This window comes from Methylococcus capsulatus str. Texas = ATCC 19069 (assembly GCF_000424685.1).
GTDB classification, from domain to species: domain Bacteria; phylum Pseudomonadota; class Gammaproteobacteria; order Methylococcales; family Methylococcaceae; genus Methylococcus; species Methylococcus capsulatus.
Genome location: NZ_AUKJ01000016.1, coordinates 455201 through 512871, shown reverse-complemented (window position 1 = coordinate 512871; position 57671 = coordinate 455201). Strand labels below are relative to the sequence as shown.

The window sequence follows — 57671 nt, the reverse complement described above, 5'->3', positions numbered from 1 at the left end:
GTGAACACGTTGGGCTTCTGCGGACCCGCAGCGGTCATGAAGACATTGCCCTGCCCCGCATCGCCGAGGAAGGTCGAGGCGCCGACCATCAGCCCCGGCAATTCGGGCGGCATGTAGTCAACCCGACCGGTAAACGCCAGATTCTCCGCGAGAGCCTGGCTGCCACCCTGGCGACCCTCTCGGATGCCGAACGAATCGAAGCCCTCCGCATTGAGACCATTGATGCCGTAGGCGCGGTAGACCAGGCCGGGCACGATTTCCCCATGTACGCCAACGCCCATTTCCCGCCAGGTCGTCGGGATGATCAACTGCTCGACCTCGGGACGCCGGTTGCCATGGAAGAATGTCGGCTCGTGGATCTCGTTGATGAAGCCCATGGGCACCAGCATCAGACCGGTACGGACGTTGGCCCGGGGATCGAACAGAAAATCAAGGTACGAAAACTCGACGGAAACCTCGCCCTTCTCTTCGCTCCCCTCGCCGGTCGATCCGTGCTCAAACTCGATTTCGTTGTTGAGAACGATCCAGTCGTTGAACTTGTAGCCCGCGTAGAGAACGAGTCTGGCCATGTCGGCCGTGTTTTTCTGCTGCAGCGATTTTTCCACCCCGTCGTTTTGAAAATTGGTGTAGAAGAATTCGCCGTAACCGCCGATCGATAAGCCTCGCTTATTCATGTACACCTGGGAGGCCGCCGGCGCCATACCGTACATGCTCTTGTATTCCCGCTTTTCCGGGATGATCAGCGAAGTCTTGAGTTTTTCGACCTCGGCCGCCAGGATATCGGTCTTGCGGTCCGATTCGGACTTGACTTTTTTCTTGCCGGCCTCCTCAGCCGGCTTTCCCGGCTCGGACGGCGCTTCCCCCTTGCTGGCCGTCTTGAGATCCTGCACTTCCTGCTTGACCTCCTTCTGGACGGTCTCGGTCTGGCCGAGCTTGGTCTTCAGCGCTTCGATTTCCTGTTGTTGCTGCTGGATCACTTTCCAGAGCTCTTCGACCGAAGGCATCTTCTGAGCGGCAGCGGCCTCTCCCGCAATACCGACGGAAAGAAGGGCGGTGGATAATGCCGCCCGGAGCGGGTTCGGCCTGACTGGTGGTGCATTCATTGCTGACTCTCCCCTTATAAAAGATAACACGCTTGCAAATGCGATTGATTCGCGTTTGAATGAACATTAGCATCTGCATCGGAACGTTGCAAGTGCCCTCTGAAGGAAGGCGTCCCCTTCCAGGGATGACGGGAAGCGCCGGAAATCGGACAGCGGTCAGAGGTAGCGCTTGCCCCTGCGCCAGAATTTAACGAGAATAGTTCTCATTATTTACTCGAGCAAGAGAGAGGGGAACCTCGCATGAAATACCGTTTCACCTTCGCGGCGAGCATCTTAGGACTAATGGCATCCCTTTCGGCTTCCCCGGGAGAACTCACTCTACCGGGAGGAAAACACCTTTCCAAAAAGGCCCGGCTCGGCCAGAAACTGTTCTTCGACACCAACCTGTCCACGCCACCGGGTCAGGCATGCAGCAGTTGCCATGATCCGGCCACGGCTTTTTCCGATCCGAACAAGAGCCAGCCGACCTCCAACGGCGCGCTGAAAACGCTCAAAGGCAACCGCAATGCGCCGACCGCGGCCTATGCCGCCTATACCCCGCCATTCCACTACGACCCCATTCTGCGCCTGTTCGTTGGGGGGCAGTTCCTGGACGGACGCGCTCCGACACTCAAGGAACAGGCCAAAGGACCGTTCCTCAACCCCTTGGAAATGGCCAATCCTGATAAACAGACGGTAGTGAACAAGGTCCGTGAAGCGGAATACGCCTGGATGTTCGACGAGGTGTTCGGTCCCGGCTCGCTCGATAACACCCGTAAGGCCTACGACCGGATCGCAGCCGCAATAGCCGCCTTCGAACGGTCACCGGTGTTCGCCAGGTTCGATTCCAAATATGACTATTACCTGAAAGGGAAAGTGAAACTCACGCCGCAGGAAATGCGCGGGCTGGTGATTTTCGAATCCGAGGAAAAAGGCAACTGCGCAGCCTGTCACCCGAGTCGGCCAAGCGCGGACGGCACCCCACCCTTGTTCACGGATCACACCTACGACAACCTCGGCGTGCCCAAGAATCCGAACAACCCCTTCTACGCGCTGCCGCCGACGCTGAACCCGGACGGGCCGGCCTTCGTCGACCTGGGACTGGGCAAGCGGGTGGGCAAGTTCTGGGAGGACGGCAAACTGAAGGTGCCGACCTTGCGCAACATCGCTCTGACCGCGCCCTACATGCACAACGGCTATTTCAGCACCCTGCGGTCCGTGGTGGACTTCTACAACACCCGCGATGTCCGCCCCACCTGTTGGAACGAACTCGTACCCGAAGCCGATGCCCAACGCTTGGGCTGTTGGCCCGCACCCGAGGTCAAACAGAACGTCAATGGCGATGAGCTCGGCAATCTGCGCCTGAGCGACCGGGAGGTCGACGATCTGGTCGCGTTCCTCAAGACCCTGACCGACGGTTACCGGCCGGAGTAAGGGAGTCAGGAAGCCGGGGTGACGGGGATGTAGAAGAATCCGATGGCGAGTATGCAGTAGACGCCGATCAGCAGGAGCCCGTCGAACCAAGTCGATTGGCCGTCTCGGACCAGGTCGCGTGTGACCACGACGGCGAGCATGACGGCGACGATCTCGAACTGGGAAAACAGGAGGTCCATGTCCCGTCCGATGAGCATGCTGAAGAACACCAAGACGGGCGCCACCACCAGAGCGACCTGGGTGCTGGCACCGACGGTGACGCCCAGAGCCAGTTCCACCTGGTTGGAGCGGGCGAACCGGATCGAGTTGAAGGTTTCGGCGGCGTTACCCACGATCGCCAGCAGGAAAACGCCGGCGAACAAGGGTGTCAATCCCATCGCATCGGCCGCCGGCTGGACGGCGTCCGTCATGATTTCGCTCATGACGCCCAGGGCGATGGTCACCACGGCGAGGACCGCAAGCGCCCGGTCCCTGCTCCATCCAAGCTCGCCGCCCAACGGCTCCGGTTCGGCCTTGCCTTTTTGTTCGAGCTCCTCGGCGGCCGCCGCGACACCGAATACTGCCTTCTGGCTTCGGAGGGTGAGAACGATGCTGCTGCAGTAGACGAAAAACAGCACCGCTGCTATGTGGACGCTGATCTCCTCATCGGAACTCGCGCTGAAGTGAAACACGGCAGGAATGATCAGGGCGATCGCCGCCAGCATCAGTGACGCCGCGTTGCGCCTCGCCGTCTTGGAGTCGAATTGCTGCTCTCCATGTCTCATACCGCCGGCAAACAGCGACAAGCCCAGACCGAGCAACAGATTTCCGATGATGGAACCGGTCAACGAGGCCTTGACGACGTCGACCAATCCTTGATGAAGCGCGAACAGCCCCACGATGATTTCGGGCGCATTGCCGAGGGTCGCGCTGAGCAAGCCGCCGTAGGTGGGCCCCAGATAACTCGCGAGCGATTCGGTGGCATCGCCCATCAGCGCCGCAAGGGGCACGATCGCCAGAGCAGACGCCAGGAACACCAGCGTCGGGTGGGCATCTCCCCAGTCCAGACCCAACGCAATCGGAACGAATACCAGCAACCAGTTCAGTCTCACACTCGGGGCTCCCAAGATTGATGGCGCATAAGAATGTTCTCTCAAAACAGTCGTCACGCCTGCCAACCACAATCGCGCGGTTTGAACCAATCGGCGCAACGACCCAACTAGCGCTGCTGGTCGCCCCCATCCCGGTCATCGCCGGCCATCTCGTAGGCATGAGTATGGACTGCTGTTCACCCGGCTCGAACTCGTCGGCATCATCCTGTCGATGAAGGTCGCCCGGAGCCTCCTCGGCGACCATGCCCCGACCCGGCTCGAAGGCATGATGCCGATCGGAGTCTACCTGATGTTCGGAATCGGCTTCATCCATGCCTCATCGCCGTAGCCGACGGACAAGAAACTTACACATAATCCCAATAAAAATTTAACGAGCCTGACGGATATTTATGAAGCTCGGCTTTGAGACCGGCACCGCGATGTTACCGTCAGGTTAAAGCGGATTCCCGGCGTCCTCTTCGTCTTGGCTTCCGCCGGACAGACGTGTTAGCCTGAACCCGAGTGTTACAGGCCGTTTCGAACGACCGACCCGTCCGGCACAACGAACATGTCGAACTTCAAGGGGGTATCCAAGTACCATGGCAGATTCAACCGCGAACAGTACCAGCACAGACGCCGGCGAAGCCGAAGCCCTGAAATCGATCTCGGATGCGATGCGTGATGCCGTGCAGAACGCCACGGAAGACGCGGCGAAGGTGAAAGAGAAACTGGCCGGCATGGATGTGGGACGCTCGCTGTCACGCTTCGCCTACACCAGTTCCTACATGGTTTCTTACGGCATCGTCTACGGCACCGTCTTCATCGCGCGCGCCATTCCCCAGGACAATCCCATCGTCGAGGGATTCATCGACGGCGGCCGCGCTGCTCTCGATGCGCTGAACGAAGCCAAGGAAACGCCGGTGACCGCACCCACCACCTGAGCCGCGCCGCCGGCCCAGGGGCGCGATGACGCCCCTTCGCAAAGGAATCATCGTCAATTCGTTGGTCACTCAGGACAGTCGATAATGCCCTACGCCGCTTCCAGTCCCCGCGCTCCTAAACACTCCGGGACCAACAGCATCACCGTCTCGTTTCCCGCCCCCGGAACCATTGCCGTCCACGGCCAGGAGATGTTCAGCGACCCCGATACACCGGTGTGTCGGGCTTTCCTGCGGCGGGTATTCCGGGTACCGCAAATCCGGGGCGCGACGATCAAAGCGGCGCCGGCCTGCCGCGCCGAGCTGCATTTCGACACGAAGCGTCATGCCGCGAAAGAAGTGCTGGGGCGAGTGGCAGACTGCCTGGTGGAAGACGAAGGCACGCCAGCGGAGGGCGAGCCGGTTTTCGCGCCGATGATCACCGCGCGCGATCGCCAAGGCGTCGTGCATTACCATCGCTTCGGCAAGCGCGTCACGGGCTGGCAGGTCGTGAGCGACCAGACCGGCTCGATCCGGCTGAAGAACCCCGTCCTGTACCGCAAGAACAATCTGTGCCAGGCCATCGAGCGGGAGCTGATGAGCGTACTGGGGGTCGATCGCTACAAAACACACTCGCTGCGGTGCACGGTACAGATCGACTACGATCCACGCCGCCTGAGCCAGACCAATCTCATCGAGATCCTCGACAGCGCCCTGGAAACCGCCGAGCACCAGGAAGCACTCGACAGACTCGACCTCGACCTGACCATCTGCAGCCTGTCCATCCCTCTGGCGGCGACCGCGCAGTTCGCCGTTCCCGCCCTGCTCCCACTGTCCGCGGCGGTATTCGCCTACACCTCCATCCCTTGTTTCCGGGGAGCCTACGAACGTCTCTCGAAGGAAAAGCGGATCGGCTGCGATTTCCTGGATTCGATCGTCGTGCTCGGCTGCCTGGGTACCCTGCAGCTCCTGCCCGGCGCGGTGCTGGCCTGGTGCCTGTCCTTCGGCCGGCTGCTGGTCAAGAAGACGGAGGACAATTCCAAGAAGATGCTGCTGAATGCCTTCGGCAAACAGCCCCGCCATGTTTGGCTGGTCAAAGACGGCGTCGAAATCGAGGTACCCATGGACAAGGTCCGGAGGGGTGACATCGTCGCCGTCCACACCGGGGATACCGTACCGGTGGACGGCCACATCGTCGAAGGCATGGCAATGATCGATCAGCACACGCTGACCGGGGAATCCAGCCCCGCGGAAAAGGGCGTGGGAGACCGGGTGTTCGCGTCCACCGTCATGGTGGCCGGCAAGATCTTCGTCTCGGTCGAGCAGTCGGGCGGTGAAACGGCCTCCGCCAAGATCAGCCAGATTTTGAACGACACCGCGGGCTATAAGCTGTCATCCCAGAACAAAGGGGAGAAGCTGGCGGATCGGGCCGCCGCTCCGACCCTGGTCGTGGGCGCCATCGCATGGGCGACCATCGGACCCAACGGCGCAGTCGCTGCCCTGAACAGCGACCTCGGCACCGGCATCCGGATGGCGGCGCCGCTCGCACTGTTGTCTTCCCTGGCGCTGTGCGCGCAAAAGGGTGTCCTGGTCAAGGACGGCCGGGCACTGGAACTCATGGGCAGGATCGACACCGTGCTGTTCGACAAGACCGGCACCCTCACTCGCGAGTGTCCGGAGGTCGGCCGCGTCATCACGGCGAACGGTTTCGCGGAAAACGAGGTGTTGATGTATGCCGCCGGTGCCGAGCAGAAGTTCCATCACCCCATCGCCCTGGCCATCCTGAAAAAAGCGGAGGAATGGGGCATCGACCTGCCGGCGACCGACGAGACCCAGTACAAGGTCGGCTACGGCATCGACGTCAGGGTGAAAGGCCGGCGAATCCGGGTCGGCAGCGCCCGCTTCATGGAGATGGAGGGCATTGGGCTGACCCCGGAAATCAAAGAAGCACTCGATGCCGCCCACCTCGAAGGCTATACCATGGTGATGGTCGCGATCGGCGACCGGATCGGCGGAGCACTGGAACTCCAGGCGGCAGTCCGCCCCGAAGTGAAGGACATTGTCGCCGGCCTGCGGGCGCGCGGCGTCAAGCACCTGGCCATCATCTCCGGCGACCACGAGGCGCCTACCCGCAAACTGGCCGAAGAACTGGGCATGGACCGCTATTTCGCCCAGGTCTTGCCGGCGGACAAGGCCGATTACGTGGAAAAGCTGCAGCAGGAAGGCCGTACCGTCTGCTTCGTCGGCGACGGCATCAACGATTCCATCGCGCTGAAGAAGGCCAACGTGTCGATCTCGCTGCGGGGCGCCACGTCCATCGCCACGGATACCGCCCACATCGTGTTCCTCGAACAGGGCCTGGGCAAGCTCTGCGAACTGCGGGACATTTCCCGTGAGCTGGAGCGCAATATCGCGCGCAGCTGGGCCATGATCATCGCCCCCAATGTCGCCTGCGTCCTCGGTGTGTTCACCCTGGGCTTCGGCGTGGCGGCCTCGGTTTTCACCAACAATGTCGCGGCGCTCGCGGCGCTCGCCAACGGCCTGCTGCCGATGCGGAAGGTCGCCCTTCTGGAAGCCGAACGACGCCACCAGCTCGAACTCGAACTCAAGCGGGCGGGCTGTGCCGAGGCGGACCGGAGCGGAGTCCCTAAAGCCGGCGAGGCGATGGAAAGGGTGAAGGCGGCGGAAATCGACGAAGCCGACGATGACAAGGGGCGCGCGCTGGCGGCCTAGGAGTCCGGCTCCGCTCGCATCGCCCGCCCCGCTTCGAAACAGCCCAGGAGAGAATCGCCCATGTCCGAACCAAACACCCCCACATCCCGTGGCCGCAGAAGCAAAACCGCGACCGCCGTCCCGGAAAGCGCCGGCGGGCGGCCGGCTCCGAGGTTTCGCATATTCATCTTGGATACCGGCTGGACCTCCCCCGCCGCGCAGGTGATCCGGGACAATTTCGAGATGATCCGCTCTTTCCAGGACGGTGACCCGCTCTACGTACTTTCCCCGGAACAGTCCCGTGACATCGTCAAGCGGCATCCGCAGTTCATCGGCAAGGACCCGGTGCTCATCGTCCGCGACATGCACCGATCGGGTCCGCGCGATGGCGGCGAGTACCACGGATTCCATCTCAATCTGGGGCTGATTCAGAAGCCGGTCCGGGCGCTGCACGCCCTGCAGGAGTTCCTGCGCTTCCTGAGCCTGCACCACGACAGCCCCAATATCGAAAAGGACATCAAGGACAGGCTGCACAAGGACGGCTTCCTGGGTACGATCGAAGTGATCCGTGAGGGCGCCAAGGATGCCATGGGCGCCTGACTGGACCGCCCGTTCGACCCGTATTTTCACCCCGTTGAATCCGGAGGACAGACGCATGGAACAGGTGACGAACGCACTGACCACCGCCCTGGCGGCCATTTTTCTGTCGGCCATGATCATCGAAGTCCGACGCCGGCAGAAGCAGTTGCAGGAGCTTTACAACGTCCTGGACGAACAGGACAGGCTGATCGTCATGGAACTCGACCGCATGGTCGAACTCGGCGAAATCAAGCCCTATGCCGATTAGCCGTTTCGCCGACGAGCCGCGTGCTCCCAACATAACGATGTATGGCCGGTAGGATCGCGTTCGGTTCCAGCTGGCTACGCATCGAGGATACGGCGGTCTTCGGCCCCGGCCGAGCGAAGGTCGCCCGCCGTTTTGCCCGGCGGGTGTTCACCCTCCCGGAAGTCGAGTCACTCGAGCTGGAACCCTCCCGGGGATGTGCGCTCATCAGACACCGCACCGCGAAGACAGGCGTCGACGCTTTCCGCCGGCGGCTGGCCGCCGCGGTGGACGTCGAGGAAGAAGGGCGGGCAGACCGGGATTTGCCGCAGTGGCCGGCGGATTCCCCCGTCACGCTGCATCGGCATGACGACCTGATCTCGCTGTTCCGGATCGGGTCCGCCGCCAATGGCTGGCTCGAATTGCGACATCCGTCCTTGCAGGGCAATGCCATACGTCTCCGAACCATCGAAGCCGCGCTCGGCGCACTCGATGCCGTCCGGCGTGTTTCTGGCCATGCCGCTTCCGGCACGATCCGAATCCGTTACCACGCCGGTTCACTGGAACCGGCCGCTCTGTTACGCGTCGCCGAGGGGCTTCTGATCGCCGAAACGGCATCATGCATTCCCGAACCCGCGGCGGTGGATTTCCGGGTCGCCAACGCCAGTGTCGGACTCGGCGCCGTGGGGGAGTTGATGCTGCCGCTCGCGACGCCGCTCGCGGCAGGTCTGCTGGTGGCGGGCAATCTCCGGGTGCTGCAGGATGCCGGCAAGCAGATCAGCCACGGGAAACTGGGCGTGGCGGTGTTTCACACCGCCCTGCTCGCCTGCTCGATCGCCACCGGCCAGGTCCTCGCGTATGCCCTGACCGAATGGTCTCTGCGCTATTGGCAGCAGAACTGGCGGAAGCATCTGACCCGGGAAACCCGGGCGCTTCTGGAAGACAACCTGCCGGTTCCGGCACAGACCGTCCTGCTGAGCCCCGAAGGCATCGAGTCACGGGTCGCTTCCTCCGATCTGCGCGCCGGCGACCGGGTCAAAGTCTCTGCGCCCCGGATCATCCCGGTCGACGGCGTCGTCCTCGCCGGCCAGGCCCTGGTCCAGGAATCCAGCCTTCGCGGACATCCGGGCCTGGTACGGAAAACAGCCGGCGACGAAGTGCTTGCCGGGACCGTCGTGGCCAACGGTTCCCTGGATATCCAAGCCGTCCGCACCGGACCAGAGACCCGGGCCGCCGGTCTCACAAGGCAGGTCCTCGACACCGCCTCCCTGATGCCCGCCGACCGAACCATGCGACGCCGAGCGGAAGAACTGGCGGACCGCACGGTGTTCCCTACTCTGGCCACCGCCGGCGTAGGCTGGGCCGTGGGCGACCTGATCACGGTGGGCGCCATCCTGCATCAGGACTGGGTCAGCGGCCCCGACATGGTCCTGCCGATGGAGACACTCCGGGCCATGCGGCTGGCCTGGCGCGCCGGTGCCCTGCTCAAATCCGCTTCGGCTCTCGCCCGCATGAAGGACAGCGACTTCCTGGTGATCGATGGCGATCTGCCGGGCCTCCTCGATCCGCAGCTCGAGCTGGCCGAAGTGGCCAGCCAGGCGCCGTATACCGACACGATCCTGCGGCACGCCGCGGGCGCCGGACTGTTCCTCGGCGACGAACGCGCCGAGGCGCTGGCCCGAAGCTGCGCCCAGCGTGGGCTGGTCGTCCGCGAGCCGGAACTGCTGTCGCTGGACGCCAATGCGGTCGAGGTGCGGAGCGGCCGCCATACCGTCAGTCTGACGGGAGCTCTCAGCCACTCCGAGGCGGTCACGGCGCCATTGCGGATGCGCATCGACGGCACCGACGTCGCGGAGCTGCGGTTCACTTACTCGCACCGGCCGCGCGCAAGCCAAACCCTCGCCTCTCTCCGCGCGCTCGGCATGCGGCAGATATTCGTCGTCTCGTCACGCCCCGAGGCCGAAACCGCCGAACTCATGCGCCGCCTCGGTGCCGATCTTTCCGGCGGCGGGCTGAACGCGGAGCAGAAGATCCGCTTTCTACGGGGGCTGAAAAACCGGGGCGTGCGGACCACGCTGGTCGGCGACTTCGACAAGGAGTCCGAGATGGCGGGCGAAGCCCATGTCACCATCGGCCTGGTAAACCCGCTGGGTGACAGCGGGCCCTGCGACATCGCGCTCCTGAGCGAATCGCTCGATCCCCTGGTCGCTCTGATGGAGCTGGCCCGAAGCCATGACGCCAACGTCGTTTCGGCCTGCCGTACGGCGGCTATCCCGAATCTGCTTTGCATCGCCGGCGCCTTCGCCGGTATCCTCAACGGCATTACTTCCGGCATCATCGCCAACCTCGGTGTCGTGAACGTCGACCGCCGTCTGCGGCGAGACCTGCAGATGGCAAAGGTGCGTCGCGTTCCGCTTCTGCGCTGAACGAGCCCGGCGCTCGCCGGAGTCCGGAGCCCTCTCCGCCAGTCTTGCTGATAGGCATGAAACACCTCATTCCAGCCATACCGCCGAGCCATTACGAAGCCGAACAGATCCGGGCCATCGCCGCATGGAAACGGCGTAAGCCTCATCTGGCGAGCCCGCTCCTGAACCGCGCGCGGCGGCCGCTGGTCCGGCTGGGCCGGAAGATCATACCCGCCCCTGCTTCGCGATTCGCGCTCGACGCCCTCAACAAGATGGCCGAACAACTGGTACGGGACGACTGGATCCTGCGCCACGGTGGAATTCGCAGCCTGGAGGAAATCGGCGCGCAGTCGCTGGAATTCAGCGACCGCTTGGCCGACAAAGTCATCGAAGAAGGACTCAAACTCGCCACCGGTGTAGGCGCCGTGACCGGCACGGGCAGCCTGGGTACCGTCCTGGTGGGCGTTCCGGCATCGCTGGGCGTGGCGCTGCGGCTGATCCATCGCGTGTCCCAGGCCTATGGCTATTCCACGGAGCGCACGGGTGACCGCGGCTTCATGCTGCACATCCTGGCGCTGGCCACCGCCGAAACGGCCGAGGAACGAACGCGCGCCCTGGAGAACTATCATTGGCAGCTCGAGCATCACCTCGTCGGCGACGCCGTGAACGACGCAGCGCTGGCGGTACTGCAGCGGATCGTATTCGGCCGCAAGCTGGCATCGTTCGTTCCCGGCCTGTCCGTCGCGCTCAATGCCTATGCCAACCGGTCCTTCAGCCGGCGCGCCGGCCTCGCCGCCAAGCACGTTTACCAGGAACGCTGGCTGCTCGATCGCGGCAGGATCGCAGGCTGGATAGCACCCACGTGAGTCGCGATTGAGCCGTGCCACCTGCTGCAGGTAACATGGGTGGTCCGACCTCGAAGCAACATAAACATGACCGAAAGTCCCAATCCCGGGCGCAAATCTACGAAGCGGCGTAACAGGCCGGCAGCCCTCCCTGCTCCGCCCCGGCCCACCAGACCGGAAAAGAGCGAACCATCCCTCGAAAATGGCTTCGCGATACTGGACGCCCTCGCCATCGAACGAAAAACGGAACAGCGGATACGCCGCATGCCACATGACGTCGCCTGGCTGCTGATCACCGCCGGTGTCGTCGGGCTGGTCACGCCCGGTGTGCTGGGCCTGCCTTTCCTGGCCATGGGGGGGCTGGTGTTGTGGCCCGGCAGCAGCACGCGCCTGGAGCGGTGGCTGAACGGGCAGCCGCCGCGGCTGTTGAAAGGTAGTATGAGACAGATCGGCCGTTTTCTCGATGACCTGGAACGGCGCTACCCGCCATCAGCCCGCTAATCGTCCCCGCTTTCTGGGGTGCGAATCCTCGTTTCCATTCGACCGATGCTGAGCTACCGCCACGGCTTCCATGCCGGCAATTTCGCCGACGTCCTCAAGCACGCGGTGCTGACGCAGATCGTCCGCTCGCTGCTGCGCAAACCGGCGCCCTTCTTCTACCTCGACACCCATGCCGGCGCCGGGCGTTACGACCTGGAATCGGCCATGGCGAAGCAGAACCGGGAACACCGGAGCGGAATCGAGCGCTTGTGGAAGCTGCCTTCGGTACCGCCCGAGCTGGAGGATTACCTGGCCGCGGTGAGGATGCTCAATCCCGGCGGCCGATTACGGTTTTATCCCGGTTCGCCGCTCATCGTCCGGCATTTCCTTCGCGGCGGCGAACGGATGGTCCTGTGCGAGCTGCACGGCACCGAGGTCCTGTCGCTGCGCTCTCTCTTCGCCGGCGAACGCCGGATCACGGTCCACCCGACCGACGGCTACCAGGGCCTCAAAGCCTTCCTGCCGCCTCCCGAGCGGCGCGGCCTGGTGCTTTGCGATCCGTCCTTCGAACTGCGCAACGAGCGCGAACGGATGACCGAAGCCGCGGCGGGGGCCTGGAAACGCTGGCCCACCGGCATTTTCGCCTATTGGTACCCAATCCAGGACCGCCGCACCGCCGACCGGCTACGCCGGAAATTCCGCCAGACCGGCATCGACCGGTTGCTCGCGATGGAGCTGTCGGTGCTGCCCGAAAGCGGTGACAAGCGGATGTACGGCAGCGGCATGATCGTGATCAACCCACCCTGGCGCCTCGACGAACACATGAAGACCTTGCTGCCCTGGCTGCACGCGACCCTCAGTCCGGAGGGCGAAGGCGGCTGGCGGCTGGAGTGGCTGGCGGGCGAACCGGACTAGAGAAGCGCGGACGCTGGACTTCGAACCCGCCTCCGCCTCAGTGCAGCTTGATCTTCGGCCGCAGCTTCTGGCTGAAGAAATGAGCGATCATGATCAGGCCGACCCGCAACGGCCCGAACAGTGCGTACTGGTGCATCTTGTAAAGGCTCAGGTAGACCAAGCGGGCAATCACCCCTTCGATCATCACGCTGCCGAGGAGATTGCCCATCAGATTGCCCACCGTGCTGTACTTGCCTAGGGAAACCAGGGAACCGTAATCGCGGTAACGGTAATCGACCGGCGCCTTGCCGGCCAGAAGCCGCAGAATGTTCTCGTAGGCAGTGCTGGCCTGCTGGTGAGCCGACTGCGCGCGCGGCGGCACAGTAGTGTTCCTTTCCGGCCAAGGACAGGCGCTGCAGTCACCGATGGCAAAGATGTGGTCGTCCCGTGTCGTCTGCAGCGTCTGGCGCACCACGACCTGATTGAGGCGGTTGGTTTCCAGATCGGTCTGCGCCAGGAAATCCGGCGCCTTGACGCCAGCCGCCCAAACCTTCAGCGTGGCGGGAATGAATTTGCCGGTATGGGTGAGGACGCCATCCGGCCGTGCCTCCACCACGCGCTCGCCAAGGTGCAGTTGGACATCGAGCGCCAGGAGCTGCTTGACCGTGGATTCGGACAGACGCGGCGGCAATTCGGGCAACAGCCGGGGGGCAGCCTCGATCAGATGAATCTTGATATCCGAGGGTTTGACGTTGTCGAGGCCGTAAGCCGCCAGCAGTCGGGTCGCCTGGTGCAGTTGGGCAGAAAGTTCGATGCCGGTGGCGCCGCCGCCGACGATGGCTACGTCGAGCTGACCGGGCTGCTTCGCCCCGCCCATGGCATGGGCGCGCATGTAGGCCTCCAGCAGGCGCCGGTGGAACTGCTGGGCCTCTTCCGTAGTGTCCAGGAAGATGCAGTTCTGGGCCACGCCGGGTACGCCGAAATCGTTGCACACGCTGCCGACGGCGATGACCAGAATGTCGTAGGGATAGGAACAGGCGGGAATCACCTCCTCGCCTGCGGCGTTGGTCATCGGCGCGAGCTTCACCTGTTTGGCGACGCGATCCAAACCGTTCATGCGCCCCAGGACGAAACGGAAATGGCAGGCGTTGGCCTGCGCCAGGTAATCCAGCTCATCGTCGTTCACGTCCATCGTGCCCGCCGCGACTTCATGCAGCAGAGGCTTCCAGATATGGGTGGGATGGGCGTCGATGAGGGTCACCTGCGCCTTTCCCTTCTTGCCGAGCGTCTTGCCCAGTTTGGTTGCCAGTTCCAGGCCACCGGCGCCGCCGCCAATGATCAGGATGCGAGGTGTCGGTTGCTCGTTCCGTTTTCGTTGCATGAATCCCCTTCCATTCTTGTTAGGTTGAGTCCTAAAAAAGTTTAAGCCCTACGCCGACCTCTGTCTCCTTCATCGTGGCCGGGTCCGAACAGTTTGCGAAAACGCCGGCGCACCGGCTTTCCTGCGAATTCCGCGAAGCCTTCGCCGAAAGCCCGGCGGCAGCGCGACTGGCGTTGTTCCAGGTGACCGACCAGGACTCCCATCGCCAGCAGGGTGTCGAGCGGCTGGCCGTCCTGTCTCAGGGTTTCCGCCAGGCGCAGGAGGCGGGCGCGCTGGACGGCGGTGTCCTGGCATTCGCCGAGGACGTCCTGGAGCTTCTTCAACTGGGCGATGAGATCCCGGAGCTTGCCATCGCCCCGCAGCGAAGCCGAGAACTCCAGCAGATAGCGCAGTTTCTTGCCCCGCTTCCGCAAGGCGTGGAACGCATCCTGCGGACTGTCCGGCCCGAGCGCCGCGCCCTCCCGCAGCATCGACCGGTAAAGTTTCCAGATGCGCCGGCCGCAGATCTCGCCGGCGGGAACTAGGGCGTTCGGCGCCGCCGGACGCTTCGGCGCGGGCCGTTCGAGGAACCGGCGCCAGTTTTCGATCGTGCGCCGGTAATCCTTGCGCCGCATACGCTCTGCCAGTATCCGGTGAGCAGACGCCGTTTCCCGTTCGAGATACGACTGCAGCGGCGCCAATGCCGGCCTCAGCGACTCGGGCAGCATCGAATGGTAGAGGGGCAGATCGGCGAGCATGACCTGGCAATCCCGCAGCGGCCCGGTCAGTTCGCCCAGACGACCGAGCCGGTCCAGCCAGCAGCGGGCATCCCGTTCGGGGAACACGCCTTTCAGCTGCCCCAGCAAGGTCCGGCTGCGGCGCAGGGCCACACGGTAGTCGTGCAATGCCTCGGGGTTTTCCAGAATCCCGGTTTCACTGCACTCCATGCGATCGAGATACTGCGACGCGAACCGGCGTACGATGGCATCGGCACGGCATTCCGCCAGCGGCGGGGTATCGGCCTTCCCCGATTCCTCCTCTATCTCCTGCATCACCCGCGCTCCTCGAGCAACATACGGTTTCGGCTCCGGCCCGCGGGCGGGAAGTATCAGTTCTGCTAAGATTGCGGGAGAGCCATTCGCAGCCCGATTATGGTGGTGATCCCCCTCACGCGGCAACCGCCGTACCTGCTCGCCTCCAGGCTCTGGCGTTTCCACCCGCTCGAAACTGAATGAAGCACACGCACTACCAGTCTGACGCCTCGAAATTGGATGCCGAACAACTGCACCGGCTGTTCGAACAAGGCTATCCAGCCCAAGCGGAAAACATCCGCAAGGCACTGAACCTCGCCATCGACGCGGCGGCAAAGGATCCCGAGACCCGCCCGCGCGGCGTCGACGTCGGACATATCCTGCTGAACCTGAAGGTGGATGCTTACAGCATCCAGGCCGCGCTGCTGGCCGATCCTTATCTGCGGGAGACGCTGCCACAGGAATTCATCCGGGGCCATTTCGACGAAGAGACCGTCCGGCTGTTGGAAAAGGTCAACTGGCTCAATACCTTCAACGAATATTCACTGCAGGATAATCCCGGCCCCGAACAAGCCGAACTGCTGCGGCGCATGCTGCTGTCCGTCGTCAACGACGTCCGCGCCGTGCTGGTCCGCCTCGCCTACCGGGTACAGCGCATGCGCATCCTCAAATATCAGGACAGCGACGTCCGGGAGTCCATCGCCCGCGAAACCCTGGAGCTCTATGCCCCCTTGGCGCACCGGCTGGGCGTCGGCCAACTGAAATGGGAACTGGAAGACCTGTCGTTCCGCTACCTGCATCCCGACGAATACCGTACGCTCGCGAAGTCCTTGAACACCAACCGCGCCGAACGGGAAGTCTACATCCTGAATTTCATGGGGCTCTTGAGGGACGAGCTCAAGAAACTCGGCATCGACGCGCGGGTATCGGGGCGCCCCAAGCACCTGTACAGCATCTGGAAAAAGATGGAGCGCAAACATGCCCAACTGGCCGATCTGTACGATCTTCTGGCGGTACGCGTCACGGTGGACAGCATTCCGACCTGCTACACGGTGCTGGGCGCGGTCCACGGCCTGTGGCCACACATTCCCAAGGAGTTCGACGATTACATCGCCAACCCCAAGGATAACGGCTACCAGTCCTTGCACACCGTCGTCATCGGGCCCGACGACCGCCCGGTGGAAATCCAGATCCGCACCCAGGCGATGCACGAATTCGCCGAATACGGTGTCGCCGCCCACTGGCGCTATAAAGAAGGCGGCGGGCAGGACGCGGCTTTCGACCGCAGCATCGCCTCCCTGCGCCGGCTGCTGGAGAGCGAGGAGGACAACGATTCGCTGTTGCAGGACTTCCGCGAAGAGCCTTTCGGCGATGCGATTTTCGTGCTCACACCACGCGCCCAGGTCATCCGCCTGGCCAAAGGCAGCACCCCGGTCGATTTCGCTTACGCCATCCACTCGGAAGTCGGACATCGCTGCCGGGGCGCCAAGGTCAACGGCGCCATGGTGCCGCTGACCCACCCGCTGAAATCGGGCGACAAGGTGGAAATCCTCACTGCCAAGGAGGGCGGCCCAACGCTCGGCTGGCTCGACCCGCGTTTGGGATACGTGCGGACCGCCCACGCGCGCAACAAGATACGGCAGTGGTTCAAACAGCAGGACCACGACAAGCACCTGCGCGCCGGCAAGGCCATACTCGACAAGGAAAAGCACAAGCTCCAGACCCGGGACGTCGACCTCGACGCCCTGGCCCGCCATTTCCACCTGCCGCGGCCCGATGACGTCCTGCTCGCCATCGGCCGCGGCGACATCGGTCCCGGACAACTGGCCGCCGCGCTCCAGGTGCCCGGATTCCAGCCGCCTCCCGTACCGCCTCGGAAACCGGCGCGCGCGGCCGTCCGCGGAACCGGCGAAGTGACCGTGCAGGGGGTCAGGAATCTGCTGACGCATTTCGCGCGCTGCTGTGCGCCGATCCCGGGCGATCCTATCATCGGCTATATCGGCGTCGGCCGCGGCGTGACCATCCACCGCCAGGACTGTCCCAACGTCGTCCAGCTCCCCTCGGGCAAACGAAACCGGCTGATCGACGTCGCCTGGGGGGAGGAAACACGGGTGTTCCCTGTCGAAATCGAGGTTCGCGCGTTCGACCGCAAAGGACTGCTCAAAGACATCACCCAGGTGCTGGCGCATGAGCACATCAACATCCTGCGGACTTACACCGAGACCAACCTGCAAGACCAGGGCGTCGTCATGGACATCACGGTCGAAGTCCACGACCTCGGCCAGCTCAGCACCGCATTGGAAAAGATCGGGCAGATCCATAACGTACAGGAAGCCCGGCGGAAACTGCCTGGCTAGGGCAACGCCACCACCTTTCGCCGTGCAGTGGCGACTCCCGGTGCCAAGAAGACTGACGAATGGTCACGACCGCGAGCATGACTTGAATCGGCTTGCCCCGCGATCAGGTACCCCGAAAAACCTCCGTGGGTCGTGCCGTTCGGGTACGAAGTATTTTTGTCGGGGAACCCGTGGCCTACGGGCTGGGCGGATGGGCGAGGAACCATTCCAGCAGCCGGATCATTCCCGCCACCGTACCGACGGAACCGACCACCCCGAGGGTCTGACGATGGATGGCCTGGGTCAGACACACTTCCCCCTCCTCGATCTCCTTTTGCAGCCGCAATCCGGTCTCGCCCACCTGGCCGGGGTCAGTTGTTCGTCGAGTCCTGGCGCTACGCTCATGGCCGTTCCAGAAACCGCTCGCGTCGCGGTTGGGCATGGGCCCGCTGAACGGCCCCCGCACCCGGACGAGGCTGGCCGGTCCGTTATCGTGGAACTGGGGAAGACACCGAAACGCCCGCCCGAGATGGCGGGCAGGTTCTGTCCTGCCGGGCTGTGATTCGATCACCTCCCCATTCCCGCCATCGCCCTCCTTCCGGCGCGCATGAAGCCGCCGCCATGACGCCTCCACACGATGTTCACCCGCGGCTCGTTACGGCTCGGTTGAACCGTATTCGCTCAAATTCATTTCAGGTTCATGCAGTTGGCGTAATACGTCACCGTCGCCGGCCAGTCCGAGAAGATGCCCCGGATACCCACGTCCCTGGCCAGTACGTCGAGCACGCGCATCATGTCGCCTTCGCGATGGATCGCCGAATCGAAGGTCTGGTAATAAAAACCGTTATTGCCATCCGCGAGGATGCCGGAGCGTTCCAGCGTCCAGGTGATGATGTCCAGACCGGCACGCCTGACGTTCCTGGCGTACTCCGAAGCCACGATGTTCCCGGCGGCATCCACGTCCAGCAGGGCGAAGATCGGCGGCGCGACGATGTTGATGCCGTCGGCTTTGTACTGTGCCAGCTCGGCGGCGCCGGGCAGGTCCGCCACCTCCTCGGCGTCATCCAGATAGACGGCCTGTCTGCCGAAGGCAGGCTCATGCTGGATCCAGTACAGCACGTCCGCCTTGTTGAAGGATTGCGCAAAAACCTTGCTGGCGGGAACCAGCGCTTCCTTGTACTCGTCGATCATTTTTTGCGCATAGTCTTCCTGGCTGAAACCGTCGAAAGGCATCGACACGACGGGACTCTTGAGCTCCGGCGTCATCTTCACGCCCAGTTTTTTGAACAGTGCGATGCTTTCCTTGTGAGTCATCAGCGTGCCGCTGGTAGGTCCGGCATAGAGATTGGTTCGCCAGTCCGGCGTACCACCCTGGAACTCCACCGGGGTCTTTGCCCTGGGGTTGAAGGCGTCCATCTTGCCTCTGAGCATCTTGAATTCCGCCAGAGTGACGTCGGTGGTACGGCACTCAGCGCTCGCCGGAGTGATCAGGTTGCCGCTGGCGTCGAAAGTAGCCGGCGTGAAGGGCTTGGTACACTTCGCCGCCAGTTCGGGAATGGTGAGGATGTTGGTGGTGGTGTGCAGATCGTTCTGGGCATGGCGGCAGACCAGTTCCTTGTCTTTGGTGAAGGTCACGTCGCACTCGATGATGCCGGCCCCCATGCGTGCCGCAGCCTCGTAGGACTCCCGGGTGTGCTCCGGAAACTGCAATGCTGCACCGCGGTGACCAATCGCAAACTCGGCCTTTCTGAATGGTCCTTCGGAACATTTCAGCAGCTTGCTCTTCAGCTTGCCATCCCTCATGTCATTGACCAGAAAGAACGGACGCGGCCCCAATTGGATGCCGTCGGTCCTGCCGGCCATCACCTCGCCCGAAACCGCGGCCAGGCACGAGGAACCCACAAGCAAACTGAATAACAGACGTATTTTCGACATGTTCATCTCTCCGATTACGCGCTGATCACCAGCCGGCGCGGGTCGAGCCCGGGTGCGGAAACATGGATGAAAACGGGCTGACCGCCTACTGGCTGTCGGTGGATCGGCCGGAATGGCTCCGCCGCGGGGATTCTGCGGATGTCCGGCGCCCTTTCGGCCCGGCAAGCCGGGTCGAAACGGTCGCTACGGTAATCGGTGGAAATGACAGGGGCGTGACCGGCGGCCGCCATGGGCGGCCATCGCGCGGCTATCCCTTGACGCCGCCCTGCATCAGCCCGCCGAGGTAGTATCGCTGCGCTGCCAGGAACAGAACGATCACCGGCACCACCGTGAGGGCTGCACCCGACATCATCAGCTCGGTGTCAACCGCATGCTCCCCCATCAGGGCAGCCAGCGCCACCGGGAGGGTTTGAAGACGGCGGTCGGTCAGAACGATCAGGGGCCAGAGGAAATCGTTCCAGCTCCCGAGGAAGGTGAAGACCGCCAGCGTAATCAAAATCGGCCGGCATAGGGGCAGCACCAGCGACCAGAAGATGCGCAGCTCACCGGCCCCCTCCAGCCTCGCCGCATCGAACAGGCTTTGTGGCAGTGACAGCGCATACTGCCGCACCAGGAATATCCCGAAAATGCTGGCCAACCCGGGAACGATCACACCGGCATAGGTGTTGATCAGGCCGAGCTGCTTCAGCAGCAGGAACAGCGGCAGCATGGCGACCTGCCCCGGGATGACCATGAAGGTCATCAACAACCGGAATAGCGTATCCCGCCCCACGAACGGCAGGCGGGCGAAGGCGTAGCCGGCGGCTGCGTTGACCAGCACCGACAGAGCCGTGACAGCACCGGCCAGCACCAGGCTGTTCAACGCATACCGCGCAATCGCCAGGCGATCGAACAATGTCCGGTAATGCTCCAGCGTCGGGGCCTCGGGCCAGAGCGGGGGCGGATAGCGCATGGCTTCGGCCGCTGGCATCAACGACACCGAAACCATCCAGACCAGCGGAAACAGGGTCGCCGCCGTCGCCAGCGACAGAACGAGGTAGAAAATCAGAGCCGGATACCGCATCGGTCCTGCGTCACTCGGTCCCCAAGATTTCCCCGCTCGCCCGGCCTTGGCGCGCCGCGCGGGCCAGACTCACATACTTACTGCGCATCAGCGCCAGTTCCTCCTCCTCGAGTTCCTCCAAATCCAGCAACGCATTGTCGGCGCGTTCGACGGCGCGGATGAGTTCGTCCAGCTTCACCTGGACGGCCTCGGTATCGCGATTCTGCGTATGCTGGATCAGGAACACCATGAGGAAGGTCACGATGGTGGTCGCGGTGTTGATGATCAGTTGCCAGGTATCGCTGAAACCGAAAATCGGGCCCGTGATCACCCAAGCCAGGATAACGAACAGGGCGAGGTTGAAGGCGAGCGGTCTGCCGGACAGACGCGCGAACAGCCGGGCGAAACGGTCGAACCTGGCATTCCAGTAGCCGATGTTGTCGAGGTTCTCGGTGAGGCGTGCGGCGCAACGGCGCGCCACATCGTACAGGTTCAGGTCGGATGACATTGCGGTACTCCTCCTTCTTGTTTGATGTTGGGCTAATAGCTCATTTTCGCGGATCCAGGGTCTCTGGGTCGCGTTGCGCTATACCACGGCGTTCCTCCGGATGGCAAGAAAGGCCCGGGACGGGGGAATAAGGATATGACTTCCTGCTACTCGAAACAGCTCGGCCAGTTCGTTATTCTGGGACGTAACGGTGGCTACATGATTTTTGTGATGAATGAAAGCGACTGGCTACTGCTGATCTACAAGGTCCCTGCCGAACCCAGCAAGAAGCGTCTTGCGCTCTGGCGCAAACTCAAGGGACTCGGGGCCGTCTACCTCCAGAATGGAGTCTGCCTGTTGCCGAAATCCGACCATCATCGGCGCCAGTTCAAGATCATCCAGAACGAAATCGGCGAAATGGGCGGCGAATCTTTTCTGTTGGAGAGCAGCGGTTTCGACAGGCGGCAACAGGAATTGATTGCAGGCCGCTTCAACGAGGAACGCAACGCCGAATACCGCGAGTTCCTGGGGCGCTGCGCCGATTATCTCGCCGAGATCGAACGGGAGACGGCGGCCCGAAACTTCACCTACGCCGAGCTCCAGGAGAACGACGAGGACTTGAAGAAGCTGAAAAGCTGGCTGGAGAAGATCGGCAGACTGGACTTCTACGGCGCCGAGCTGGCAGCGGAAGCCGCCCGGCAACTGCTGCTCTGCGAAGAACGGCTCGAAGAATTTTCCCAGGCGGTGTTCGCCGCCGAACACGAACGGCTGAAATCCCGACCCTTCCCCCCTTCGGAGGAAAACCCATGAGCGAAATCTCGCTGGCCGGCGTCCTCGTCACCTTTCAGGTGACGTTCACCGAATTGTTCATCGCCTCCACCGTCATCAGTTCGGTGGCCTACAAGCACGGCTGGCAGAGCGCCGCCTTGGGCAGCCTCGGTGGCGCCTTGGCGGTGGCCGTCGTTTCCTTCGGTTTGGCGCAGCTTGGACTGCTGCTGCCCATGACCGCCTTGGACTGGATCTCGGCCTTGCTGCTGCTGGGCTTCGGTGTGTTCCTGCTCTACGAATTCTGGGCGGCGCACCAAGTCGCCGAGGAAGCCGTGGAAACGCTCGAGGTCTATGAGGACCCGTCCAGCCGGCGCGCAGCGAATGCCCTGTCCGCCGGCAATCCGTTGATCTGGTCCGGCATCATCGTGGCGTTCTGGGGCATGTTCGCCGAAGGGCTGGAAATCATGGTGGTCTGGCTGGGCATCGCCTTGAAGCAGGGCATGGCCACCGCCACCGCCGGCGTTCTGATCGGTCTAGCGGTCATCGGCGTGACTGCGTTGCTGCTCGGAAAGGCCGGTGTCTTCCGCAGGCTTCCTGCCAAGTATCTCGACCTGATCGCCGGGGTCATGGTGAGCCTCTACGGCGTCCATTTCATCACCGAGGCCTCGGGTGCATGACGGAAAGCACATGAATTGAGTGGTTTCCAAGTCCCGACCTGCTTCCCCGTCATGGCCCTGCATTTTTGCGATCCCGTAATTTTCCGTTAATGTCGCGGATGGTACAAAAGGCCCGCGGTGCGAAACTTACCTCTAAATCTTGAAGCGAAGCTTCCGAAAGTTTTCCCGCGACCTTAAACAACACACGCGGAGTATCTCCATGAAGACTCACCCGATGACCCTTGCCGTTTTGGCGTTCGCCCACTTCTCTGGCCTCGCGGCCGCCGGCGAGGAGAAGGAACTGTCCGCCAAGCAAGTTCCTCGAGCCGTCCATGAGGCTTTTCAGAAGGCCTATCCGGCGGCGAAGGAGGCCAAATATTCGGAGAAGACCACGGACGGCAAGATCGTGTATGAAGTGGAATTCGAGGATCGTGGCAGGAAGCTCGAGGCGACCTACGGCGCCGAGGGCGCGTTGATCGAAACCGAGGAGGAGATCAAGCCCACCGAGCTTCCCGAACCGGTCGTGAGCGCGATCAAGAAAGCGCACCCGGGCGCCACGGTGAAGGAAGCCGAGAAGGTTTTCAACCCAAAAGGAACCGTCAGTGGGTATGAAGTGGAACTCGCCGATGGGAAAAAGCGGCTGGAGCTCGAGCTTGATGCAAACGGAACCATCGTGAAAACGGAAACCGATACGGACGGGGAGGACTAGGCCCCGACAGGGGAGATTGCATGACTTTCGGCCGCGGTAAATACCGCGTGCCGAGGTCATGCAGGACCTTTGGGGGGGTGGCACAGGGATTACTACTTTCGGCCCTGAAATATAGAGGGAAAGGAGAGTCCGATCGTCTTCAGCCTTTGCCTTACGCAAAGGGAGGATTCCTGTTTCGTTCCCCATGACCGAGCGGAAACGCTTTGGCGATGGCGTCCGTCAGACATGCTGGTATATTCGGGCTTACCCGAATCAGCCCGGACCGAAGAAGATGAACGCCAGCGACAGTGAAAAGAATGATCTCCGCCGGAAAATCCAGGATTGGGCGATCCGCCAAGGTTCCGTCGCTCGGGATCCGCAGAATTGGAAGGCGCTGCGCGAGGCCGCCGTTCGCTACTGCCGTGAGCTGGGCACCATCATTCCGGGGGGCGAGATAGCCCCCTCCGCTCCCGGTGTCCAGGCCGACCGGACCAGTCAAAGACTCTTGGAGATCGCAACGCTGGGTCCTGACGCCGCCCTGGCCGAATTGGGCTCCGGTATGGGGGGGCTGACGGAGCAGGAAGCCGAACTGCGGCTCCGCGAGCATGGTCCCAATGCAATCCGCCAGGAAAAGCGGCCGATTTTGGTCAGCGAGCTGGCCATGCGTCTGCGGTCGCCGCTCAATCTTCTGTTACTGATCCTCGCTACGGCCTCCTTTGCACTGGATGATCGCAAAACCGCGGTATTGATCGCCGTCATCGTGGTCCTGAGCAACCTGCTGTCGCTCTGGCAGGAACGACGCGCGAAGCTGGAAGCGGAAAAGCTGCGGGCCCTGGTCAAAACCACGGCCACGGTGGTTCGCCGCGCGACCGGTACCGCATTGCCTGTCAGCCGGGAAATCCCACTGGAATGCTTGACGCCGGGCGACGTCATCCATCTCTCGGCGGGCGACATGGTGCCGGCGGATGTCCGGGTGCTGGCGGCCAAGGATTTTTTCGTCAATCAGGCCGCTCTGACGGGCGAATCCATGCCCGTGGAAAAATTCGGTTCGGCGCAGACCGCGCCCGCTCCCCTGGAGCTGAAAAACCTCTGCTTCATGGCCACCAACGTGGTCAGCGGTTCGGCCACGGCCGTCGTGGTACAGACCGGCGCCGGCACCTACTTTGGCAGTATCGCCGGGCACCTTCTGGGACGGCGTGTCCTGACCTCCTTCGACCAGGGGCTCAACCGCTTCGCCATGCTGATGATCCGGTTCATGCTCGTCATGGTGCCACTGGTCTTCCTGCTCAACGGGTTCACCAAGGGCGACTGGATGGAGGCCTTCCTGTTCGGCGTGGCGGTGGCCGTCGGCCTGACACCCGAAATCCTCCCAATGATCGTGACCATCAATTTGGCCAAAGGTGCCCTGGCGATGTCCCGCAAGCGGGTGATCGTCAAGCAATTGAGCGCCATCCAGAATTTCGGTGCCATGGACATCCTCTGCACCGACAAGACCGGCACCTTGACGCAGGGGCGGGTCGTGCTGGAGAGACATCTCGACCTTCGGGGCGAGGAGAGTCCCCGGGTGCTCGAATTCGCCTTCCTCAGCAGCCATTTCCAGTCCGGCCTGAAAAACCTGCTCGACGACGCCGTGCTGCTCCATGCCCTCGACGATGGACTGCCGCAGACCGACGGAGACTGGCTGAAGGTCGACGAAATCCCCTTCGATTTCGTCCGGCGCCGGATGTCCGTCGTGTTGGAACGGGAGCCGGGCCGGCACCGCCTGGTTTGCAAGGGCGCGGTGGAGGAGATGCTGGCCGTCTGCACCCATGGAGACACGGAGGGGGAGCGTTTCGATCTGGACGAGTCTCATCGTCGACGTTTGAAAGAGTCGACCGCAGCCCTGAATGAAGAAGGTTTCCGGGTACTCGCCGTGGCCTACAAAGACATCGAGACACCCGAAATTTCCTACGATGCCAGCGCTGAAAAAGAGCTCGCGCTGATCGGCTACGTGGCTTTCCTCGATCCCCCCAAAGACAGTGCCGCCGCGGCCATCGCCGAACTCCGCGAACACGGCGTCGCCATCAAGATTCTCACCGGGGACAACGAAATCGTTACCCGTAAAATCTGCCATGACGTGGGACTGTCGATGGAACGGGTGGCCCTCGGCTCCGCCATCGAGCAACTACCGGATTCGGAATTGGGGCACCTGCTGGAGACCACCACCGTATTCGCGAAGCTTTCACCCCTGCAGAAAGCGCGCATCATCGGCCTGCTGCAGCAGAGGGGGCATGTGGTGGGCTTCCTCGGAGACGGCATCAACGACGGGCCCGCTCTGAAGGAGGCCGACGTCGGCATTTCCGTGGACGGTGCGGTGGATGTCGCCAAGGAGTCCGCGGACATCATATTGCTGGAGAAAAATCTGGAAGTGCTGGACGACGGCGTCATCGAGGGCCGCAAGGTCTTCGGCAATATCGTGAAATACCTGAAAATGGGAGCCAGCTCCAACTTCGGCAACATGTTCAGCGTGGTCGGTGCGAGTGCATTCCTGCCGTTTCTGCCCATGACGCCGCCACAGGTCCTGCTCAACAATTTGTTGTATGATCTGTCGCAAACCACGGTCGCCACCGACGACGTCGATCCTGAATACCTTGACCGGCCTCGCCAGTGGGAAATCGGCCACATAGCCCGCTTCATGCTGTGTGTCGGGCCTGTCAGCTCGCTTTTCGATTACCTGACCTATTTCGTTTTGTTCTCGGTTTTCGATGCCTGGAGCCGGCCCGAGCTGTTCCATACGGGCTGGTTCGTGGAGTCGCTCTTGTCGCAGACCCTGATCGTTCACGTGATCCGGACGGAGAAAATACCGTTTCTGGAGAGCCGGGCGAGTCTTCCCTTGCTCGTCACCACGGTGGCGATCTGCTGCGTCGGCATCTGGCTTCCGTATTCCTCGCTGGCTGCGAACCTCGGCTTCACCGCCTTGCCAGGCGGTTATTGGCCAGTACTGTTCCTGATTTTGGCGGGTTACATCGCGCTGACCCAGACGATCAAGGTCTGGCTGAACAGGAAATATCGGATCGATTGACATTACGCGGGACTATCTATGGCAACGGCTTCGGTGAGAATCGTGCGGATCTACCTCCGCGAAGGGGAGCATCTCCTGTCCAAGCTCCTCAAGTTCCTCCATGAGGAAGAGAAGGTCGCAGGTGTGACGGTGCTGCGCGGTATCGCGGGCTTCAGCACCGATGGGAAGATTCACACCGCTTCCCTGGTCGACCTCTCCCTCGATCTGCCGCTGATCGTGGAGTTCTATGACCGGCCCGACAGGATCGAGGCCGTCATGGACAAACTGACTCACCGCCTGGTATTGGCCCATGTCGTGAGCTGGGATGCGACGGTACATGTCTCACCCTGACCGAACACCCTGAGCGCTCAGTCCGGCTCGTCTCCGCGGCGAGCACGGTCATTCATTGGTCCGTGCCCCCGCCCCGCTCGAGACTGGCTCGGAGTGACTGGCGATCGTCGAGTGCCCCCGTATCCGTTCGTAACCCTCTCTGAAAACATAGAGGGCCGCAGCTTAAAAACCCGATCGAGTCATCGCCCGATGACCAAGGAGAATTTCATGCCAGTAGAAGTCGTACTTACCGTCGTGGCCACATCGATCATCCAGTCCCTCTTCGGTGCGGGCGTATTGTTGTTCGGCACGCCGATCTTACTGCTGCTGGGCCATTCTTTCATCGATGTACTGGTCGTCCTGCTCCCCATCTCCATCGCCATCAATCTGCTGCAGATCGTCAAACACCACGCTCACATCGATTTTTCCTTTTACCGCCGGGTGATCTTCCTGGCCGTCCCCCCCATCATCGTGTTCCTGTTCCTGATTACACATACCCGGATCAACATCGGTTTGGTTATCGGAGCTTTCCTGCTGTTCATCGCTCTCAAGGAATTTTCTCCAGGCGTAGTAAGTACCATCGACACCCTGATGAAATACGAAAAGACCTACTTCGTCACCATGGGTATCGTCCATGGACTCAGCAATCTCGGCGGCTCACTCCTGACCGCCTTGGTACATCACAAGAACTACGAAAAAGATGTGGCCCGAGTCACCATCGCGGCCTCCTACGGCACCTTCGCCGTCGCGCAACTGCTGACCTTGTGGATCTTCAGCCGGTCACAGATCGAAATACCCTATGCCGAAAACGGCATTTATCTGGTCGTCGGCGCCCTGGTTTTCCTGTTGACCGACGAGATGCTTTATACCCAAATCGATCAGACCAAATACCGCCGCATTTTCGCGGGGTTTCTTGCGTTGGCCGGGATGGTCCTGATACTTCGCGCCCTGGGCTGATGCAATGGCTGGGGTGTGGCCCCGCGTCAACGGCCCGATCACCCCGGCACGAGTGATCCGCTCTCAGCCGAGCCGTCTGGATCTCAGCTCCCGGGCTGCGCCGGGAACGGACGCCGGAACGCTGTCATCGTGCGACATGCCGTTTATTTGACCCACAATTTCAGCAATATCGCAGCCAAGAGCGAACATCCGGCGGCGAAGCCGAAAGCCGTCACGGGACCGGCGTATTGCCAAAGCGATCCGAATATGAAGGATGCCGGCAGCAACATGACTCCGGTGGTCAGATTGAACCAGCCGTAAGCCGTTCCCAACAAAGCGGGCGGCGCCATATCGGCGACCAACGCCTTCTCCGCACCCTCGGTCGCCGCCATGAAAAGGCCGTAAAAGGCGAATAGCGGCCACAGCAGCGAAAGGCCGGAGCCGTTCAGGCCAAGGCACAAATAAAACAGGGCATAGATCATCCATCCGGCGAAAATCATGGGTACGCGGCCGACACGGTCGGAAAGACCCGACAGATGCGTGGAAAACAGCATGGCGACCAGGGAGGTCGCGCCCCATAACAAGGGGACCTGGTATTCAGGCAAACCCAGTTCCCGAGCGCGTAGCAGCAAAAACATGTTGGACGAGTTGCCCAGCGTGAACAACGCCAGCACCCAGAGATAACGCCTGAACACGCGTGGCAGTTTTTGCAGATTCCAATCGGGCGGCTTGCCGTCATACCGGATCTCCCGCGCCGGCTCCCGGACTGAAACGGCCAGGAACACCGCCATAGCACCGGGGAGCGACGCCCAGAGGAAGATTTCCGTGATGGGCATTTCCGCCGCAATCAGCATGGTCGCCACCAGCGGCCCGACCACGGCGCCGGCGTTGTCCATGGCCCGCTGCAGGCCAAAGGCCAGGCCCCGCTGGTCGCCGGAGACACTGGCGGCGAGCATGGCATCCCGAGGCGATGACCTCAGACCCTTGCCCAGGCGGTCGGCGAAGCGCAGCGCCAACACGATGGGCCAGGCCGTGGCGAATGCCAATAGAGGACGCGAGAACGCCGCCAGGCTGTAGCCGCAGACCACCAGGAATTTGGCCCGGTGTACCCGGTCGGCGATGATCCCGGAAAACAGCTTGAGCAGGCTGCTCACCATCTCGGCGATGCCCTCGATGATGCCCAATGCCCGGGGACCCGCCATCAAGACGGACGCGAGATAAATCGGGACGAGGGGATACACCAGTTCGCTGGCCGAGTCGTTGAACAGGCTGACCAGGCCGAGCAGCCAAACGGTGGAGGGTAACGAAAAGACCTGCCGGAACATCTGGACTCCTTCGGTTGCTGAACGGCCATTCATGGGGGTCTATCCCGATCGGGATTCGAGCCGCTGGACCCACCACAGCGTCTTTCCTGAAGCGCCGGGGACTCGATGGCCGTGCCGTCAGCTGCCGCCTGCCTGCAACAGGGCCCGCGAGGTTCGGCGCACGGCCCGCGCGGGATGCCGTTCCGAAAGCACGGTCAACGCCTGGACCGCAGGTCTGGAATCGAGCATATTCCCCAGGGCCTGCGCCACGGCCACACCTTCGGTGACATCCACCGGATGGCGCAACGCACAGGCCAGGAGTGCGGTGGCCGCTCCTTCCTCCCTCCGCAGTCCCAGAGCAATGATCGCGCGCATGCGCACCTCCGCCAACGGATGGGACAGCGCATGAATCAGCCGGGCGGCATAGCTCTCGTGATGCTGGTCGGCAACGCTCGAACCGCAATACGGACACACTTCCATGGGCTCCGGTAGTTGCGCGAAACACTGCAGGCAAAAGGCCGGATGCGTTGCCAAGGCGGCGCCAAGGATCGGTCGGCCTAGCGGCCAAATCTGGCGGCCTTGCCCAGGTCCGACTCGATTTCCAACAGCCGGTTGTACTTGGCCATGCGTTCGGAACGGCACACCGACCCGGTCTTGATCTGCCCGCCCCCCATGGCGACGGCGAAATCGGCCATGAAGGTGTCTTCCGTTTCGCCCGAGCGGTGGGAAATCACGAATCCCCAACCGGCCTTCCTGCACAGGTGGATGGCTTCCACCGTCTCGGTGACGGTGCCGATCTGGTTGAGTTTGATCAGTACGGCATTGCAGCTTTTCTCTTCGATCGCTCGCTGGATGAAGCGGGTGTTGGTGACCAGGAGATCGTCGCCGACGATCTGGATTTTCTCACCCAGTACGGCCGTATGCTCGCGGAAGCCATCCCAGTCGTTTTCCGCCAGACCGTCCTCGATGGAAACGATGGGGTATTTGTCGATCCACCGCCGGTAGAGATCGGTCATTTCGGAGCTGGTCTTGTCCCCCTGACCGCTGCGCGTCAGTCTATAAACACCGTTTTCATGGAATGAACTGGCGGCGGGATCCAAAGCGATGGCGATGTCCTCGCCGGGCTCATAGCCGGCTTTCGTGATCGCTTCGACTATCAGGTCGCAGGCCTCGTCATTGCTCTGCAACTGGGGGGCGAAACCGCCTTCGTCCCCCACGCTGGTGGCATGGCCTTTGGCCTTGAGAATGGATTTCAATGCCTGGAAAGTCTCCGTTGCATAGCGCATCGCTTCGGCGAAGCTCGGCGCGCCGACCGGCATGATCATGAACTCCTGGAAATCCAGGCTGCTGTCCGCATGCTTGCCGCCGTTCAGGATGTTGATCATGGGGATGGGCAGGCGCGCCTGGCCGGCCCCGCCGAGATAGGCATAGAGCGGCAGCCCCGCACTTTTCGCCGCCGCGGCGGCGACGGCCTCCGAGACGCCCAGGATGGCGTTGGCGCCCAGTCGCTCCTTGTTCGCCGTGCCATCGAGCTCGATCATGAGACGGTCGATCTCGGCCTGCCGCCAGGGCTCCAAACCCATGACGGCGGGTGCGATGACATCGTTCACGTTGCTCACGGCTTTCAGCACCCCTTTGCCGCCATGGGCCTTCGGGTCGCCATCCCTCAACTCCACGGCCTCGTTCTCGCCGGTGGATGCCCCCGACGGAATCGAGGCGGTGGCCGCCGTTCCATCGGTCAGCGTCAGCCTGACGCGCACGGTGGGGACGCCGCGGGAATCGTAAATCGGCATGGCTTGGACGGATTCGATACGGGCTTTCATGGAGACTCCTTCAGGTGATGGTCCAGAGAAAAAAAACACTGCGGCCGGCTATGCGCAGTTCCACAACGGGCGAATGAGGAGGGACATACGGCCAGCCGTTCAGGCTCATGGCCACCCCCCACGGTTTGTGTGAAGTAAAGCATAGATCGCCGGCATGACAATCAAGACCAGGGGCACGGCAAGAAGAAGGCCGGATATGATGGCGATGGCGAGCGGTTTTTGCATGGCGGAGCCGGGTCCCATACCCAAGGCGAGCGGCATGAGCGCCAGAATCGCGACCAGCGATGTCATGAAGATCGGACGCATGCGCAAAGTGCCGGCACGGACCAAAGCGGCAGGATCCGGCTTGCCGACTTGGCGAAGTTCGGAAAAATAAAACACGGCCACTTCGGTAACGATGCCCACGATCATGGTCATCCCCATCAGCGAAGAAATATTGAGCTCGGTTCCCGTCAGCCATAGCCCCGTGAACACACCCGTGAGGGACAGCAGGGTGGTGGCCAGAATGGCCAGTACGACCCTGAAGCGTTCGTAAAAGAACAGGAGCAACAGAGCGACCAGGAGGACGGCGCTGACGAAAACCAGGATCAGCCCCCGGAACGAATCCTGCTGTTCGCGGTAGAGTCCGCCATACTCGACATATACGCCCGGAGGGAGGGCCAGCGTGGCCACCCTCGCCTGCACGTCCGCGACCGTCGAGCCGAGATCGCGTCCCTCGATTCGGGCAGTGACAGCCACCATCGCTTTCAGGTTTTCCCGCGTCTCCTGAGCCTGCCCTTCGATGACTCGCAGACGGGCCACGCGCTTCAAAGGAAAATCGTGGCCGTCGGGCGAGCGTATCCGCAGCGCTTCCAATTGCCCCATGCGGGTGCGGAGCGCCTCATCAGTCCAGACGCGCACCCCGATCATCTTCTCGCCCATCGCGATTTGAGTCGCCACCGTTCCGGCCAGGAAATCCTGTGTTTGTCTTGCCACCATGCCGGGACTCATGCCTTCCAAGGCGGTTTGGACCGGATCGAAGTGAATCTCTATGGCATCACCTGCGAGCGTAATCCCATCGAACACTTCCACGACGCCGGGAACGTCTCCCAGCAAGGCCGCCACCCGGGGAGACAGCTGACGCAACACCCGGCTATCGTCACCGAACAGCTTGATCTCGATGGGCTGAGGCACGGCCGTGAGATCGCCGAGCAAATCTTCCATGAGTTGGGCAGTTTCGATCTGCAAGCCGGGAACACGGCTTTCGATGGCCTCCCGCAACTCGGTCATGACATCCTCCACGTCCCGGCGGGGGTGTGGTTTGAGATGAATGAAAAAATCCCCTTCGTTGGCTTCGGTGATATGCCCACCCAGCGACAAGCCGGTACGCCTGGAATAACTGTCGATGTCCTGGATCGTTGCAATCATCCGCTCGACCTGGTCGAGCAGCCGGTCGGTCTCAGTCAGAGAGGTTCCCGGCGGCGTCCGGTAGTCCAGCACGAATCCTCCCTCATCCATATGGGGCATGAAGCCGGAGCCCACCCGGCTGTATGCAACGACACCCGTGACGATCAAGGCGACGATGATGGGCAGTGTCCAAAGCGGCTGCCCCAGAAGCCGAAGGAGCAGGCTGCCGTAGGCCCGGTGGAACCGGGCCTGCAGCGGCCCAACCGACTCCAAACGGAGCGAGTCCCGCCGGCTCAGCAAGTGATTTGCCAACAGCGGCACGGCGAGCGCGGCGACCCCGTAAGAAATGACCAGGCCCGCTGCCATGGTCAAGGCAAGTGCCCGGAAAAATCCGCCCGTGATGCCGTCCAGAAACGCAAGGGGGAGGAACACCACGATCGTAGCGAGTGAGGAACCCGTCAACGGATGCAGCATCTCTCTGGCGGCCGTCAGTACCGTTCCATGTGTCGGCTGGTCGTCCCGTGTTTCGCTCAAGCGGCGCATGATGTGTTCGATCATGACGACCGCATCGTCCGTCACCAGTCCTACGGCTGCGGCGAGCCCGCCCAAGGTCATGATGTTGAAACTCTGTCCGAACAGCTTCAGTAGCCAGACCGTGGCGGAAATGACGCCGGGAAGGACGATGAGCATGATCAGCGTGACGCGCAGATTGCGCAGAAACAAGAGCAAGACCAGTGCAGCCAAGACTGCTCCGGAGGCGAGGGCGTCGCGTACGCTGATGGCCGCGTCGTTGACCAGTTCCGACTGGTCGTAATAGGGTTTGAGTTCGACGTCGCCAGGAATCTGCGGCGAGAAGCCGGCCAGCGCGCGCCGGGTCTCCTCGGCGATGGTGACCGTATTGGCTCCACGCTGTTGAAGGATGTTCACCAGCACGGCGTCTTTCCCGTTGGCGCTGACCTGTGTCCATTCGGGCCGATGGCCGCGTTCGACCCGGGCGACGTCTTCCAGCTCCACGACACCATCGGAACCGCTTCTCAAAACCGTGTGCCGGATATCATCTTCACTCACCTGATGCGAATCGGCGAGCGTCAGATAAAGGTGGTAACGCTCTTCCACCTTACCTACGGCACTCAATACATTGGCGTCGGAAAGTGCAGACGCCACCTCGGCCAGGGTCAGTCCCAGATCGTGCAGCCGGTCCGGGTCCACCATGACCTGGTATTCCGCCTGCCGTCCGCCTAGAACCTGAACCTCCGCGACGCCAGGCAAGGCCGAAAGGAGCGGGCGCAATCGGTAATAGGCGAAATCCCGCAAGGCGACGGGGTCGTTCCGGGCAGACGTCAAGGCCAGTCCCAACACCGGAAAAACCGTGGGGTCCATCCGCCGTGCCGTAAAACGGACACCGGCCGGCAGGTCCGGAAGGATTTGATTGACCGCGGCCTGCACCTGTAACAGCGCGGTGACCATATCCGTGCGCCAATCGAAGGTCAGCGCCAGATCGGCCGAGCCGCGGCTGGTCGTCGAGCGGATCGCGCGCACTTCCGGAACGGCGCGAAGCGCCTGCTCCAACGGCTGGGTCACCTCCACGGCCATACGTTCCACCGGACGGTCTCCGGCATCGATATTCACCACCACCCGCGGAAAATCCAGCGTCGGGAACAGTGCCACCGGCAGTCGCAGCGCCGTCACCATCCCACCCAGGGCCAGAAGCACCAGCAGAAACAGCAGCGAACGTCGGTGCGTCGAAAGCCAGGAGGCCATCACGGTACCTCGCTGGTCCGAATGGCCATACCGTCACTGAGTTCATAATTGCCGGTGACGATCACGCCTTCCCCGGCTTCAATGCCAGCCTGGATCTCCACTCGCTGGCCATCGTCGAATCCGGTCTCGACCCAGCGCAGCCGCGCATGACCCTGTTCGTCCACGAACAGATAAGGTCTTCCGTCCCGGCTGAGCACGGCCTGACGCGGCACGGTGACGACCTGCCGATGTTCGGCGACGACGAGTTCGGCTTTGACCGTGATGCCGGGCAACCAATCCGATGAGCCCGTCAGCGGCACGACTGCTTCGGCCAGCCGGGTCTTCGGGTCCACCTGGTAATAGATGTGGTTGACCCGTCCTTCCTGGGGTGGAAGACCCGGACGGAGGGCCTTGATCACGACCTTCTGGCCTTCGTGGATGACGGGCAAATCCTCCGGTTCAATCCCCAACCGCACCCTCAGCTTGTCGGCGGGTGCCAGAAGCACCAGCAGCACGCCGGGCGATACGATATCCCCGGCATGAACATGGACGGCTTCCACGTAGCCGTCGAGGTCCGCACGCAGATGCCTGTAACTGGTATCACCCAGGCGCTTTCGCACATTGGCCAGAGCCGAATCGGCCTTGGCCCGATTTTCTTCCGCCGTGCGGACCTCGGCGTTGGTGGCCAGTTGGCGAGCCCGCAAGTCCTGGAGACGCTCCAAGTCCTTGGTGGCGAACTCGACCGCGATACGGGCATGTTCCAGCTCCGTTGCGCTGTTGGCGGTCGCCGTCAGTTCGACCAGGACGTCGCCCTTTCGTACCCGCTGTCCCGGTGCGACGTATACCCGGGTGACCAAACCCTCACCCTGGACGCTCAGTGCCTGGAGCTGGTCCGGCGCGAACTCCACGGTGCCGTAGGCCGTGAGCGTCTTACTCATGTCGGCCGGTTCCGCCGGCGCCAACGTCACCAGGACGGACGATTCGGTACTCGTTCCGTAGCCGGATGCGAGAATGAGCATGGTAGCCAGCAGGAAGCGCCGGCGGTTTGCGAATTTCGACTTTGGACTCATGGTATTGCTGTCACAGGATTGAAGCTGAACCGACGGCGAGCTGGAGGGCGACCGCCTGCTCGGCAGCGGCCTGCTCCAAAGCCAGCAGTTTCAGACGCTTGTCCAGGTAGTTCGCACGTACGGTTTCGTAATTCACCAGCGTTGCGTCACCCACCGCCGCCGCCTCTCGTAGCAAGCGTTCGGCACGGATGAGCTCGGGCAATTCACGGGCCAAGGGTTCCCGTTCTTGAGCGATCCGGTCGAGATCCGTTACCAGGGTGCCTATGTCGGCGCGGGTCTGATTGAGTCGCCCCAGATATTCCCGATAGAGTTGCTCGCGCGTCGCCTCGGCGATGGCAATGGCGCCGCGGTTACGATTGAAGAGGGGGAGGTCCAGGCTGACGGTGGGCCCCCCCGTGTTGTAATCGCTGTAGTAGTGGTAATCGTTGATGCCAAGGGTGAATGCCGGATATTGGCCGAGGATAGCCCGGTATACCGAAGCCTCCTGGCTGGCATAGCCGGCTTCGAGTGCCTGGAGATCGAGTCGCTGCCGCCGCGCCGACACAAACAGCCGCTCCGGATCTAGACCGGCCGGCGGCTTCGCCTCGACATCCGCGATCACCAGACGCTGCGCCGGCGGGAACCCCAACAATCGGTTCAGATCCTGGCGGGCCTTGGCGATCTGCCGCGCCAGCGCCAGGGAACGATCCTTGGCATCCAGAAATGCCGCTTCGCGGATGCCCAACTCGGCCAGCGTCGCATCGCCCAAAGCGAGGTTGTGTCGGGACAGTTCGAGCAGTTGCGCCGAAATCTGCGCGGCTTCGGCTGCCACGGCCTCCTGGCGTGCCAGATAGGCGCAACGCCGCGCCAAGAGACGCGCCTGGTTGGCAACCAGCCACTCCTGCCAGGCCACGTCCAGCCGGACTTGCCGGGCGTGCTCCTCGGCGATGTGCAGATCGGTGGACCGCGTCGCCAGCTTGGCGAGATCCCACTGGAGGGTCGCCGTGTAGGGACTGACCAGACCGGCCGGACCGCTGAACACCCAGTCGAAGCGGCCGAACAGTTTCGGATCGGGCAACAGACCGGCATTGAAGACCTGGGCTTCGGCGACGGCCTCCTTGGCCCGAAAGGCCTTGAGTTCGGGACTGACCAGGACGGCGAGGATACCCAAGGCCTCGTCGGTCAGAGGCTTGGAGAAGTCCAGTGATACCGGTCGAAGGCGCGGATGGCGCAGCCGGCTGGCGGCTTCAGCCAGCGATCCAGGCGCTGGCACGGCCAGTTGCCCGACCAGCTCGTCTTGGTCCAGCGGCCGGCTCCGGTAATCGGCGCACCCGCAAACCAGACAGGCCGTCAGGGTCAGAATGAGAGGGACCGCCCCCGAGCCGACCCGGCTTTCGCCTCGTGGCAGCCCGATCATGTCCGGCCCCCCGAGAAGCAGACGTTCACACACAACCCCCGTCCATGGCGACCCGTCGACAGACGAATGTCGGCCGCGTGCCGGTCGGCGATGCGGCGGACGATGGCCAGACCGAGCCCGCTGCCGGGTTCAGCCTGATCGCGGCCGCGATAAAAGCGATCGAAAACGCGATGCCTTTCTTCGACGGAAATGCCCGGCCCGTCGTCGCATACCGCCAGAACCGCGGCGCCGTTTTCCTGATTCACGCTGACGTCGACCCGCCCCCCCTTCGGGGTATAGCGCACGGCATTGTCGATCAGGTTGCGGAGCAGCACGCGAAGCTCATCTTCATTGCCCTGTATCACCGTGGGCTCGACCACGGCGATACCCAAATCGATGGCTTTATCCGCTGCCACGGGAGCCAGCTCCCCCACCAGCGAGCACGCCAATTCGTCGAGCCGGGTGGGAACCAATGGCGAAGGGGGCGCCTCAGGATCGAACCGGGCCAAGGTCAGCATTTGGTTGAGGACATGAGTCGCTCGCTGGATGCCTTGCCGCAACCGCTGCAAAGCCAGGGCTTGCTTTTGCGGATCGTCGGCGCGTTCGGCGATCTGAACCTGGAGGGACAGCGCCGTCAAAGGACTGCGCAGCTCATGGGCGGCATCTGCGGTGAACCTGCGCTGGGCGGCCAAAGCGTCCTGCAAACGCACCAGCAAGCCGTTCAGCGCGAGGGTCAGAGCGCCGATTTCCTGCGGAGCGTCCTGGTCGGGAAAAGGTTCCACGTCGTCGGGGGCCCGCCGGCGCACGGCGTCGACGATGGCCTGCAACGGCGCCAGTCCCCGGCGGACACCGAACCACGCCACCATGGCCACCGTCGGCAGGAGGAACAGCAGCGGCGCCGACAGTTCCAGGGTGATTTCATCGGCAGTCTCACGCCGTTCGCGGATGGCCTGGGCCACCTGGACGAGCCCCTGGGGCGTTGCGAGACTGAAGGTACGCCATGGCTCGCCCCGCCAGTGCATGATGCTCCAGCCTTCCGGCGTGTCAGCGGGCAGGGGCTCGAACGGATGCGAGCGATAACTCAACCGGCCGTCCCGGCTCCAGCGTTGGCCGATGAGATCGAAATCTGCCGCCTGCGCAATACGATACGCCGGCGCCGAGGTTTCGACAGCCGTGGCCGGTAGGCTCTGCAGGGAATAAGCCATGGCCTGCAGGACCTTGTCGAAGAGTTCATCGATTTCCTCCCGCACATTGAAATAGGTCGATGCGGTGACGGCGAACCCGACCAGCAGAAGGGCCGGCGACAGCCAGAGCAGAAGTCGGTTTTTTATCGACACGTTCATGCTTGAGCCACCCGATAACCCACGCCGCGGACATTGACGATGAATCCCGGACCCAGCTTCTTGCGGAGATGGTGGATGTGGACATCGATGGCATTGCTTACCACTTCCTGTCCCCAACCATAAACGCGCTCCTCCAGCCGGGTGCGGGACAGCACCGCGCCCGGTTTTTCCAGGAGGGCGTAGAGCAGATCGAATTCACGGGCGGACAGCTCGACCGGCTCACCCCGCAACCAGCATTCCCGCTTCACCGGAAGTAACCGCAACGGACCGTGTTCGACGACCGGTTCGGCGCGTCCCGCCGCCCGCCGGACCAGGGCATGGATGCGGGCCACGAGCTCATCGAGCTCGAAGGGTTTCACAAGGTAATCGTCGGCACCGCTGTTGAGCCCCAGTACCCGGTCTGACAGGGAATCGCGCGCGGTGAGAATGAGGACCGGGATGCCGGCCCCCCTGCGCCGAAGGTCGGTAAGCAGATCCAGACCCGACAGCCGCGGCAGCCCCAGGTCGAGCAGAAGCAAGGCATAGTCGGCCTCGGCAACCTTCAGGGCGAGTTCAGCCTGATGTCCGTCCTGGACCCAGTCGACGACGAAGCCCTCTTGGTTCAATCCCTCGCGAAGGGCTTGGCCAATCATCCAGTCATCTTCGGCAAGCAGTAAACGCATGGAGCCCTCGTTTCGAATCCGGAGGAGAGTTTTTACCAACGACTCTTAACAAAAAATTAAGAAGAAGGCCCGGTCCATCGTCCATGGCCAGCCAAGTTTGGGCGGCAAAGCGCCGAAGCAGTGAGTAGCCGATGCAGCGGCTGGACCCTAAGGGTCACTTCCGCTTCTGCAACGCGAGGAATACGGCGGACAACAGAACGATGCCAAACAGGACGAAAGCGATCGCGGAAGCATAGCCCAGATTCCACCAGCGGAATCCCTGCTGATACATCAGCAACGCGATGCTGAGCGTGCTGCCGGCTGGACCGCCCTGGGTCATCACATAAGGTTCGGCGAACAATTGGAAGTGGCCGATCATGGTGATCACGGCGACGAACAGGAAAGTCGGCGCGAGCAGCGGGAGGGTGATATAGAGGAACTGCTGGCGGGCGCCGGCGCCGTCGATGCTGGCCGCCTCGTACAGCGATTCGGGAATGCTCTGGAGGCCGGCGACGAACACGATCATGTTGAAGCCGAAATTCTTCCACACCGCCATGAGGATGATCGCCGGCATCGCCCAGTCCGGATCGCCGAGCCAGTCGACCGGTCCGATGCCGAACCCGCCGAGCAGGTAGTTGAGAACGCCGTAGCGCGGCTGATACAGGTAGCGCCAGACCACCGCCACGGCCACCAGGGTCGTCACCACTGGCAGGAACAGCAGCGAACGGAACAGCCCCTTGAACGGGGTCAGGCGGTGATTGACCAGCAGGGCCGCCGCCAGCGAAACCAGCACCGACAACGGGCCGCCCACGGCCACGAAATACAGGGTATTCCAGAGTGCGGTCCAGAACTCCGCATCGCCGAACAAGCGGCGGTAGTTGTCCAGACCCACGAATCTGAGCCGTCCGATGTCGGCCAGAGCGTAAATGTCGAAATCGGTGAAGCTGAGACCCAGCGCCGCTCCGACCGGCAAGAAGAAGAACACCACGAGCAGCGCCAGCGCCGGCGCTACGAACCAGAAGGCGGGATTGAACCTCATCGCCCCCGCTCCAGCAGCCAGCGGCGTTTTTCCAGTATCCGATCCACTTCATCGTTCAAGGCCTCCAGGCCCCCCAACGGAGCCATTTCACCCCGAGCAGCCTTCTCGGCATATGCCGCGATGCGGCTGGCAATCCGCTCCCACTCCGGGATTTTCGGAGGCGGAAGCAGACGGTCCATCTGCCTCCGGAAGGACTGCGCCTTGTGGTCCCCGGCCAGGGCGGGATCGGTCCAGGCCGTCCGTCCCGGCGGCAGGTCGCCGGTGAGACGATACAGGCGGATCTGCTGCGGCGGAGCGGTCAGGAACTCGATCAGCTTCCAGGCCGCTTCCTTGCGCGTGGACCCGGCGGCGAGCGCAAGACTGGCCCCGCCGGCCAGAGAGACTCCCGGATAGGAACCGTCGAAGGACGGCAAGGGCGCGGTGTCCCAGGCGGAGGCGTCGAGATCGGCCAGCCGCCGCCGGAACTCGCCGAGGTTCCACGGCCCAGTGATCAAGGCGGTGAAATAGCCGCGCCCGAACTCCCGATAAAGATTGGCCACCTGGCCGGAGGTTTCCGCAGGCGCCAGTTTTTCCCGGAACCAGCGCAGGTAAAAGTCGAACGCCGCCCTGAAATCGGGATGGAGAAAGTCGCCGTGGCGATTCCCGTCCCTCAATAAAACCGCCCCCTGCTGCATGGCGAAAATTACCGGAACCTCCCATGCGTCGATGGGAAGGAACAGCCCGAAATCGCCGTGGCGTTCGCGGACGCGGATCATGGCCTCGAACCAGGCATCCCAGCTCCGCGGCAGTACCGCAACTCCGGCAGCCTCCAGCAAGTCACGGCGGTAAAACAAAATGCGCGTGTCGACATACCAGGGCACCGCCAGCATCCTGCCGTCGACGACAGCCGCATCCAGCGGCCCTTCGAAGTAGTCGCCTTTCCGCCCGGTGTTCTCGAACCGGGCGGCGACATCCTCCAGTGCCCGGAGCGCGGCGAATTCCGCTATCCAGGTGTTGCCGAGCTGAAATACGTCCGGCAGGTTGCCGCCGGCATAAGCCGTCAGCAGCTTTTCGTGCGCGGCACTCCAGGGAATTGGCTGGACCTCGACGCGAATCTCCGGGTTCCGCCGCTCGAATTCGCCGGCAAGCTCACGGGCCACTTCGCCCTCGCTGCCGAACGCCCAGAATTCCACGACCTCGGCGTTTTCCGCCGGCTGGCAGCCGTTCAGAAACACGGCGCAGGCCAGGAGAAACGAAGGGGCGCGGGGATGCGTGATCCGGCTCATCGGAAAATACGGGCCCACCGGTCTCTCAAGCCGGCGCCGGCAGGCTGAACGTGAAAACCGCTCCGCAGCCATCCCCGCTCAATGCCTCGATCGTACTTCCATGCAGTTCCAGCATCCGCTTGCTGATAAGCAGACCCAGCCCGCCCCCCATATGCCTTCCGGAATCCCGGCGCAACGGCGAATCCCGTTCGAACAGGCCTGGCAGAAGTTCGCTGGCGATGCCGGCACCGCTGTCCTCCACCCGGACCGTCACCCTGTCGCCGGCTTCACGCCTCAGCGTCAAGTCGATCTGACCGCCCTCGGGCGTGTGGCGCAACGCGTTGTCGATGAGGTTGGTCAAAACCCGCTCGATCATCGCGATATCGGCATAGACCAAGGGAATGCGATCGCGAAACCGGGCGGCAATCCGGACTCCTTTGGCATCGGCGGCCAGCTCGAATTTCTGCGCCACGTCCTGGACAAGCTCCTGCAGGGAGAAACGCTCGAGACTCGGCCGCACTTCCTCGCATTCCAGCTTCGCCAGTTCGAACAGCTCCTGAGCCAGGTGCGCCACACGCCGGCTCTGCCGCACGGCGACCTCAAGGTACTGTTGCCGTTCCGCCGGAGAAAGCCGGTCGGACTTCCGCAGCATGGTTTCCAGATAACCCTGCATGGAAGTGAGCGGGGTGCGCAGGTCGTGCGACACATTGGCGACCATTTCGCGCCGCAGCGTGTCCTGGGACTTGATATGTTGCACCTGCGCGGCGATGCGCTCGGCCATCCGGGAGAATGTCGCGGCGAGCCGGCCGATCTCGTCGGGACTGTTTTGCAGCGCGCCATCCAGTTGCAAGGTGCCGGAAAAACTCGCGTCGTCGAAGGCGGCGATCGTCCGTGTCAAGGCGTCCAAACGACGGGTCACCAGCGAAAACAGGCCCAACCCGGCAACCAGGGTCAACAGCAACGCCCCCGCTCCCGTCCACATGACACTCTGGAACACATGCCCCTGCCAGACGTCTTCGGCCAGCCTTTGGTACTCGTCTCCGGCCAGCACGATGTATAGGTAACCGATGATTTGCCCATCCCGATTCAGCGGTGTGGCGCTGAATATCTCGCGGCTGTCGGGGTGGCGCGGATTGTCCCCTTTCACGGGCAGCGCATCGCCTCCGAGAAGGCCGCGCAAGGGGGCCAGGGAAACCTCCTTCAGCCGAACCCGCCCCGGCGGCGCATCGTAGGCCAGAATGGCTCCCTTCGCGTCCAACAGATAGAGTTCGATGCTGGGGTTGACGATCATGAGCATGTGGAACAGCTCGCTCACCGCCTTGCCGTCGAACCCCTCCCCTTTCGACAGGGGCCAGTGGCTCGCGATGTGTTCCGCCAGGCCGCGGCTGAGCCGCTGGATGATTTCCTGCTGGTGATTTTTTGCCGCGACCAGATCGAGCCCGCCGCACAAGCCGCCGAAGAGGAGAACCAGCGCGGCGAAGGTGAGCGCGATGCGGCTGTAGAGCGACCTGAATTTCACGGGCGATTCTCCCCAAAATCCACGAACTTATAGCCGACACCCCAGACCGTCTGGATGAATTCGGGCCGTCCGGGATCGCGTTCGATCTTCGCACGCAGGCGATTGATATGCGAATTCACGGTGTGCTCGTAGCCGTCGTGGCTATAGCCCCACACCCGATCCAGCAGCGCGAGGCGGGTGAATGCCTGACCGGGATGGCGGGCGAAGAACAGCAACAACTCGAACTCCTTCAGCGTCAGGGCGACGGGCCGACCTTCCAGCATGACGGAATAACCGACCGGGTCGATGGTCAGCGGCCCACGAACGATGACGCCGGCCTTTGCCTGCGACTCCCGTTCCATCGCTTCGACTCGTCTGAACAGGGCGCGAATCCGCGCAATGAGTTCGGGGATGGAGAAGGGTTTGGTCAGGTAGTCGTCAGCCCCGAGTTCAAGGCCCAATACACGCTGCGTTTCCGTGGACTTTGCGCTGATGATGACGATCGGCTGGTAATGGGGCATGCGCCGGACTTGACGGCAGATTTCCAGGCCGTCGATGCCGGGAAGCATCAGGTCCAGAACCAGGAGGTCGAAACGGTCGGCCTTCAAACACGCAAGTCCGCCGATACCGTCTCTTGCGATCTCCACGGCGTAACCTTCATCCCGCAGGTTGATGCCGAGCATGTCCCCGATGTCGGTATCGTCTTCGATGACCAGGATGCGTTTCATTGCCGGAGCCGGACTCCCGCCGATCGGATGGTGTGGCCTCAATTATCGGCACGCCGCAAGGTACAGGCCAGTCACATTTATTTGAGCGCTCCGTGATGAATTCGTGATTTTTGGCCACGCACAATGGCCACGCCCGAAAAGCCCGTGGCTTACCGGGGGAACCTTTTTCGATTCACACGAGGCCTGTCATGAAGACCCTATTCAAGCTCACCTTCACCGCATTTGCGTTCGCATCGCTGATCCCGGGCATTGGCCTGGCCGATCCCGACAAACGCCCCAAATTCGCCGGAAATCCGCCGGTGGAGACGGTATACACGCTGTCCAACAATGCCGATGGAAACGAGGTGCTCGCATTTCACCACCACGGCAACGGCCAAATGGAGCCGGCAGGCCGCTTCGCCACCGGGGGAACCGGTACCGGCTCCGGACTCGGCAACCAGGGTGCTCTGGCACTGAGCGCAAATGCGCGGTACCTGTTCGCCGTCAATGCGGGCAGCAACGACTTATCGGTGTTCCGGATCGACCGGGACGGGCTGCAACTCATCGACCGCGCCGGTGAGGAAGGCACCACCCCCGTCAGCGTGGCCGTCGGCCCGAATCGGGTCTATGTCGTGAACTCGGGAGACGATTCCATCTTCGGCTTCCGCTTCGACCACCGCACCGGCAAGCTGCACCCCCTGCCCGAATCCCACCAGAAGCTCAGCGGAGACGGCACGGCACCGGCCCAGATCAGCTTCGACCGCGGGGGCGACGCCCTGGTCGTCACCGAAAAAGCGACCAACAAAATCACGACATTTTCTCTGAACGAGGACGGCAGCCCGGAGGCCAGGCATTCGATCGATTCCGCCGGATCGACGCCCTTCGGCTTTGCCTTCGGCAAGCGCGACCAGTTCTTCGTTTCCGAAGCCCAGGGCGGTGCCCCGGATGGCGCGACCGTGTCGTCCTACCAATTGCTGGAAGACGGAACCGCCCAATTGATCGATGGAGCGGTCGCGGCCGGACAAACCGCCGCCTGCTGGCTGGCCACGACACCCACGGGCCGCATCGCCTTCACCGCCGATACCCCCGCCAACGCCATTTCCGCATTCTCGATCGATGCCGCCGGCCGTCTGTCGCTGTTGCACACCCGTGCAGCCGAGGAAAACCGGCCCACCGACCTCGCCGTTTCTACCGACGGCCGAATGCTGTATACCTTGAGCGGTGGCGACCACAGTATCGGCGTTTACCGCATCCTGAAGGGAGGCGCGCTGCAAAAGCTCCAGAGCCTGGGCGCCCTGCCCCCAGGCATCACCGGTCTCGTCGTCCGCTAGCAGGTAGATCGCTCGCGGTGCCTGGATCAACAGCGCGGGGCCTGACGTCCCGCGCCTGTCGCCGCCTGCTGGATCCGCCGTGATTGCCATGACGAGGAACCGCTGTTGTCGAATGGCCGCCGAGTCCGAGTAAGGTACTACTCCGCCGATCTACGTAAAGCCGCGCGGGAATTCCATGCCGGCGCCAACCTGATCAGGTACTGCCCCCTATCCCGGTCACCTCAAGCCCTTGCCTCTTCGGCGATCGACTTTATGTCGCCGTGCCATCGCCAGATGACGTAAATCGCCGGAATGACCAGCAATGTCAACAACATGGCCGAACCTATGCCGCCGATCATGGGTGCCGCCAGGCGCTTCATCACATCCGCGCCGGTACCGGTCGCCAGCATGGTCGGGAACAGGCCAACGATATTGGCCAGGCCTGTCATCATCACCGGCCTGATGCGCTCCCTGGCGCCCGTCTGCACGGCTTCCACCAGATCCGCCAGCGAATGTAGTTGGCCGGCGTCCCGACGCCGCCGGACAGCTTCGTCGAGGTAGGCCAGCATGACCGCGCTGGTTTCAGCGGCGACACCGGCCAGAGCGATCAGTCCCACCCACACGGCGATACTCAAGTTGTAACCGAGCCCGTACAACGCCCATACGCCGCCCACAAGCGCCAGCGGCACACCCAGCATGACCATGAGGGTTTGCGCCACTGAACGGAAGGTGAAGTAGTACAGTACGAAGATGATGGCCAGCGTCAACGGCACGAAAATCGTGAGCCTTTGCCGGACCCGCTCCATGAATTCGTATTGTCCGGACCAAATCAGGGTATAACCCGCGGGCAGCTCGATTTTCTCTTTCACCACGCGCTTTAAGTCTTCCACGTAACCGCCTACGTCCCGCCCGGCCATGTCCGCATAAACATAACCGGACAACATGCCGTCCTCGTCGCGTATCATCGCCGGCCCGCTGACCATCCGTAAATCGGCGAGCTGGGCGAGGGGCACCTGGGCACCGCTGGGCGTACTGACGGTCAGACGGCCCAGTTTGTCCAGGTCATCTCGCAGTTCCCGGAGATAGCGCAGATTGACAGGATAGCGCTCGCGCCCCTCGACGGTGGTGGTGATGCTTTCCCCTCCGATGGCGGACTCGATGATCTTGCCCACATCCATGACGGTCAGCCCAAAGCGGGCGATCTCGTCGCGCTTGATCGCGAAGTCCAGGAAATAGCCGCCAGAAACCCGTTCCGCGTAAACGCTGCGGGTGCCGGGGACCGCCTTGGCGATCATCTCGATGGCTTTTCCGATCTCCTCTATCTTTTTGAGATCCGGCCCGAAGATCTTGATGCCTACGGGGGTGCGCACACCGGTGGTGAGCATGTCGATGCGCGCCTTGATCGGCATGGTCCAGGCATTGGTCACCCCGGGGAATTGCAGCGCGCGATCCATTTCGGCGATCAGGTCTTCGTAGGTCAGTCCTTCTCGCCACTGCTCCTTCGGTTTGAGCTCCACCACCACCTCCATCATGCTGAACGGGGCCGGGTCGGTGGAGGTCTCGGCACGGCCGGATTTGCCGAACACATGCTCGACTTCGGGGAATGCCATGAGTTTGCGATCCATCTGTTGCAGGAGCTGCCCGGCCTCGGTCACCGAGATGCCGGGCAATGTGGTCGGCATGTAGAGAATGGTGCCTTCGTACAATGGCGGCATGAATTCCGAACCCATGCGCTGGAACGGTACGGCGATGCTGGCCATCAACAGGAGGGCGAGTACCACCACCAGCGCCCGATAGCGCAGCGCCAGCCTCAGTATCGGGACATAAAGCGCTTGCAGGATTCGGCTGACCGGATTGCGCCGCTCCGGAATGATCCGGCCCCGAATAAAAAGGGATAGAAGAGCCGGGATCAGCGTAACGGCCAGCACCGCGCTCATGGCGATGGACAGGTTCTTGGTCAGCGCCAGAGGTTTGAATAATCGGCCTTCCTGAGCCTCCAGGGTGAACACCGGCATGAAGGCAACGGCGATCACCAGGAGCGAGGCGAAAATCGGCGGACCAACCTCCTTGGCGGAATCGATGAGGACCCGATTGCGCTCCGCCACCCCTCCACCCCGCTCCCATTCCTCCAGCCGACGGTGGGCGTTGTCCACCATGACGATGGACGCGTCCACCATATCGCCCACGGCGACGATGATGCCGCCGATGGACATGATGTTCAGGCCGACACCGAGCCAGTACATCGGGATGAACGCAATAAGGATGGCGAGAGGCAGAGTGATGATGGGAATCAAAGCGGAGCGGATATGGAGCAGAAATCCGATGATCAGTACGCTGACGACGACCAGCTCTTCGGTCAAATTCTCGGCGGCCGTTGCCACCGATTCCTTGATCAGGTCGCTGCGGTCGTAGGCGGTGACGATCCTGACACCCTTGGGGAGAGAGGGCTCGATTTCCTTGAGCTTGGCCTTGACGCGGTCGATCACCTCCAAGGCATCTTGGCCGTAGCGCATGATGACGACGCCGCCTACCGCCTCGCCCCGGCCGTTCCATTCCGCCAGCCCACGCCGCATATCCGGACCCAGGGTAACCGTGGCGACCTCGCGCAACAGGACGGGTGTTCCGTTCGGATTCACGCCTACCGCAATCTGCTCGATATCGGCGGTCGATTTGATATAACCGCGACCCCGGATCATGTATTCCACCCCGGAGAACTCCACGACACGCCCCCCCACATCGAGATTGCTCATCCGCACTTTCTCGATGATCTCATTGAGGTTGAGCCGGTACGCCAGTACCTTGGTGGGATCGAGATTGATCTGGTACTGGCGCACGAAGCCCCCCACACTGGCGACCTCGGCCACGCCGTCGACGCTCCGCAGCCAATAGCGCAGATACCAGTCCTGAAAGGAACGCAACGAACCCAGGTCTTGCTGGCCGGTTTCATCCACGAGGGCATACTGGAATACCCAACCCACCGCCGTAGCATCCGGGCCAAGCTGAGGTGTCACCCCTTCCGGCAGACGTCCCGAGAGCTGGTTGAGATATTCCAGTACACGGGAGCGCGCCCAATAGATGTCGGTGCGGTCCTTGAACAGGATGTAGACGTAGGAGTAACCGAAGTCCGAAAATCCCCGCACGACCGTCACATTGGGTGCGGACAGCAACGCGGTGATGATGGGATAGGTGATCTGGTCTTCCACCAGGTCCGGCGAGCGCCCCATCCATGGGGTATAGACGATCACCTGAGTGTCGGATAGATCCGGCAGGGCGTCGATGGGGGTGTTCCTCATGGCCCAAAAGCCGCCGGCGGCCAAGCCAAAGACCAACAGAAAGACGATAAAGCGGTTCTTGGCGCAGAACTCGATGAGTTTTTCTACCACACGGTTACCTCATGGTTCCGATCCGAAGGTTCGCGTCAGCGTTAGCTTGCCGCTCTCATCTCCGCCTTTGCTGCGGTCATGACGCCAAGGGCGGAGCGCATCAAGAGCAGCACGAGACAGGACGCGACGACGATATCGGGCCAGCCCGATCCGCTGAACCAAACCGCGCCGGCCGCGATAAAAACGGACAGATTCGATGCAATGTCGTTTCGCGAACACTCCCACACCGAACTCATATTCACGTCGTCACGGCGATGGCGCCATAGAAGGAACAGGCAAAGGGAGTTGGCGGCAAGGCCTAGAAGGCTAAAGCCGCCCATAACCTCGAACAGGGGGATGGTGGGGGCACTCAGTTTGAAAGCTATTTGAACGGCCACGGTGCAGGCGGCCAGAAAAATGAGCCCGCCTTTGAACAAGGCTACTTTGGCCTTGACGACACGCTCCCTTGAAACGGCATGAAGGCTAAGGCCATAGGTCAGCGCGTCTCCGAGATTATCGAGACTGTCGGACAACAGGGCGGATGACTTTCCATAGAAGGCAGCGGCGACGATGACCAGGAACATCGCGGCGTTGATGCCGAGAACGATCTGTAACGTTCCTCGCTGTCGTTCGCGCAGCCGATCCAAAGAACAGCCGTCATCGCAACAACCACTCATGAGAAAAAACCCCGATCGATAAAAAAGTTAATGTTTCATGCCAGGCATGCCACCGACCGCCGATTTCAACCGACTTTCGGAGTCGATGAGGAAATTCGCCGAGGTCACGACGTGTTCGCCTTCCCGAGTACCCTCCAGGACTTCCACCCAGTCTCCGCTGCGAAGCCCGATCCTGGCGTTACGCCATTCGAGCCGACCGCCGCCGAGATGGATAAAAATGATCTGCCGCTCCCCGGATTCCAGGACCGCATCCTTGGGCACGACCAATCGCATACCGAGTGGAATCTTCAGTTCCAGATTGGCGTACATGCCGGGTTTGAGCCGTTCGCCCGGATTGTCCAACTCGAAGCGAACCTTGGCGGTGCGGGTCTGCGGGTCTACCGTGGGATAGATGAAGCCAATGCGCGCCTGGAGAGAGACTTCCGGCACGTAGGACAGACTCACGCTGGCGACTTGACCGACGGAAACGAGGGGCATTTCGTACTCGTAAATGTCGCCCATGATCCAGATGCGGGACAGATCGGCGATCGTGTACAACTCATCCCCCGGCTTTGTCTGCAAGCCCTCCACCGCCATCTTGTTGATGACCGTGCCGCTGCGTGGCGCGTGGATCGGCAAGGTCGTCCATACCTTCCCCGTACGCTCCAGGTCACGGATATGGCTTTCGTGGATGTCCCAAAGCAACAGCCTGCGGCGTGACGCTTCCAACAAGGCGCTTGCACCGGCCGCAACTTCCGGGAACTCGCTTTCGCCCAAGGTTTCGATGCTGCGAAGAGCAATCAGGTACTCCTCTTGGGTAGCCACCAGTTCCGGGCTGTAAAGCGTGAACAAGACTTGGCCCCGTCTGACCGACGCTCCAGTGGTATTGACCAACAGCCGATCGATCCAGCCTTCCAGCTTGACGGTGACACGGGAGAGCTGCCGCTCGTCGACCTCCACCCTGCCCACCGTGCGGATCGTCCGCTCCAGGAGGCGCCGCGCCGCGGGCTCGAACTTGACGCCGACGGATTGCAGCCGCTCCGGGCTGATGACCAGGGAGTTTTCAGGTGCCGTCGAGGTTTGTACATGGCCTGCATGATCTTCCCCTGTCGCGGGAAGCTCCACCGCCGTTCCACAATCACCCTGAGCCGGTTTTTCCGTTCCATCGGCGGGCGATGCCTGCCGTAGGTTCGGGTGATCCGCGCGGAAGAGCAGGACCAAGGCCAAGGTGACGACCGACCCCAGGACTGCGCCGACAAGCACGTCCCGATAGCGAAAGGTCACGGCGTTTCTCCGATGATGGCTTCCAGCCGCGCCAGTGCCTTCTCGTGCTCGGTTATCTCGCCGTGAAACTCCAGTTCGTTTTCCTGAAGCGTCAGCAGGCTGTTGAGAAGGGTGAGGAAATCCACTTTGCCGACCGCATAGCTGGCCTGGGCGGAGGCCAGCGTAAGCCGGGACTGGGGAATGATGCCGTCTCTCAGCAGCCTGACGAGTTGCTCCGCCCGCTCGGCCTGCGCCACGTTGTCTTTGATCCGGGCCAACAAGTCCTGACGCAGCGCTTGCAGATCCTGAAAAACAGCCTCGCGGCTGGCGACAGCCTCGCGCACGCCTTGCCGCTGTTTGGTGGCGAAATAAAGCGGAACCTGAACGCGCAACATGACCTGGTAGCCTTCCGCATGCATGGCGGTATCGTGTTGTCCCCGTGCATCCAGTTCAAAGTCCGGATAATACTGCCGGTTCGCCAGCGCGACGGCCTGATTGCCGCGTTCGAGACCCTTCTGTTGGCCGCGCAGCAGCGGGGAGCCCTGCTCCAGCAAGGTGTTCAACTCCGTGAGCGCATGCCTCATCGGCGTGATCCGAATTTCCTGCGGGGCGCCCAAAGGATCGCTGGGCAAGCGGTTCAGGATGCGGTTGATTTCGGCATGCAGAGACTGCCTGCGCTGCTCGAGTATGGCCAAGCGGGCCAATAGACGAGATATTTCGGTCTGCGCCCGCAAGATGTCCTGCTGGGCGGCCTGTCCGACCGAATAACGTCCCTCCGCGGTTTTCGCGAAACCCTCCAGCAGAGACTTGTTCTTGGTGATGACCTGGTTGGATTTATGGATGAAACAAAGTTCGTAAAACAGCTCTTTCAAGCGCGCGATGACAGTCAACTGGGTCGCCAGATAATCCTGTTCGGTACGCTCGGCTTCGCGTGAGGCAATTTCACCCTTGAGAGCCAGTTTGCCGGGAAAGGGGATTTCCTGGCTTATCCCGTACATCGGGCCCTTCATCGGGGCTATATCGGTGTACCCGACGGCAATCTTGGGGTCCGGCAAAGTTTGCACCTGCGGAACCACCGCTCTGGCGGACTCCCATCGCTGGCGCATGGCGTGAATCTCCGGGTTATGGTCCCGCGCCTCCTGGATCAATTGCTCCAGTGACACCTGCGGGAGGTTCACCTGAGTGGCAGCGAAAACGGGCCACATCAGCCCCAACCAGAGTAATGCGGATTTCACGGCGCCTGTCCTCCGCGCTATATGCCATATCTCATCAATGAAATAACCACCTGGAGTGACGCGACAGACCTGAAAGCCCGCTTCTGCCGCGCCCCTTGGTCTTACCGATCAATTCGCACTTTCGGCCAACTGCCGGTGCGTTTTTGCCATCTCCGAGTTGGCATTCGCAATCTGCTGATAAGATCGAATAATCGCTTCACAATGAGATTGTAAGTTCAAGGCTTGTTTTCCATAAAGATAGCCCCGCGTTTTATATTGCTCGAGCAGCTTCTTGTGCTCGTCAATCTTGCTCACCGCTTCCTGGGCGGCTTGCTCATAATGCGCCGCCAGCGCTTCGTGATCGGCTCTGGTCTTGGCGCTCTGTACCGCCGCGGTCATGTCCATGGGATGAAGATTCGGTTGGGCACAACTCGCCAGCATCCCAAGGACTATAGCAACTGGCACTAATGTTTTGATCATTTTGTTCATGGCATACCTCATTGACCTATTTTAGATTGATTACCGGATTATTTATTCAAACACAACATATTATTAACTGTCCGCCTAATGTTACCTCCTTGATTTCTGCGTGATGTTCGGAAAACGGACCTGCGACCTCTGATGGCATCCGTTCAGCCCCCGGTTTTTTGCGGGCGAACGCGTTCCTCGGATAAGCCCCGATGACATAAAGCGCCGCAATGAACGAATTTGAGTTTGCCGGGTAAATCCGGCGTAACAAAGACATAGCCACTCCTCGTCGTAAAAACCTTATATCTCGAGGCTTTTAGACGGGAAGGGGCTAGTTGAGCAGACTGCAGAATCGATAGATAAGGGGGATTTCGCGCTCTCGCAGCCGGAAATCGCGTGAACGACGCGAGTAACTGCAAATCTCAAGAAGCGCGACGGATATCAGCGTCTGAAGGATAGCCATGGCTATCCAGATAACCAACTCAGGCTGGTTTTCTTTTTTCAGGACGGCATCGTCGTCGCTGCCGGAAAAGGCGTTTATACACGGATGGGCCGCACAATCCAGCAATACCGGGACACGATGACCGCCACCCTCATGCATATGGGAGGATTGGCCCGCACAATCCAGCGAGACAGGATGTTCCTCGGGTGTCACACGCCCGTTGCAGCTCACCCGCAGCAAGGACGACACCTGCAAGGCGATTAACGTCAACGCCAGAAAGCCTATCCAGCATCGACGTCTTCTGTATCTGAACAAGTTCAGCACGATTGGACAATCCCCCAGGCCCGCTTGCATGCTGATCCAGACAGCCAGATATGTCAAGTCGTATACAATTGTAAGGTCACCGCGGTGTCACTTGCATTTATGGATTTTCGCTGTCGGGATAACGCTCATGTCAGCCAGCTCAATCGACGGAATGGCTAGGATATCTGGCCCCCCATGCTCATGAAAAACCGGGATGTCCGCTCAGGCACGGGAGAAGCGGGTTCGTCCTCCATCCGAATCGCACAATCCTGCGCTGAAGACCCCCGCGAAGCCGTGCGTGAATTCCATGCGGGCGTCGCGTCCCAACAGCCGGCACTCGTGACGTTCTTTTGCTCCAGCGAATACGATCTCGATGCGATCGCCGCTGAAATACGCCGCCTGTTCGCCGGAATCCCCGTCGTCGGCTGCACCACGGCGGGAGAAATCGGACCGGCCGGCTACCGCGACCACAGCCTGGCGGGCGCGAGCTTCCATGCGGTGGCGGACATCCTGACCGGTCTGCGGCAATTCGACGGAGCCAGAGCTTATGCCCTGGCGCAAGCACTCCTGCAACGGCTCGAGGTTTCGGCCCCAGGGGCGCGTCCGGAGAACGGTTTCGCCCTCTTGATGATCGATGGCCTGTCGGTTCGCGGGGAAGAGGTCGCCCATGTGTTGCAGGACGCTCTGGGCAAACTTCCGCTGATCGGCGGGGCGGCCGGCGACGGCATGAAGTTCGCGAAGACCCAGGTCTATTTCGACGGCCATTTCGACACCGACGCCGCGGTTCTGACGCTTTTCAGCACGCCCTCGCCTTTCCAAGCGTTCACGACCGAACACTTCGCCGTCACCGACGAACGGGTGGTGGTCACCGAAGCCGACACCGCCCACCGCATCGTCCGGGAAATCAACGGACGGCCGGCGCTCCGGGAACATGCGCGGCTGATCGGCGGCACCGACGGCGTCGCGGCATTTCCGGGCCATGGCGACACCGGCGACCTCCTGATCCGCTCCGCCGACCGGGCGCTGTACGCAGCCAAGCATGCCGGCCGCAATCAGGTGAAGTGCTATGCCGGCAACGGATCAGGCGACTCCGCATGGGCAGCATCGCACTCGAAGGCCTGAGCAAAACCTACCCGGGCGGCTTCCCCGCGCTGTCGGACCTGAGCCTCGACATCGCCGGCGGCGAACTCCTCGTCGTCGTCGGGCCCTCGGGCTGCGGCAAATCCACGCTGCTGCGGCTCATCGCCGGGCTGGACCGCCCCACCGCCGGTTCGATCCGGATCGGCGGCACCAACGTGAACACGCTCTCCCCGGCGGCGCGCAATGTCGCCATGGTGTTCCAGGATTACGCGCTCTATCCCAACATGACGGTGCGCGGCAACCTCGAATTTCCGCTGAAGATGCGCCGCATGGGCCGCGCCGAACGCCGGCGCCGGATCGAGCAGGTGGCCGCGATGCTCGAACTTGCGCCGCTCCTCGACCGCAGCCCCGCCCAGCTCTCCGGCGGCCAGCGCCAGCGCGTGGCGATGGGACGGGCGCTGGTCCGCGAGCCCGCGGTGTTCCTGCTCGACGAGCCCCTCGCCAACCTGGACGCCCGCCTGCGCGTGCAGGTTCGCGCCGAAATCGCCGAACTGCAGCGGCGGACCGGGACGACCATGATCTATGTCACCCACGACCAGGTCGAAGCCATGACGCTGGGCCGGCGCATCGCGGTCCTGGACCGCGGCCGGCTGCAACAGGCCGCCTCGCCCCGCGATCTCTATGCGCACCCCGCCAACACTTTCGTCGCCGGCTTCATCGGCAGCCCACCCATGAACCTCCTGCCGGTCCGGCTCGAGCACTCCGGCCGGATCGTCCTCCCCACATTCGGCGGCTGCCCGCTGCCGGGAAGAACGGAGGCGCCGAAACAGACGGCCGTCGCCGGCATCCGGCCGGAAGCTGTCCGGCTGGCGGAACAATCGTCCGAGGGGATCGCCGCCCGCGTCCAGGAGGTGGAATATCTCGGCCATGAAACATTGCTGCATTTCGCCCATGAAGCGGGACCGGCCTGCCTCATCGCCCGCCTCCCCGGCCTGCAGCCCTTTGCCCGGGGCGATGCCGTCCGCCTCAGGATGGCGCCGGAAGACTGGCATTTTTTCGACGGGGCCGGTCAGGCGCTGGGCTGACCCCTGCGCGCTTCCAGTACCTTAAGCTCCTCGAGGGAATTCGCATTCGCGAACAGCTCCGGCACGTCGCTGTAGTCGGTCCGGTGGGTCCGGTGCCGGGCCAGCCAGGCTTCGACCCTGCGCTCCCCCGAAGCCAGAAATGCCTGGAGATCGGCCAGCAGGGACCGCCGCGCGATGAGGAATACCGGATGCAGGCGCTCGCCATCGTGCGCCACCGCGATGTCGCAGTCCGACGTTGCCTGATCCTCGGCCAGGCGTTTCAACATGCAGCCGGTGACCAGCGGCGTATCACAAGGCACGGTCAGAACGAATTCCGTGTCGGCCCAGGCCATTGCGCTCAAGAGTCCCGCCAGCGGCCCCTCGAATTCCCCGCTCGCGTCGGCGATCACCGGGCAGCCGAAGCCGGCGTAAATTTCCCGGCTACGGTTGGCGCTGACCACCACCTGCCCTGCCACCGCCCGCAAGGCATCCAGCGCATAAACCACCAGCGGCCTGCCCCGGAACGGCACCAGGCCCTTGTCGCGGCCGCCCATGCGGCTTCCTCTTCCGCCGGCCAGCACGCATCCGGTAATCTTGGGGGAAGGGTATTTCACGGCGCAAATCCTGACGATGATCGAAAAACCAATGCGGCACCTGCCCCTCCTGGCGGTAGCGGTCTTGTCCGCCTGCGCCTCGAAGCCGGCGGACTGGCGCGCGGACTATTACGAAGTGGAAACCGCCAAACCGTACGCCGACGTGATGGCCGAGCTGGAGCTGGCGATCACCGAGCAGAATTTCCGGATCACCGGCCACAACAAGATCGGCAGTGTGATACGCCAGCGGGATCAGATAGACTTTCCCGATTATGACACGCTGCAATTCTGTAACCTGACCCTGGCCCGGCAGATGCTCGAAATCGAGCCGGCGGCGGTGGCCTGGATGCCCTGCAACGTCGCCGTCCGCTTCGAGGGCGGCCGCACACGGATCACGGCGCATCTCTTGCCCGAAACCACCCGAAACCCGCCCCTCGACGATTTCGCCAGGGGCATGAACGAAAAACTCAAGAAAATCGTCGACTTTGCCGCCGAGAATTAGTTTCCTCTCCTCTCACCGATCCGACACGACCATGAAGAAAACCTTCCCTGCCAGAACGACCCGGCCCGTTGCACTGACCCTGCTGCTGGCGGGTCTGGCTGCCTGTGATCCCCAACCGGTGCAGCCGACGGTCCAGTCCTCCGCCGCTTCCGAGCAGCCCGCCGCCTCCCAGGGCACCGGAGATTTCCCGACGCTGACGCGGGTCGAATACGTTCTGCAGTGCATGCAGGAACACGGCGGTCAAAACTACGACAACATGTACCACTGCGCCTGCGCCGTCGACGTCGTCGCCAAGGCGATGACCCCCGACGAATACGACCAGGCCGTGACCTTCACCAACCTGTTCGGCATGGGGGGCGAACGCGGCGCCGTGTTCCGCGATCCGCCGCAATCCGAACAGCTGCGCAAGAAACTCAAGGACGCCAAGGCAGCCGCGAACGACACCTGTTTCCCAAAGACGCCGGGGAGCGCCGGGGGCCAGAGGGGAGGATAACCGGGAGGACGTGCCCGGGGGTCTGTCCCAAACATCGATGATGCGCAGGCCGTCCATCTCTCCGACCAGGTCCGTCTTGGATAGACGCCCAGAGGCCAGTGGCCACAAGGGGTCGTCTTCAAATACCCCGGATTCCGTGTTCATGACCGATGCCGGACGTAAGCCGTCGGGGAGCTGACCTGCGGCACCGGAAAAGGCCGGCCGTGGCGGGCGTGTCCAGGTCCGGTTCCATGAGGCGCCGGGCCAGGACGCGTTTTCTGACCATTGATGCCCAGAGCTTCAAGAACACCGACGGCGCCGGTCGGAAAGGCTGCGACGCCGGCAAAGAGGTTTCGGCCATCGAGCGTCATCCTGCGGTGGATGCCCAAGGGTTGCCGCATGCCATCGCGATGACGACGGCGGAGGTGACCGATCGCCAAGGCGCGCTACAGGCGATGGACCGCTGTGCGGCCAACCCGATCCAGGTCGGGAACGTATCGGTGGATCGCGGCCATACGGGACGACCGTTTGCCGAGGCGGTCGGGGGTGCCCCTGCCGGTCATGCCTCCGCGGGTCCGCTGCGACCGACGGCTAGTCCGGCAACAGGGAAAAGCTCATTCCGCCGCCGTTGCGCCCCAGATCGAGGAACAAGCGGCCGCCGGACCGATGATAATGCGACGCGGCCTCCAGCGACTGAATGAAGTGCTCGGCGGTCGGCCCCGGCCGGCAGCGCCCGGCATCGGACCGGGTGACGGCGATCACGATCCGGTCGCCGTGGGTCTCATAGATGCCCTCGCCCTTGAGGCATTCGGCCGAAAACTTGAGCCAGCCGTTGGCGAGCAATTGCAAGGTGTATTTTTCCGGTTTGGACACCAGATGCATCTTGCCGTGCTGATCCCAGGACTCCCATCGCCACAGCGGAACGCCGGGCACCGGGGATACCTCCCGACGGTCGGTGGCAAGCGGCTCCGGCGACTTCTGCACGACCGGCCTGGCCGGTTTGGCGGGTACGGGCTGCGGCGCGGACGCTACCGGCGGCTTGCCGGCACAGCCCGCCAAGCACAGCAATATCAGGGAAACGACCGGCCACCGGCCGAACCGATCCGCCCGACGACGGAAACCCCGCGCCGTCATCGCCCCTTTTCAACCCCCCGTGACGTTCATGTGGCGCAGGATCACCGGTCGGGCGGCCAGATCGAAGTCGTGGCGCTCCGGCTTCCGGCTCATGGCCTCCGCGATCACCCCCTTGAGTCGCTCGACATCGCCGGGATGAGCCCGCACGACCCGCTTGAGGTCCACGGAATGCTCGTTGCCCAGGCAGAGCAGCAGCCTCCCTTCCGCGGTGAGCCGCACCCGGTTGCAACTGCCACAGAAATTGTGCGAGTGGGGAGAGATGAAGCCGACCCGGGTGTCGGTCCCGGCGATCCGGAAATAGCGCGACGGCCCGCCGGTGGTTTCGGGGGTCGGCAGCAGGCTGAAGTGCATCTCCAGATCACTCCGGATGGCGTCGCTCGAATAGTAGCCTTCCAGGCGGTCGCGGCCATCGACCCATCCCAGGGGCATCTCCTCGATGAAGCTGATGTCGACGCCCTTGTCCACGGCAAAACCGACCAGATCCGCCACCTCGTCGTGATTGCGGTTCTTCAGGATCACGGCATTGAGCTTGATCCGCTCGAAGCCGGCCGCCACCGCGGCGTCGATGCCCCGCAGGACCATGGCCAGATCGCCCACGCGGGTCAGCGCCCGGAACCGCTCGGGTCGAAGCGAATCCAGGCTGATGTTGATGCGGCGCACCCCACAGTCCTTGAGCTCGGCGGCGGACTGCGCCAGCCGCATGCCATTGGTGGTCACCACCAGTTCGCGCAGCCCCTCGAGCCGTCCGAGCCGCCGCAACAGGTCGAGGGCGCCCTTGCGCACCAGCGGCTCACCGCCGGTGATACGGATCTTGTCGACCCCCAGCGCCACGAACGCGGCGGCGAGGGTGTGAATCTCCTCCAGCGTGAGAATCTGCGCGCGTGGCAGGAAATCCATCTCCTCGCTCATGCAGTACACGCAGCGCAGATCGCAGCGGTCGGTGATCGAAATGCGCAGATAGTTGACGCGGCGGCCGAAGCGGTCGATCAGACCGGAGGGTGGCGCGGAAGTGCTGGCCATGGGAACGAGCGAAACGGTCATGCCGCGTATTCTCCCATCGTTGACCGCGCCTTGAAAGCTCCGGTAGCGGCCGGAAGCTTGCACAGGGCGGATTCGCGTTCCGGCGAACCCTCTCGCGGACACATTCAGCCGCCGGCCTCCGCCTCGGGACGATCCGGCGCCGGCCAGTCGAGATGGAAGAAACGGCCCCGCGGCCGGTCGGTGCGTTCGTAGGTATGAGCGCCGAAATAGTCGCGCTGGGCCTGCAACAGGTTGGCGGGAAGGCTGGCGCTGCGGTAGCCGTCGAAATACGCCAGGGCCGAACCGAAAGCCGGGACCGGCAGCCCGTTGCGGACGGCGAGCGCCAC

At 62.4% G+C, this 57671-nt stretch carries 51 protein-coding genes and 1 pseudogene (2 of these 52 running past the window's edge); 22 read left to right on the top strand and 30 right to left on the bottom strand.

Annotated elements, in window-relative coordinates; translation table 11 throughout:
• A protein-coding gene (locus H156_RS0104515; RefSeq protein ID WP_017364316.1) for a hypothetical protein crosses the window boundary here: on the bottom strand, positions 1 to 1103 show its 5' portion. 415 nt of this gene lie to the left of the window's left edge; 1103 of the gene's 1518 nt are visible here — the first part of the coding sequence; it begins with the start codon at positions 1101 to 1103; its stop codon lies off the left edge, out of view.
• Between the two features lie 240 nt (positions 1104 to 1343).
• On the opposite strand from H156_RS0104515, the gene H156_RS0104510 reads away from it, so the two are divergent.
• Positions 1344 to 2516 carry a cytochrome-c peroxidase gene (locus H156_RS0104510; protein ID WP_017364315.1) on the top strand — a complete coding sequence of 391 codons (1173 nt, stop codon included), beginning with the start codon at positions 1344 to 1346 and terminating at the stop codon, positions 2514 to 2516.
• Positions 2517 to 2521: 5 nt separating this feature from the next.
• Here H156_RS0104510 and cax read toward each other — a convergent pair whose 3' ends face one another.
• Positions 2522 to 3607: a calcium/proton exchanger gene (gene cax / locus H156_RS0104505; RefSeq protein ID WP_017364314.1), complete on the bottom strand. Its 1086-nt coding sequence runs from the start codon at positions 3605 to 3607 to the stop codon at positions 2522 to 2524.
• Positions 3608 to 4185: 578 nt separating this feature from the next.
• Between cax and H156_RS15795 the strand changes: the two genes are divergently transcribed.
• The 8 genes from H156_RS15795 to H156_RS0104455 all read left to right on the top strand — a co-directional run bounded on the left by H156_RS15795 (position 4186) and on the right by H156_RS0104455 (position 12683).
• A complete protein-coding gene (locus H156_RS15795) occupies positions 4186 to 4527 on the top strand; it encodes a hypothetical protein (protein ID WP_017364312.1) in 342 nt (113 codons plus the stop codon).
• Between the two features lie 84 nt (positions 4528 to 4611).
• The gene (locus tag H156_RS0104490) at positions 4612 to 7236 is read left to right on the top strand and encodes a heavy metal translocating P-type ATPase (RefSeq protein WP_248617038.1); all 2625 of its coding nucleotides are present in this window, start codon (positions 4612 to 4614) and stop codon (positions 7234 to 7236) included.
• Between the two features lie 168 nt (positions 7237 to 7404).
• Complete coding sequence (locus tag H156_RS15790) at positions 7405 to 7815, top strand: hypothetical protein (protein WP_026597580.1); 411 nt, start codon at positions 7405 to 7407, stop codon at positions 7813 to 7815.
• Between the two features lie 55 nt (positions 7816 to 7870).
• Positions 7871 to 8062: a hypothetical protein gene (locus H156_RS15785; protein WP_017364309.1), complete on the top strand. Its 192-nt coding sequence runs from the start codon at positions 7871 to 7873 to the stop codon at positions 8060 to 8062.
• Between the two features lie 41 nt (positions 8063 to 8103).
• On the top strand, positions 8104 to 10464 hold the full coding sequence (locus tag H156_RS0104470; RefSeq protein ID WP_017364308.1) for a P-type ATPase actuator domain-containing protein: 2361 nt from the start codon (positions 8104 to 8106) through the stop codon (positions 10462 to 10464).
• Positions 10465 to 10520: 56 nt separating this feature from the next.
• On the top strand, positions 10521 to 11309 hold the full coding sequence (locus H156_RS0104465; RefSeq protein ID WP_017364307.1) for an EcsC family protein: 789 nt from the start codon (positions 10521 to 10523) through the stop codon (positions 11307 to 11309).
• Positions 11310 to 11552: 243 nt separating this feature from the next.
• Positions 11553 to 11789 (top strand): hypothetical protein, encoded by a 237-nt coding sequence (locus tag H156_RS17460; protein ID WP_228370166.1) that lies wholly within the window; start codon positions 11553 to 11555, stop codon positions 11787 to 11789.
• 45 nt (positions 11790 to 11834) lie between these two features.
• On the top strand, positions 11835 to 12683 hold the full coding sequence (locus tag H156_RS0104455) for a 23S rRNA (adenine(2030)-N(6))-methyltransferase RlmJ (protein ID WP_017364305.1): 849 nt from the start codon (positions 11835 to 11837) through the stop codon (positions 12681 to 12683).
• 37 nt (positions 12684 to 12720) lie between these two features.
• Here the strand turns inward: H156_RS0104455 and H156_RS0104450 are convergent, their stop codons facing one another.
• Together H156_RS0104450 and H156_RS0104445 are read right to left on the bottom strand one after the other, a co-directional pair.
• Positions 12721 to 14043 carry an NAD(P)/FAD-dependent oxidoreductase gene (locus tag H156_RS0104450; protein ID WP_017364304.1) on the bottom strand — a complete coding sequence of 441 codons (1323 nt, stop codon included), beginning with the start codon at positions 14041 to 14043 and terminating at the stop codon, positions 12721 to 12723.
• A 41-nt stretch (positions 14044 to 14084) separates the two neighbouring features.
• The gene (locus H156_RS0104445; RefSeq protein WP_017364303.1) at positions 14085 to 15074 is read right to left on the bottom strand and encodes a CHAD domain-containing protein; all 990 of its coding nucleotides are present in this window, start codon (positions 15072 to 15074) and stop codon (positions 14085 to 14087) included.
• A gap of 179 nt (positions 15075 to 15253) precedes the next feature.
• On the opposite strand from H156_RS0104445, the gene H156_RS0104440 reads away from it, so the two are divergent.
• On the top strand, positions 15254 to 17410 hold the full coding sequence (locus H156_RS0104440; protein WP_017364302.1) for a RelA/SpoT family protein: 2157 nt from the start codon (positions 15254 to 15256) through the stop codon (positions 17408 to 17410).
• A 175-nt stretch (positions 17411 to 17585) separates the two neighbouring features.
• Here H156_RS0104440 and H156_RS16960 read toward each other — a convergent pair whose 3' ends face one another.
• From H156_RS16960 to H156_RS0104420, 4 genes are all read right to left on the bottom strand, one after another.
• Complete coding sequence (locus H156_RS16960) at positions 17586 to 17831, bottom strand: hypothetical protein (protein ID WP_161625734.1); 246 nt, start codon at positions 17829 to 17831, stop codon at positions 17586 to 17588.
• A gap of 245 nt (positions 17832 to 18076) precedes the next feature.
• Complete coding sequence (locus H156_RS0104430) at positions 18077 to 19324, bottom strand: glycerophosphodiester phosphodiesterase family protein (protein WP_081504071.1); 1248 nt, start codon at positions 19322 to 19324, stop codon at positions 18077 to 18079.
• Positions 19325 to 19571: 247 nt separating this feature from the next.
• A complete protein-coding gene (locus H156_RS0104425) occupies positions 19572 to 20387 on the bottom strand; it encodes a carbohydrate ABC transporter permease (protein ID WP_017366250.1) in 816 nt (271 codons plus the stop codon).
• A gap of 10 nt (positions 20388 to 20397) precedes the next feature.
• Complete coding sequence (locus H156_RS0104420) at positions 20398 to 20874, bottom strand: low affinity iron permease family protein (RefSeq protein WP_010961172.1); 477 nt, start codon at positions 20872 to 20874, stop codon at positions 20398 to 20400.
• 135 nt (positions 20875 to 21009) lie between these two features.
• Between H156_RS0104420 and H156_RS0104415 the strand changes: the two genes are divergently transcribed.
• The 6 genes from H156_RS0104415 (at position 21010) to H156_RS0104390 (ending at position 27292) form a co-directional block, all read left to right on the top strand.
• Complete coding sequence (locus tag H156_RS0104415; protein WP_017366251.1) at positions 21010 to 21663, top strand: Chromate resistance protein ChrB; 654 nt, start codon at positions 21010 to 21012, stop codon at positions 21661 to 21663.
• Positions 21660 to 22298, top strand: a complete 639-nt coding sequence (locus H156_RS0104410) for a hypothetical protein (RefSeq protein ID WP_017366252.1) — start codon at positions 21660 to 21662, stop codon at positions 22296 to 22298. Before H156_RS0104415 ends, H156_RS0104410 begins: the two co-directional genes overlap by 4 nt.
• Before the next feature lie 139 nt (positions 22299 to 22437).
• A complete protein-coding gene (locus H156_RS0104405) occupies positions 22438 to 22986 on the top strand; it encodes a PepSY-like domain-containing protein (RefSeq protein WP_248617037.1) in 549 nt (182 codons plus the stop codon).
• Positions 22987 to 23257: 271 nt separating this feature from the next.
• Positions 23258 to 26026 carry a magnesium-translocating P-type ATPase gene (gene mgtA, locus H156_RS0104400; RefSeq protein WP_017366254.1) on the top strand — a complete coding sequence of 923 codons (2769 nt, stop codon included), beginning with the start codon at positions 23258 to 23260 and terminating at the stop codon, positions 26024 to 26026.
• Positions 26027 to 26068: 42 nt separating this feature from the next.
• Entirely contained in the window at positions 26069 to 26356 is a 288-nt protein-coding gene (locus H156_RS0104395) for a DUF190 domain-containing protein (RefSeq protein ID WP_306440576.1), read from the top strand.
• A 207-nt stretch (positions 26357 to 26563) separates the two neighbouring features.
• Entirely contained in the window at positions 26564 to 27292 is a 729-nt protein-coding gene (locus tag H156_RS0104390) for a TSUP family transporter (protein WP_010961178.1), read from the top strand.
• Positions 27293 to 27435: 143 nt separating this feature from the next.
• Here the strand turns inward: H156_RS0104390 and H156_RS0104385 are convergent, their stop codons facing one another.
• The 12 genes from H156_RS0104385 to H156_RS0104330 form a co-directional block, all read right to left on the bottom strand.
• Positions 27436 to 28596: an MFS transporter gene (locus tag H156_RS0104385; protein ID WP_010961179.1), complete on the bottom strand. Its 1161-nt coding sequence runs from the start codon at positions 28594 to 28596 to the stop codon at positions 27436 to 27438.
• A 117-nt stretch (positions 28597 to 28713) separates the two neighbouring features.
• Positions 28714 to 29055: a hypothetical protein gene (locus H156_RS15775; RefSeq protein WP_017366256.1), complete on the bottom strand. Its 342-nt coding sequence runs from the start codon at positions 29053 to 29055 to the stop codon at positions 28714 to 28716.
• Between the two features lie 77 nt (positions 29056 to 29132).
• On the bottom strand, positions 29133 to 30398 hold the full coding sequence (gene eno, locus H156_RS0104375) for a phosphopyruvate hydratase (RefSeq protein ID WP_010961180.1): 1266 nt from the start codon (positions 30396 to 30398) through the stop codon (positions 29133 to 29135).
• A gap of 105 nt (positions 30399 to 30503) precedes the next feature.
• Positions 30504 to 33545, bottom strand: coding sequence for an efflux RND transporter permease subunit (locus H156_RS0104370; protein ID WP_010961182.1), 3042 nt, complete (start codon positions 33543 to 33545; stop codon positions 30504 to 30506).
• Positions 33545 to 34543 (bottom strand): efflux RND transporter periplasmic adaptor subunit, encoded by a 999-nt coding sequence (locus H156_RS0104365; protein WP_017366257.1) that lies wholly within the window; start codon positions 34541 to 34543, stop codon positions 33545 to 33547. Before H156_RS0104365 ends, H156_RS0104370 begins: the two co-directional genes overlap by 1 nt.
• Before the next feature lie 61 nt (positions 34544 to 34604).
• Positions 34605 to 35990, bottom strand: coding sequence for a TolC family protein (locus H156_RS0104360; protein WP_010961184.1), 1386 nt, complete (start codon positions 35988 to 35990; stop codon positions 34605 to 34607).
• Positions 35987 to 37312, bottom strand: coding sequence for an ATP-binding protein (locus tag H156_RS0104355; protein ID WP_010961185.1), 1326 nt, complete (start codon positions 37310 to 37312; stop codon positions 35987 to 35989). Before H156_RS0104355 ends, H156_RS0104360 begins: the two co-directional genes overlap by 4 nt.
• Complete coding sequence (locus H156_RS0104350; RefSeq protein ID WP_017366258.1) at positions 37309 to 37974, bottom strand: response regulator transcription factor; 666 nt, start codon at positions 37972 to 37974, stop codon at positions 37309 to 37311. Before H156_RS0104350 ends, H156_RS0104355 begins: the two co-directional genes overlap by 4 nt.
• 154 nt (positions 37975 to 38128) lie before the next feature.
• Positions 38129 to 38992, bottom strand: coding sequence for a carbohydrate ABC transporter permease (locus tag H156_RS0104345; protein WP_017366259.1), 864 nt, complete (start codon positions 38990 to 38992; stop codon positions 38129 to 38131).
• Positions 38989 to 40257, bottom strand: coding sequence for an extracellular solute-binding protein (locus H156_RS0104340; protein WP_017366260.1), 1269 nt, complete (start codon positions 40255 to 40257; stop codon positions 38989 to 38991). Before H156_RS0104340 ends, H156_RS0104345 begins: the two co-directional genes overlap by 4 nt.
• A 25-nt stretch (positions 40258 to 40282) precedes the next feature.
• Positions 40283 to 41755 (bottom strand): HAMP domain-containing sensor histidine kinase, encoded by a 1473-nt coding sequence (locus tag H156_RS0104335; protein WP_017366261.1) that lies wholly within the window; start codon positions 41753 to 41755, stop codon positions 40283 to 40285.
• Positions 41752 to 42462: a response regulator transcription factor gene (locus H156_RS0104330; RefSeq protein ID WP_017366262.1), complete on the bottom strand. Its 711-nt coding sequence runs from the start codon at positions 42460 to 42462 to the stop codon at positions 41752 to 41754. The genes H156_RS0104335 and H156_RS0104330 overlap by 4 nt, the downstream gene beginning before the upstream one ends.
• Before the next feature lie 188 nt (positions 42463 to 42650).
• On the opposite strand from H156_RS0104330, the gene H156_RS0104325 reads away from it, so the two are divergent.
• Complete coding sequence (locus H156_RS0104325; RefSeq protein ID WP_017366263.1) at positions 42651 to 43772, top strand: lactonase family protein; 1122 nt, start codon at positions 42651 to 42653, stop codon at positions 43770 to 43772.
• Between the two features lie 221 nt (positions 43773 to 43993).
• Here the strand turns inward: H156_RS0104325 and H156_RS0104320 are convergent, their stop codons facing one another.
• The 6 genes from H156_RS0104320 to H156_RS16955 all read right to left on the bottom strand — a co-directional run bounded on the left by H156_RS0104320 (position 43994) and on the right by H156_RS16955 (position 51480).
• Positions 43994 to 47134 carry an efflux RND transporter permease subunit gene (locus H156_RS0104320; RefSeq protein WP_017366264.1) on the bottom strand — a complete coding sequence of 1047 codons (3141 nt, stop codon included), beginning with the start codon at positions 47132 to 47134 and terminating at the stop codon, positions 43994 to 43996.
• Positions 47135 to 47175: 41 nt separating this feature from the next.
• On the bottom strand, positions 47176 to 47790 hold the full coding sequence (locus H156_RS0104315) for a cation efflux transmembrane domain-containing protein (protein WP_026046067.1): 615 nt from the start codon (positions 47788 to 47790) through the stop codon (positions 47176 to 47178).
• Between the two features lie 27 nt (positions 47791 to 47817).
• Positions 47818 to 49053, bottom strand: a complete 1236-nt coding sequence (locus H156_RS0104310; protein ID WP_017366266.1) for an efflux RND transporter periplasmic adaptor subunit — start codon at positions 49051 to 49053, stop codon at positions 47818 to 47820.
• The gene (locus tag H156_RS0104305) at positions 49050 to 50267 is read right to left on the bottom strand and encodes a TolC family protein (protein ID WP_026046068.1); all 1218 of its coding nucleotides are present in this window, start codon (positions 50265 to 50267) and stop codon (positions 49050 to 49052) included. Before H156_RS0104305 ends, H156_RS0104310 begins: the two co-directional genes overlap by 4 nt.
• A gap of 108 nt (positions 50268 to 50375) precedes the next feature.
• Positions 50376 to 50735, bottom strand: coding sequence for a hypothetical protein (locus tag H156_RS0104300; RefSeq protein ID WP_026597577.1), 360 nt, complete (start codon positions 50733 to 50735; stop codon positions 50376 to 50378).
• 310 nt (positions 50736 to 51045) lie between these two features.
• Positions 51046 to 51480 carry a hypothetical protein gene (locus H156_RS16955; protein WP_154656649.1) on the bottom strand — a complete coding sequence of 145 codons (435 nt, stop codon included), beginning with the start codon at positions 51478 to 51480 and terminating at the stop codon, positions 51046 to 51048.
• 174 nt (positions 51481 to 51654) lie between these two features.
• Here H156_RS16955 and H156_RS15770 point away from each other — a divergent pair, with 174 nt between their 5' ends.
• Both H156_RS15770 and H156_RS0104285 read left to right on the top strand, forming a co-directional pair.
• The gene (locus tag H156_RS15770) at positions 51655 to 52581 is read left to right on the top strand and encodes an FIST N-terminal domain-containing protein (RefSeq protein WP_017366270.1); all 927 of its coding nucleotides are present in this window, start codon (positions 51655 to 51657) and stop codon (positions 52579 to 52581) included.
• Positions 52554 to 53624, top strand: a complete 1071-nt coding sequence (locus tag H156_RS0104285; protein WP_017366271.1) for an ABC transporter ATP-binding protein — start codon at positions 52554 to 52556, stop codon at positions 53622 to 53624. Before H156_RS15770 ends, H156_RS0104285 begins: the two co-directional genes overlap by 28 nt.
• Here the strand turns inward: H156_RS0104285 and mobA are convergent.
• Positions 53609 to 54217: a molybdenum cofactor guanylyltransferase MobA gene (mobA, locus tag H156_RS0104280; protein WP_017366272.1), complete on the bottom strand. Its 609-nt coding sequence runs from the start codon at positions 54215 to 54217 to the stop codon at positions 53609 to 53611. The two genes, H156_RS0104285 and mobA, sit on opposite strands and share 16 nt — an antisense overlap.
• Before the next feature lie 16 nt (positions 54218 to 54233).
• Between mobA and H156_RS0104275 the strand changes: the two genes are divergently transcribed.
• The 3 genes and pseudogenes from H156_RS0104275 to H156_RS17455 form a co-directional block, all read left to right on the top strand.
• The gene (locus H156_RS0104275) at positions 54234 to 54698 is read left to right on the top strand and encodes a DUF302 domain-containing protein (protein ID WP_017366273.1); all 465 of its coding nucleotides are present in this window, start codon (positions 54234 to 54236) and stop codon (positions 54696 to 54698) included.
• A gap of 31 nt (positions 54699 to 54729) precedes the next feature.
• Positions 54730 to 55191 (top strand): hypothetical protein, encoded by a 462-nt coding sequence (locus H156_RS0104270; protein ID WP_017366274.1) that lies wholly within the window; start codon positions 54730 to 54732, stop codon positions 55189 to 55191.
• Between the two features lie 236 nt (positions 55192 to 55427).
• Positions 55428 to 55712, top strand: a pseudogene (locus tag H156_RS17455) (transposase); the annotation flags it as partial.
• A 49-nt stretch (positions 55713 to 55761) separates the two neighbouring features.
• Here H156_RS17455 and H156_RS0104265 read toward each other — a convergent pair.
• The 3 genes from H156_RS0104265 to gndA form a co-directional block, all read right to left on the bottom strand.
• Positions 55762 to 56304, bottom strand: coding sequence for an META domain-containing protein (locus tag H156_RS0104265; protein ID WP_017366275.1), 543 nt, complete (start codon positions 56302 to 56304; stop codon positions 55762 to 55764).
• Between the two features lie 9 nt (positions 56305 to 56313).
• Entirely contained in the window at positions 56314 to 57345 is a 1032-nt protein-coding gene (gene moaA / locus H156_RS0104260; RefSeq protein WP_017366276.1) for a GTP 3',8-cyclase MoaA, read from the bottom strand.
• 104 nt (positions 57346 to 57449) lie between these two features.
• Positions 57450 to 57671: the end of an NADP-dependent phosphogluconate dehydrogenase gene (gndA, locus tag H156_RS0104255; protein WP_017366277.1), read on the bottom strand. It continues 1296 nt past the right edge of the window; 222 of the gene's 1518 nt are visible here — the last part of the coding sequence; its start codon lies off the right edge, out of view; it ends in the stop codon at positions 57450 to 57452.

What these genes read in the sequence shown, in the direction of transcription:
- H156_RS0104510 (WP_017364315.1), top strand. Translation starts at nt 1,344, where the DNA reads ATGAAATACCGTTTCACCTTCGCGGCGAGCATCTTAGGACTAATGGCA.
- H156_RS15795 (WP_017364312.1), top strand. Translation starts at nt 4,186, where the DNA reads ATGGCAGATTCAACCGCGAACAGTACCAGCACAGACGCCGGCGAAGCC.
- H156_RS0104490 (WP_248617038.1), top strand. Translation starts at nt 4,612, where the DNA reads ATGCCCTACGCCGCTTCCAGTCCCCGCGCTCCTAAACACTCCGGGACC.
- H156_RS15785 (WP_017364309.1), top strand. Translation starts at nt 7,871, where the DNA reads ATGGAACAGGTGACGAACGCACTGACCACCGCCCTGGCGGCCATTTTT.
- H156_RS0104470 (WP_017364308.1), top strand. Translation starts at nt 8,104, where the DNA reads ATGGCCGGTAGGATCGCGTTCGGTTCCAGCTGGCTACGCATCGAGGAT.
- H156_RS0104465 (WP_017364307.1), top strand. Translation starts at nt 10,521, where the DNA reads ATGAAACACCTCATTCCAGCCATACCGCCGAGCCATTACGAAGCCGAA.
- H156_RS17460 (WP_228370166.1), top strand. Translation starts at nt 11,553, where the DNA reads ATGCCACATGACGTCGCCTGGCTGCTGATCACCGCCGGTGTCGTCGGG.
- H156_RS0104455 (WP_017364305.1), top strand. Translation starts at nt 11,835, where the DNA reads ATGCTGAGCTACCGCCACGGCTTCCATGCCGGCAATTTCGCCGACGTC.
- H156_RS0104450 (WP_017364304.1), bottom strand. Translation starts at nt 14,043, where the DNA reads ATGCAACGAAAACGGAACGAGCAACCGACACCTCGCATCCTGATCATT.
- H156_RS0104445 (WP_017364303.1), bottom strand. Translation starts at nt 15,074, where the DNA reads ATGCAGGAGATAGAGGAGGAATCGGGGAAGGCCGATACCCCGCCGCTG.
- H156_RS0104440 (WP_017364302.1), top strand. Translation starts at nt 15,254, where the DNA reads ATGAAGCACACGCACTACCAGTCTGACGCCTCGAAATTGGATGCCGAA.
- H156_RS16960 (WP_161625734.1), bottom strand. Translation starts at nt 17,831, where the DNA reads ATGCCCAACCGCGACGCGAGCGGTTTCTGGAACGGCCATGAGCGTAGC.
- H156_RS0104430 (WP_081504071.1), bottom strand. Translation starts at nt 19,324, where the DNA reads ATGTCGAAAATACGTCTGTTATTCAGTTTGCTTGTGGGTTCCTCGTGC.
- H156_RS0104425 (WP_017366250.1), bottom strand. Translation starts at nt 20,387, where the DNA reads ATGCGGTATCCGGCTCTGATTTTCTACCTCGTTCTGTCGCTGGCGACG.
- H156_RS0104420 (WP_010961172.1), bottom strand. Translation starts at nt 20,874, where the DNA reads ATGTCATCCGACCTGAACCTGTACGATGTGGCGCGCCGTTGCGCCGCA.
- H156_RS0104415 (WP_017366251.1), top strand. Translation starts at nt 21,010, where the DNA reads ATGACTTCCTGCTACTCGAAACAGCTCGGCCAGTTCGTTATTCTGGGA.
- H156_RS0104410 (WP_017366252.1), top strand. Translation starts at nt 21,660, where the DNA reads ATGAGCGAAATCTCGCTGGCCGGCGTCCTCGTCACCTTTCAGGTGACG.
- mgtA (WP_017366254.1), top strand. Translation starts at nt 23,258, where the DNA reads ATGAACGCCAGCGACAGTGAAAAGAATGATCTCCGCCGGAAAATCCAG.
- H156_RS0104390 (WP_010961178.1), top strand. Translation starts at nt 26,564, where the DNA reads ATGCCAGTAGAAGTCGTACTTACCGTCGTGGCCACATCGATCATCCAG.
- H156_RS0104385 (WP_010961179.1), bottom strand. Translation starts at nt 28,596, where the DNA reads ATGTTCCGGCAGGTCTTTTCGTTACCCTCCACCGTTTGGCTGCTCGGC.
- H156_RS15775 (WP_017366256.1), bottom strand. Translation starts at nt 29,055, where the DNA reads ATGGAAGTGTGTCCGTATTGCGGTTCGAGCGTTGCCGACCAGCATCAC.
- eno (WP_010961180.1), bottom strand. Translation starts at nt 30,398, where the DNA reads ATGAAAGCCCGTATCGAATCCGTCCAAGCCATGCCGATTTACGATTCC.
- H156_RS0104370 (WP_010961182.1), bottom strand. Translation starts at nt 33,545, where the DNA reads ATGGCCTCCTGGCTTTCGACGCACCGACGTTCGCTGCTGTTTCTGCTG.
- H156_RS0104365 (WP_017366257.1), bottom strand. Translation starts at nt 34,543, where the DNA reads ATGCTCATTCTCGCATCCGGCTACGGAACGAGTACCGAATCGTCCGTC.
- H156_RS0104360 (WP_010961184.1), bottom strand. Translation starts at nt 35,990, where the DNA reads ATGATCGGGCTGCCACGAGGCGAAAGCCGGGTCGGCTCGGGGGCGGTC.
- H156_RS0104355 (WP_010961185.1), bottom strand. Translation starts at nt 37,312, where the DNA reads ATGAACGTGTCGATAAAAAACCGACTTCTGCTCTGGCTGTCGCCGGCC.
- H156_RS0104350 (WP_017366258.1), bottom strand. Translation starts at nt 37,974, where the DNA reads ATGCGTTTACTGCTTGCCGAAGATGACTGGATGATTGGCCAAGCCCTT.
- H156_RS0104345 (WP_017366259.1), bottom strand. Translation starts at nt 38,992, where the DNA reads ATGAGGTTCAATCCCGCCTTCTGGTTCGTAGCGCCGGCGCTGGCGCTG.
- H156_RS0104340 (WP_017366260.1), bottom strand. Translation starts at nt 40,257, where the DNA reads ATGAGCCGGATCACGCATCCCCGCGCCCCTTCGTTTCTCCTGGCCTGC.
- H156_RS0104330 (WP_017366262.1), bottom strand. Translation starts at nt 42,462, where the DNA reads ATGAAACGCATCCTGGTCATCGAAGACGATACCGACATCGGGGACATG.
- H156_RS0104325 (WP_017366263.1), top strand. Translation starts at nt 42,651, where the DNA reads ATGAAGACCCTATTCAAGCTCACCTTCACCGCATTTGCGTTCGCATCG.
- H156_RS0104315 (WP_026046067.1), bottom strand. Translation starts at nt 47,790, where the DNA reads ATGAGTGGTTGTTGCGATGACGGCTGTTCTTTGGATCGGCTGCGCGAA.
- H156_RS0104300 (WP_026597577.1), bottom strand. Translation starts at nt 50,735, where the DNA reads ATGAACAAAATGATCAAAACATTAGTGCCAGTTGCTATAGTCCTTGGG.
- H156_RS15770 (WP_017366270.1), top strand. Translation starts at nt 51,655, where the DNA reads ATGCTCATGAAAAACCGGGATGTCCGCTCAGGCACGGGAGAAGCGGGT.
- H156_RS0104285 (WP_017366271.1), top strand. Translation starts at nt 52,554, where the DNA reads ATGGGCAGCATCGCACTCGAAGGCCTGAGCAAAACCTACCCGGGCGGC.
- H156_RS0104275 (WP_017366273.1), top strand. Translation starts at nt 54,234, where the DNA reads ATGATCGAAAAACCAATGCGGCACCTGCCCCTCCTGGCGGTAGCGGTC.
- H156_RS0104270 (WP_017366274.1), top strand. Translation starts at nt 54,730, where the DNA reads ATGAAGAAAACCTTCCCTGCCAGAACGACCCGGCCCGTTGCACTGACC.
- H156_RS0104265 (WP_017366275.1), bottom strand. Translation starts at nt 56,304, where the DNA reads ATGACGGCGCGGGGTTTCCGTCGTCGGGCGGATCGGTTCGGCCGGTGG.
- moaA (WP_017366276.1), bottom strand. Translation starts at nt 57,345, where the DNA reads ATGACCGTTTCGCTCGTTCCCATGGCCAGCACTTCCGCGCCACCCTCC.